General features: G+C 53.1%; 32 protein-coding genes. 22 read left to right on the top strand and 10 right to left on the bottom strand.

All coding sequences use genetic code 11. From position 1 onward, the window contains the following. The 13 genes from B060_RS26730 to B060_RS0118745 form a co-directional block, all read left to right on the top strand. The coding region (locus B060_RS26730; RefSeq protein WP_018083354.1) for an IS66 family transposase at positions 1-270 on the top strand (270 nt) is incomplete at its 5' end. A gap of 12 nt (positions 271-282) precedes the next feature. Further along, a complete protein-coding gene (locus B060_RS0118800; RefSeq protein ID WP_081606929.1) occupies positions 283-2382 on the top strand; it encodes a type I secretion system permease/ATPase in 2100 nt (699 codons plus the stop codon). Next, the gene (locus tag B060_RS0118795; protein ID WP_018083352.1) at positions 2379-3773 is read left to right on the top strand and encodes an HlyD family type I secretion periplasmic adaptor subunit; all 1395 of its coding nucleotides are present in this window, start codon (positions 2379-2381) and stop codon (positions 3771-3773) included. The genes B060_RS0118800 and B060_RS0118795 overlap by 4 nt, the downstream gene beginning before the upstream one ends. A gap of 253 nt (positions 3774-4026) precedes the next feature. Then, the gene (locus tag B060_RS0118790; protein ID WP_018083351.1) at positions 4027-4527 is read left to right on the top strand and encodes a hypothetical protein; all 501 of its coding nucleotides are present in this window, start codon (positions 4027-4029) and stop codon (positions 4525-4527) included. Positions 4528-4567: 40 nt separating this feature from the next. Further along, positions 4568-5845 (top strand): hypothetical protein, encoded by a 1278-nt coding sequence (locus B060_RS0118785; protein WP_018083350.1) that lies wholly within the window; start codon positions 4568-4570, stop codon positions 5843-5845. 17 nt (positions 5846-5862) lie between these two features. Beyond that, complete coding sequence (locus B060_RS28095) at positions 5863-12816, top strand: DUF4214 domain-containing protein (RefSeq protein WP_018083349.1); 6954 nt, start codon at positions 5863-5865, stop codon at positions 12814-12816. A 102-nt stretch (positions 12817-12918) separates the two neighbouring features. After that, positions 12919-13371: a toxin-activating lysine-acyltransferase gene (locus tag B060_RS0118775; protein WP_018083348.1), complete on the top strand. Its 453-nt coding sequence runs from the start codon at positions 12919-12921 to the stop codon at positions 13369-13371. Positions 13372-13395: 24 nt separating this feature from the next. Further along, a complete protein-coding gene (locus tag B060_RS0118770) occupies positions 13396-13989 on the top strand; it encodes a hypothetical protein (RefSeq protein WP_236621656.1) in 594 nt (197 codons plus the stop codon). Then, on the top strand, positions 13983-15566 hold the full coding sequence (locus tag B060_RS25220) for a TolC family outer membrane protein (RefSeq protein ID WP_244874641.1): 1584 nt from the start codon (positions 13983-13985) through the stop codon (positions 15564-15566). Before B060_RS0118770 ends, B060_RS25220 begins: the two co-directional genes overlap by 7 nt. A gap of 414 nt (positions 15567-15980) precedes the next feature. Then, complete coding sequence (locus B060_RS27365; protein WP_155847858.1) at positions 15981-16613, top strand: hypothetical protein; 633 nt, start codon at positions 15981-15983, stop codon at positions 16611-16613. A 24-nt stretch (positions 16614-16637) separates the two neighbouring features. Beyond that, the gene (locus B060_RS0118755; RefSeq protein ID WP_018083344.1) at positions 16638-23777 is read left to right on the top strand and encodes a calcium-binding protein; all 7140 of its coding nucleotides are present in this window, start codon (positions 16638-16640) and stop codon (positions 23775-23777) included. A gap of 72 nt (positions 23778-23849) precedes the next feature. Next, a complete protein-coding gene (locus tag B060_RS0118750; protein ID WP_018083343.1) occupies positions 23850-24380 on the top strand; it encodes a hypothetical protein in 531 nt (176 codons plus the stop codon). A gap of 141 nt (positions 24381-24521) precedes the next feature. After that, positions 24522-25184: a hypothetical protein gene (locus tag B060_RS0118745; protein WP_018083342.1), complete on the top strand. Its 663-nt coding sequence runs from the start codon at positions 24522-24524 to the stop codon at positions 25182-25184. Between the two features lie 256 nt (positions 25185-25440). Here B060_RS0118745 and B060_RS0118740 read toward each other — a convergent pair whose 3' ends face one another. Further along, positions 25441-25797, bottom strand: coding sequence for a hypothetical protein (locus tag B060_RS0118740; RefSeq protein ID WP_018083341.1), 357 nt, complete (start codon positions 25795-25797; stop codon positions 25441-25443). A gap of 9 nt (positions 25798-25806) precedes the next feature. Next, positions 25807-26217 carry a hypothetical protein gene (locus B060_RS0118735; RefSeq protein WP_155847857.1) on the bottom strand — a complete coding sequence of 137 codons (411 nt, stop codon included), beginning with the start codon at positions 26215-26217 and terminating at the stop codon, positions 25807-25809. A gap of 77 nt (positions 26218-26294) precedes the next feature. On the opposite strand from B060_RS0118735, the gene B060_RS0118730 reads away from it, so the two are divergent. After that, on the top strand, positions 26295-26564 hold the full coding sequence (locus tag B060_RS0118730) for a hypothetical protein (protein ID WP_018083339.1): 270 nt from the start codon (positions 26295-26297) through the stop codon (positions 26562-26564). 145 nt (positions 26565-26709) lie between these two features. Here B060_RS0118730 and B060_RS0118725 read toward each other — a convergent pair whose 3' ends face one another. Beyond that, the gene (locus B060_RS0118725) at positions 26710-27135 is read right to left on the bottom strand and encodes a response regulator (RefSeq protein WP_031221022.1); all 426 of its coding nucleotides are present in this window, start codon (positions 27133-27135) and stop codon (positions 26710-26712) included. A gap of 337 nt (positions 27136-27472) precedes the next feature. Between B060_RS0118725 and B060_RS26275 the strand changes: the two genes are divergently transcribed. Then, the gene (locus B060_RS26275; protein WP_018083337.1) at positions 27473-27820 is read left to right on the top strand and encodes a hypothetical protein; all 348 of its coding nucleotides are present in this window, start codon (positions 27473-27475) and stop codon (positions 27818-27820) included. 951 nt (positions 27821-28771) lie between these two features. On the opposite strand, the gene B060_RS0118710 is transcribed toward B060_RS26275, so the two are convergent. Further along, on the bottom strand, positions 28772-29200 hold the full coding sequence (locus B060_RS0118710) for a hypothetical protein (RefSeq protein WP_018083335.1): 429 nt from the start codon (positions 29198-29200) through the stop codon (positions 28772-28774). A gap of 463 nt (positions 29201-29663) precedes the next feature. Here B060_RS0118710 and B060_RS0118705 point away from each other — a divergent pair, with 463 nt between their 5' ends. From B060_RS0118705 to B060_RS0118695, 3 genes are all read left to right on the top strand, one after another. Next, on the top strand, positions 29664-32027 hold the full coding sequence (locus B060_RS0118705) for a hypothetical protein (RefSeq protein ID WP_018083334.1): 2364 nt from the start codon (positions 29664-29666) through the stop codon (positions 32025-32027). 224 nt (positions 32028-32251) lie between these two features. Next, a complete protein-coding gene (locus B060_RS0118700) occupies positions 32252-32662 on the top strand; it encodes a hypothetical protein (protein ID WP_155847856.1) in 411 nt (136 codons plus the stop codon). Further along, entirely contained in the window at positions 32635-36417 is a 3783-nt protein-coding gene (locus B060_RS0118695) for a CHAT domain-containing protein (protein ID WP_018083332.1), read from the top strand. The genes B060_RS0118700 and B060_RS0118695 overlap by 28 nt, the downstream gene beginning before the upstream one ends. 137 nt (positions 36418-36554) lie before the next feature. Here B060_RS0118695 and B060_RS26270 read toward each other — a convergent pair whose 3' ends face one another. After that, complete coding sequence (locus B060_RS26270; protein WP_018083331.1) at positions 36555-36878, bottom strand: WGR domain-containing protein; 324 nt, start codon at positions 36876-36878, stop codon at positions 36555-36557. Positions 36879-37195: 317 nt separating this feature from the next. On the opposite strand from B060_RS26270, the gene B060_RS0118685 reads away from it, so the two are divergent. After that, complete coding sequence (locus B060_RS0118685; protein ID WP_023447390.1) at positions 37196-37765, top strand: hypothetical protein; 570 nt, start codon at positions 37196-37198, stop codon at positions 37763-37765. Continuing rightward, positions 37752-38630 carry a hypothetical protein gene (locus B060_RS27360; RefSeq protein WP_155847855.1) on the top strand — a complete coding sequence of 293 codons (879 nt, stop codon included), beginning with the start codon at positions 37752-37754 and terminating at the stop codon, positions 38628-38630. Before B060_RS0118685 ends, B060_RS27360 begins: the two co-directional genes overlap by 14 nt. A gap of 85 nt (positions 38631-38715) precedes the next feature. Here the strand turns inward: B060_RS27360 and B060_RS0118675 are convergent, their stop codons facing one another. From B060_RS0118675 to qatA, 5 genes are all read right to left on the bottom strand, one after another. Beyond that, positions 38716-39510 carry a hypothetical protein gene (locus tag B060_RS0118675; RefSeq protein ID WP_155847854.1) on the bottom strand — a complete coding sequence of 265 codons (795 nt, stop codon included), beginning with the start codon at positions 39508-39510 and terminating at the stop codon, positions 38716-38718. Positions 39511-39779: 269 nt separating this feature from the next. Continuing rightward, complete coding sequence (gene qatD / locus B060_RS25205) at positions 39780-40523, bottom strand: Qat anti-phage system TatD family nuclease QatD (protein WP_018083327.1); 744 nt, start codon at positions 40521-40523, stop codon at positions 39780-39782. Positions 40524-40550: 27 nt separating this feature from the next. Further along, positions 40551-41924, bottom strand: a complete 1374-nt coding sequence (gene qatC, locus B060_RS0118665; protein ID WP_018083326.1) for a Qat anti-phage system QueC-like protein QatC — start codon at positions 41922-41924, stop codon at positions 40551-40553. After that, complete coding sequence (gene qatB / locus B060_RS28345) at positions 41921-42787, bottom strand: Qat anti-phage system associated protein QatB (protein WP_330217086.1); 867 nt, start codon at positions 42785-42787, stop codon at positions 41921-41923. The genes qatC and qatB overlap by 4 nt, the downstream gene beginning before the upstream one ends. 71 nt (positions 42788-42858) lie before the next feature. Beyond that, positions 42859-44832, bottom strand: a complete 1974-nt coding sequence (gene qatA, locus B060_RS0118655; RefSeq protein WP_018083324.1) for a Qat anti-phage system ATPase QatA — start codon at positions 44830-44832, stop codon at positions 42859-42861. Between the two features lie 455 nt (positions 44833-45287). Between qatA and B060_RS27350 the strand changes: the two genes are divergently transcribed. Beyond that, on the top strand, positions 45288-45449 hold the full coding sequence (locus B060_RS27350; RefSeq protein WP_155847852.1) for an ABC transporter ATP-binding protein: 162 nt from the start codon (positions 45288-45290) through the stop codon (positions 45447-45449). A gap of 75 nt (positions 45450-45524) precedes the next feature. Next, positions 45525-45806 (top strand): IS3 family transposase (locus B060_RS0118650; protein ID WP_018083323.1); only part of this gene is annotated, 282 nt, incomplete at its 3' end.

Here is a 45806-nt window from a genome sequence, read left to right as displayed (position 1 = left end):
AACCTCCTTCGTGTGCTGGACCGCCCAGACATCCCACTACACACAAACGGTTCGGAAAACGACATCCGCTCTATCGTGACAAAGCGCAAAATATCAGGCGGGACCATGAGCGACGCCGGAAAGGCCGCCCGAGATGCCATGCTCGGCCTGATGAAAACCTGCGCAAAGCTCAAGATCTCGTTCTACCGATTCCTTGGCGACCGCTTCACAGTCCAAGACGCTCCATACGTCCAAAAGCTACCAACCCTCGTCAGGCTCGCAGCAACGTAGCTGCACCGGAATGTGCCCCGGTTACGTCTTGTGTTGCTTTTGGGCTTTCACCAGATAAGTGCTGATCCCGGTCAGCTAAAGCATGCGCTAGGCAAAGACGGCGTGGCAAACGCTGGAGATCTTGTCCGATTATCGCGCAAGTTCGGTGCTCGTTCAAAGCTGACCAAGCTGCCCATATCACGACTGCAGGATGCACCTTTGCCGGTGATTGCCTGCGGTCACGAGGGCGATTTCTTTATCCTGGCGCGCGTCCATGACGGACAGGCACTTATTCAGCGGCCAAATGAGGCGCCGACTACCCTTTCTCTCAGCGAACTCTCGGCAATTTGGTCGGGTGAAGCCGTGCTGATCACGACGCGCTCCGAGCTATCTTCGAACAACAAGTTTGACGTTACTTGGTTCATCCCGGCGCTTGTCAAGTACCGTGGGCTGCTCGGCGAAGTGCTGGCGGCCTCCCTGACCCTGCAATTGTTCGCGTTGGCGACGCCGCTAATCTTCCAGGTCGTCATCGACAAAGTGCTGGTTCACCAGGGGCTGACAACGCTGGATGTTCTGGCGCTGGGGTTGGCGGCCGTCACTATCTTCGATGCGCTGTTGAGTGGGCTGCGCGCTTCCTTGTTCACCCATACAACGAGCCGTGTCGATGTCGAGCTAGGCGCGCGGCTGTATCGTCATATGCTGGCCCTGCCGATGGCTTATTTCGAAGCGCGGCGGGTCGGTGATACCATTGCCCGCGTCCGCGAACTCGATACCATCCGCGAGTTTCTCACGTCGTCATCCGTGACCCTGATCATCGATCTTCTGTTCACGGTCATCTTCCTTGTGGTGATGTGGTTCTATTCGCCCTGGCTGATGCTGATCGTACTGATCTGTATTGTGCTTTATGCTCTGACCGCTGGCTTGATCACCACGCCTTTGCGCAAACGCATCGAGGAGCGGTTTGCGCGCGGTGCCGAAAGTCAGGCTTTTCTCGTGGAGAGCGTCTCAGGCATTCAAACTCTGAAAGCCTCGGCTGTCGAACCGCAGATGCAGACTCGTTGGGAGCGTTTGTTGGCGGCCTACGTAAAGTCTGGCTACAAGGCCGCGCAGCTCAATATATGGGGTGGCCAGGCGATCCAGTTGATCAACAAGGCCTCAACAGTCCTGATCCTCTTTGTTGGCGCCAAGCTCGCCCTGAGCGGCAAGATGACGGTGGGTGAACTGGTCGCCTTCAATATGCTGGCCGGTCGTGTAGCGGAACCAGTGCTGCGCCTGGCGGGCCTGTGGCAACAGTTCCAGGAAGCCCGCGTTGGCGTTGACCGGCTTGGCGACATCCTCAATACGCCAACGGAAGCACAGTTCTCACCGTCGCGTGCCGCGCTGCCACGTATCGAAGGCCAGATCGATTTTGATGATGTGACGTTCCGCTATAAACCGGGCGGACGCGAGGCCATCCGGCGGGTTTCTCTGCGCGTGATCCCAGGTGAAGTCCTGGGGATTGTCGGGCCATCGGGTTCCGGCAAATCGACACTGACCAAGCTTGTCCAACGCCTTTATGTACCTGAGAGCGGGCGCGTATTGGTGGATGGCGTGGATCTCGCTCAGGTCGATCCGGCGTGGCTCCGTCGTCAAGTAGGCGTCGTCTTGCAGGAAAACCTGCTCTTCAACCGCACGATACGCGACAACATAACTTTGGCCGATCCGTCCCTTCCAATGGAGGCTGTCATTGCGGTCGCCAAAATGGCAGGCGCCCACGAGTTCATTCTGGAGATGGCGGAGGGCTACGATACACTTCTCGAAGAGCGTGGCTCAAACCTATCCGGGGGGCAAAGGCAGCGCCTTGCCATTGCTCGTGCGTTGATCACCAATCCACGCATCCTTATTCTTGATGAAGCAACGTCGGCACTTGATGCAGAATCCGAGGCGATCCTGCAAAAGAATATGGCATCGATCGTCAAGGGACGTACCGTCCTAATTATCGCTCACCGCCTGTCGGCCATCCGCATGGCCAGCCGTATTGTTACCATGGAGGGCGGCGACATCACAGAGACCGGCACCCACGATAGCCTGATGAAAGCCGGCGGACGCTACGCCAGCCTGTGGCATACCCAGATGCGAGGGCTGGACGCATGAGCCTGAGAAAGCACATCCGTGTTCTGATCGAATCCTGGAAGGCTGAAAGCCTGCGACGGGGTGTTGAACGCAGCAACCGAATTGAAACACAATTCCTGCCGGCCGCCTTAGAGGTTACTGAAACACCGCCGTCGCCCATCGGCCGTGCCATCCTTTGGTCGATCGTTGCCGTAACGCTGGGTGCGTTGTTGTGGTCATGCCTGGCCCGGGTGGAGATGGTCGCCATCGCCGAAGGTCGGCTGGTCCCGACTGGGCGGCTGCGATCGGTCGAGGCACTTGAACCGGCGCTTGTGCGCACGATCGCCGTGCGTGAGGGGCAACATGTGACGGCCGGTCAGGTCTTGATCGAACTCGATCCAACCATGACGGACGCCGATGCCGAAAGCGCCATCACTGAGCTTTCAACCGCCGGCTTGGTGCTGGCGCGCTCCAATGCACTCTTGTCTTACGCCGCGGGCAGGGGCGCCGCGTTGTCACCTCCAGAAGGCTCTTCTGTCATGGCGGTTCAGGCTGAAAGCCAACTGGTGGCGGCGCGTATCTCCGCTTATGAGGCTAAACGCCGCTCGATCATGGAGCGCCGTGTCGGCGCCGAGGCGTCGATGCGCGCCTCTCAGGCCGAGATCACCAAACTGCAACGCACTTTGCCTATCCTGCAAAGCCAGTTCGACGATCAGACGGTTCTCGAAGCCAAAGGATTCGGCGCGCGTCAGAAAGTTCTACAGCTTCAGCAGTCGATCATCACGGCTGAGCAGGACATCGCCACGCAACGCGCACGCATGGATGAAGCGCACGCACAGATGGCTTCGCTCAACAGCGACGCGGCTGAATTACGCGAGCAGTTCGTCACACAAGCCGCCCAGGAACGCACCGAAGCGGAAGGCCTGACAGCAACACGCGGCGATGCCTTCAACAAGGCCGACCGTAAGCGCGCCTTGCAAACTATGACGGCGCCGGTCTCCGGTACGATACAACAGGTCTCAGTAACAACCTTGGGTGAGGTTGTGGAATCCGGGAAACCGATCGTCACCATCGTGCCAGATGGCGAGGAATTGATTGTCGAAGCCCTTGTTCTCAACCGTGACGTCGGCTTCGTGCATGCCCATGATCGCGTTGTGATCAAGCTTGAGGCGTATCCTTTTACCCGCTATGGCACCCTTGAGGGCGAAGTGACGGAAATCTCACCTGATGCCATTGTCGATGAGAAACGCGGCTTGGTCTTCCCGGCACGCATAAAAATTACACAAAAAAACCTTAGATTGTCTGGGAAGCCAGTTATCCTCACCTCCGGTATGAGCGTGATGGCGGAAATTGTCACCGGCAAACGCACGGTAATAAGCTACATTTGGTCGCCTGTGGCTAAAGCCGTAAATGAGGCTGGGAGGGAAAGATAGGAGGAGAAATCTCCTCCTACTCAATGCCTTGGGCGTGTCACAAAAGTGGCGCAATGTTACCGTTTCGTGAATGTTTTAAATTGCTACTTTTGGGAGAATTTCAGGCTTGCAAATTATATAGCCTGCGTATTACGTGTCGCGAAGACGAACGATTTCATATCGTTCAGAACGGCTTGTACGTTGTGCTGTGTCAATGGCTTTAGGGTGGACGTGTCGCTTTTCTTTTTTAATTAAACCTGTTGGAGTTGGTGGCATGAGGGCTCATATTTTAAAGATCGTTCTTCTCATTTCCGGTCTCAGTGTCATGCTTAGTTCATGTGCCACGACACAGGCTGACTATGACCAGGCTGTTCAAAGGGTGATCGTATCAGCTTTAACATCCCCGCTGTCTGAGATCGAATCAAGAGCGGATGCAGGCGATGGTCAGGCGCAGTACGAATTGAGTATAATTTACGTTTTTGGCCTCAGGGGTAAAGCCAAGGACATGGATATGGCGTCGAGATATCGCACTCAGGCGATGGAGCAGCGCGGTCGTGAAGATGTTCAGCGTTACCAAGGCGCATCGTCGACCAACGCTGGCGGCATGGTCATGCGCAGTGAGCCCAAATTCAGTTGGGTGAGATCACACTCGCAGAACATCAACAAGTGCACGATAGCTTTATCCAACGATAGTCGTGATGCGGAACAGTCTTGCATCGGAGAGCGGCCGGTAAGCGAACTAAAAATGCTTTGGGAACAAGCCAGGGCTGAATAAGGGATTTAGGAAGTGCCGTACTGCCTTGGGGTGATAAGAGATGCATAAAAATTGGAAGATTTTGCCAGCACTTCTTGCTGCAAGTTTAGGCGCTTGTGCAAACGCGGAAGTGTCTCAAGGTTTCACATCCCAGCCCCAAATCACTTACGCGCCATATCCGGGCGGAGAACCGGGACGGGCCATTCCGTTGCGACCTGAGAAAAGCCTCTACACTTTCCCTGCTGATCCGGAAGCCGCTACTTTCGCGACGCAACCCGATGTCAGGACAAAAGCTGCCAAGGCGTGCGGACTTGATCGGATTATCTATGAAGAGACCGGCCCCGAACTGATATTTGGAACGGGTCAGACAGCCGATCTGGTGCATGCGCGCGCACTGATGATGTGGTGCCGCGCCTATGAGCCGCAACCGCAACCGGGCTCAGTCATGCGTGTCCACTTCAGAACGAGTGGTGATCTGATCTTGTCAGTCTCCTCCCAGCTGGAAAAAGCCGATGGCAAGCCGTTGGGTGCAGTTTCGCAAACGCCGGGTGGCTACAGGATGATAAGCGTAATCTACGAGGCAGCAAGGGATGCCGTTATACCTATGTCCCAAAAGCACATAGGGGGTGACGACGTTTTTGATATTTGGTGCCGGAAGGCGCCCGTGAACTTTAACTACTGGCCTTCTATTGAGCTTAGAGAATATGGGCAGGGTGACAACTACAAACTCCTCGGCGACATTTCGAAACGTTCTGGCGGGCTATCCAGCCCGGAGGAATGTACAGCAGACGCAAATTGCAATATCCGCTTCACGAAAGATTTCGAAAAATCATCCCTGCCTGCTGTTTGGATCGGCTCGCATTATTCACGCAACGACTTTCCACGTCCTGGCGTTGAAAAGGGCTCGGCGCTCTTAGTCAACAGCCATGCACGGTGGGTCTTCGATGGTGACCTTCCAAGACTTAAGCATTTTGTCGAGTACAAGTCCGTAACGTTTGGAAGGCCATGTAAAGTGAGGCCGGTTCCGAAAGTTATTGGGCTATCCAATGCGGAAGCTGACGCCTTCCTGAAGGGACATACCGGAAGTGCTTTTGATGCCGCCTGGAACGAGCCGGATGCTGATTGCCGCCTTTCCCGATTTGAAATGGGGGATCACGGTATGGATGGCCAAGGAGGCTACTCAATTGAGCTCATGCCATCGAAATACGGCGGGGTCCGCATGAGAACATCCCAGATATTTCTTCGAGATGGGCGGACCTACATGGCAGCTCATTTTTACGTTGACCGAAACGCTACCGCAGGGTTCACGAAATCCTGCGAGACAACCATCATAAACTAGGTACTCAGGAGGGGACGATGCCGTACACAACCACTGCCCAGAAACAGATGAGAGCGCTTCGTCGTGCGGCAATGTCCTTGGGGTATAGTACTGCAGTACACGATGCGGTCGTTGCGGCGGGCGGCAGCAAAGGCTGGGTCGGAACAGAAGCCGTCGACCTCATTAAAGACCATTATGCCGGCGATCGCTTTCCACCCAACGCCCAGGCCGGTGTGAACCAGCTTGTAGATGACCTTCAAGGCAATATCCAAGAAGTCTGGATGTACGAGGGTCCCAAGGGGGCCAGCGTCCTTATATTCAAGGCGACGACTGGATATACCTTGCTCATCGACGGTGTTGATGCCGGTAACGGCGAAGGCATGCGCGACATGATGGACATTGCTCGGCAAGGGACTGGGCTACCAAGTGGCCAGTTGGAAGATGTAAATACGGCTATTAGCCTGTACAAATCGAGCCATGGCGTCCCGACACTTAACTTCGAGGCTGTGGTAGGCCAATCGCATGGCGCGGCTGTCGCTGCGGACTATGCGCGGCAGAGCCCGACAACAGTCGGCATGCTCGAACTTTACGAGCCGCAGGGTACGCTGTTCAGGGGCGCGGTTGATCCTGTCGCGCAATACGGAATTCCCGTGGAAATTGCCACGACTTCGTCCGATTTCTTAAATGGTGGGAGTAATTCGACCGGACTGGTCGGTGACGGGCGGCTCTGGCCAACCTTGGTCGGAATGGGCAATCTATTGTGGAACGACCTCGTCGCGGGCAATATGACCCAGATGCCCGACTTGACGCCTGATTCCACATTTGCCTGGAACGAAACGCGGGACCCTGGGTTTTTCAGCCACACCTATGATACCCTGTTTCCCCAATTGGCGTCCCTTTATCCTAACGCAATGGCACAAAGTGGGTGGACCACGCCAACCTGGACTGCCAATCGCGGTAAACACCTGTTGTGGGATAGCCGTTACCGCCCGGTGGAAAACGGAAACAGTCAATACCGATCAGTTAGACCAGACGAAGTCCCGAACAGACTGAAGGCGAATATTTACGCGGCCATCGCGGACTCACTTGCGGGACACAAATTCAATCGCGTGGGTACCGTTGGGGTGTATGTCACAACCGATGCTGGTTCGGGAAAAACGCAGGTTTCCGGCGATTTCACATTCCAGAGTGAAACTGATCCTAACGTCAAAATCATTGATCACGTGACCTTCGTGGTAATCACTGCGAATTTGGTAACCAGCGGATCAGGAAACGCGAACTTTTATGCCGACTTCCTTAAAGCTGACGAGTCCAGCATTCGTTCGACCATCGAAGTGCGGGGCCTGCACAATACTGTCTATACCTCCGAGACGACTGCCTACGGCGGCAGCGTCGAAGCGGTGGCCGGCGATGGCAGCCGGGTCAAGGTTGTTGCAAGCATGGGAGCCGGTGGAAGCGACGAAAAGGTGCAGGTGGAGACAATTGATGTTCGTAGCGGAGCTCCGGCGATTTTTTCTCAGTTCGTTAGAGGGCTAGGATCAACGATTGCAGACGTTTTAGTGCCAAATAACAAAATAGGCAGTACCGTCACGAACGTCCTCATCACGCCTCTGCTGGACATTTTCGCCAATAGCATAAGTACTATGGGACCGAACTCCGATGGCGCAGCGATCGTGCGCAACGCAGGCAATGCTGTTAGCGCCCAGTATGGGGAAGGGTTCAGGGCGGCCGTTAATGATCAAATCAAAGGAAGTTTGAGCAGCTATCTGACGGCAGAACTGGGTGAGGCTATGGGGCTGAGTGGGTTCGGCGCGCAGCTTTATAATCAGGTCGGCAGCTCCGTGTTTGGGCAGGTTCTCCAAAATGTCCAGACCTCCCAAGCATCCATCTTCAAAGGGTGGGATTTTAAGAAGGTATTCACTAAGGACGGCTGGACCGGTGTTAATGGCAATCTGATCGGAACCGCAATTACTTCCTTTTTTGCTTCCAAGCTAGCTTCGGCTGTTGTGAGGCCAGAAACACAAGCGGCCATTCTCTTATCCAGCTTGGGTTCGTCTTTTGGCCAGATTGTAATGACGAGTGCCGCTGGGGCGGGTGTCACCGGCCTTGGAGTTATCGGCAGCACGGCGACTATGCTTGCAGGTGGATTGGCAAGTGTCTTTGGAAAAGTAATTGCGAGCTTCATGGCGCCTGGGATCGGCATTATCATCGGCCAAATACTTGGTACGATGATCGGAAATCTATTCGGGCCAAAGAAACCAAGGACGCCAGCTGCCACGGCAGAGACAATCCTTCAGGTACCTTATGCAAAATACGAGCTTGGAGCGGCAGTCGCTTCCAACGGTGGAAATCTGGATCTAGTTACCTACATGGCATCCAGCGCCAGAGATGTTTTGAATGAAATCATTGGCCAGATTACCTATGGCGACGACAAATCCTATGTAAGCAATCTGAACGGCACGTCGACAAATCAGACTTACGGACACAGCGGCGGCCAGATTTATTATAAAATAAATGGAGTACGAACCGACGTTGCATCGGCTGATATTGCGATCGAACGCGGAACTCTCTTGGCGATTCGCAATACAAAGGTCGTGGGTGGAAACCTATTCTACAAACGTGCGATCCTGAACTCAAAGGCTGAAAATTTGGTAACACTTACTGCAGATATGAATGTCGCCAATGAGTATAGCTCCTACAATCAGTACCGGACCTATATCAACGGGTTAATTGCCCAAAAACCTCATGATACCTTTGCGGCCACTTGGGCGATAACCTTATCCAAAGCCGCAGAACTTAATCTGAATCAGTTTGCCACATCCGATTTCTACGGCGGTTTGGGGGGCTTCTTGACCAGTTTCGGTGTGGCCAAAGCAGAGAGTAAGGTTCACTTCGAAGATTTCCAGGTCAAGGCTGTCAGTGGCGGCGGCATGCGTATCGGTCTCGATACTGTCGTGACGACGACCGATACGAAGAGCGCCGCTGCAAAAATATACCGTCTGTATCGCGCGCTGCTTAATCGCGCACCTGATGGCTTTGGCATGAACGATTATACCAACCTGCTGGAATTGGGCAGGAAGACCTTAAAGGATATCGCTGCGGATATTCTCTCAAGTCAGGAGTTCGTAAACCGGGTTGGCGCCAATCTCAGCGATTGGGATTTCATCGTTCAGCTTTATGCAACCGTATTTAACCGGACGGCAAGCAGCGGAGAAATCCAAAGCTGGATCAATACGCTAAACAGTGGTGTGACACGTGCCGAAGTCGCTACCGGCTTCACCGAGTCCGCTGAAAATGTGACAAGACTAGCCGCGCCTGTTCAGGCAGGATTGAGTTATACCTCTCACAAAAATGAGAATTTTTTCGCCACTCTGCCGCAAGCCACCGGGTGGAATGACGCAGTGCTTATCGACCAAGTCACCAAGGTGGGCATGGTGTCGAGTACGGGCACGGTTGGCGCGGGCAACGATTTTGTCGATTTGAGCGGATCTGCCACGGCCGTCACCATCAATGACCAATCCGGCGGCGATAATGTCATATTAGGCAGTTCTGCTGCCGACGTACTCAAAGGCGGTAGTGGCTTCGACTGGATTGTCGGCAATGGCGGTAATGACGAGATTTGGGGTTATGACGGCAATGACATCCTCATCAGTCTCACGGGGAATGCCAATGTATACGGCGGTGCAGGGGACGACTATTTAACGGGTGCTGGTGCGTATGGCGGTGCCGGCAATGACACGCTTGTTGGCGGCGCAGGGTATAACACATTGTTAGGTCACGATGGTGATGACCTGTTCCTAATGGCGAAGGATTTCAGCATTAATTGGTACAACGGTGGCGATTGGGGTGTTAACAGCGACCCGAATGGCCGCGATACAGTAAGTGCTGATCGCATCGACGTCGGTGTTTCCTTTGATATGGATATACGGCCTTCCACCTGGGATACGAGCGGTGATGCTGCCTTGTCAAACCCCGCCGCTCGATTGCTGGCGGTTTACAGTCTGGCTTCGAACCAGTGGCTCACTTCTATGCATACGGCCAGTATCGAGAATGGAACAGGCTCGCAGTTTGCCGACCGATTCTATGGAACAGTCGGCGATAATGTTCTCAAAGGGCTTGCTGGAGATGATAAGCTTTTTGGGCGAGACGGGAACGACATTCTGGAAGGTGGCGCGGGTGCCGATCAACTTGCCGGTGACGCCGGCATCGATATCCTGAGTTACGAAAGCTCTACCGAGGGCGTGTCCGCTAATCTCACGACCGGGCAAGCTTTTGGTGGCGATGCGGTAGGGGATACCTGGACCGGCATCGAGGCCTTGCGCGGCTCGAAACTCGCAGACGAGCTTAAGGGCGATGGCAATCAGAATACCATCCAGGGGCTTGCCGGTGACGACTGGATCGTAGCGACAGGCAATGGCCCCGTAACCCAAACCTATACGACTGGTTATAATTACTACCGAGACGTGCCGATTCTGGTGCCGAATGGATGGACCGGCGGCGACATCTACGATGGTGGGCTTGGTGTAGATACGGTCGATTATTCTGAGGCTAGTGCGGGCATCACAGCTAACCTGGGTTCTTATACAGAGACAACGGCCAGTCCTGGCAGTGGTTCTTCCGGACTGGCCCTGGGCCACAGTTATATCAATATTGAAAACATCGTTGGAACGTCCTATGCCGACAATTTGTCGGCGGGGACGGGTGCCCACACGTTTGAAGGCGGCAAGGGCAATGATACTTTAAATGGTGGCGCGGGTGGTGATACTTATCTGTTCAGCCGTGGTGATGGCGTCGATTCTATTGCCGAAACCAATACCGACAACAACGCGCTGAGCTTCGCAGGTGACATTAAATATTCCGATCTGTACATCGAATCCGCCGGTGGCTCCAGCGGCTGGTTGAATGTCGGCATTCGCGGTACGGCCGACAAAGTGGCCGTCGCAAGTAATTTCGCCACTCTGACGAAAAATAGGCTGAAGACGCTTGCTATAGGCGGCGCTTCGCAACTGGACATCGGCCAGATCACTTTCCAGGTCAGCGGTGGCACGGATGGCAACAATACGCTGAATGGCACCAATAACAACGACTGGATTTTTGCCTTCAACGGCAACGACATCATCACCGGTTATGGGACAAATTGGGAAGATAGCGGTAATCTTATCATTGGAGGGCTTGGCGACGACACAATCTCGACTTCGGCCGGCGACGACCAGTTCGCCTACGACCGTGGCGATGGATTTGATACTATCACCGACACGGGCGGAGAAGACACAATTGCATTCGGCGCAACCGCCAAGGCCGAAGACGTTATTTATCAAGTTGTGGGCAACGATCTCTTTGTAGGCCTGAAAGACTCACAGAACTCCGCATTGATGGCTTCTCAGGTGGCCGATAAGATCAAAATCGTCGATGGGGGGGTAAAATACCTAGTCCACAACACTATCGATCACTATGCCGGAGACTCTGAACACGGCTTTTGGATCATAGCTACAGAGAACTATGATTCTATTTCGCTCAATACTGTTGAGTATGTACTGGCTGGTGGAACGTCCATCGACCTTCGCAAACTTGATATCGCTTGGACTAACGCTGAAACCTGGAATTACCAGCAAGTATATCCGATCGCGCTTGATCTCAATGGCGATGGGCTGAACTTGTCAACCGTCGACTCCTCCGAAGTTGTCGTTAAGACCGCCGGCGGTGGCTTGTCGAAGTTGGCGTGGGTCGGACCTACGGATGGCTTCCTGGCTGTTGATCGTGACGGCGATGGCAAGATAAACAAGCTATCAGAGATATCGTTTACTCAGGACAAGACTGGCGCAACCAGCGACCTAGAAGGCCTCAAGACCTGGGATACGAACGGTGACGGGTTGCTGAACAGCAGTGATGCCAACTTCAACAAGATCCTTCTTTGGGTCGATGCCAACCAGAATGGTCGTTCGACGACGAGAGAGTTGAGGACGTTGACACAAGCAGGCATCGTGGCCATCGACCTCAACGGCGTTGCCACAGGCTACACAGCCGATATGGGCATCGATAGCTTCGTGCAGAACAACATGAAGTTCATCTGGGCCGATGGTTCGCAGGGCAACGCTTACGATGTCGCTCTGGCACGGCGTGTGCTTGGCTCCGAGGGGCTCTACGCTGGTGAGTACCAGGCAGAATGGGGTGCGAGCAATTCAGACGGTACTCTCGGCCGCCTGAGTAACGACCCTAAGACCGCAGCCAAGGCGGCTCGGATCGCTGCTAAGAAAGGTCTTCTCGATAAGATTGGCGCCAGCTACCAGGAGGTCAAGGCGAAGGCTCAGGTTGACTTCAGCGATACCGATGCTGTTGATGCCAAGGTGGCCAAGCGTTGGGCCAAAATGGACAAGAGTGCACAGGCGGCCTGGCTATCCGGACAGGTTGTCCAGACCGATGCGTCTGTCATTGCCGTATCGGCGAAGAGAGCTCTTCAGACAACCTCCGAGGTGGCGCAGCAGGCGACCCGCGATCTTCAAAACTCGGCCTACAGCCACGCCAGAGCTTCCGTAAGCGCTGGACTTGGACTGGATACGGCTGGTAATGGCGCGAGCGCTGCAACCGGCTCGACCGCCTACAGCCAAGGTGCGTCCGAGTTGGGGGGCTTGTCTGTGACGGCGAGCGCGCCCGATCTCACTGTCGCCGGTTTCACGACTGCCGGCGCTTCATCCCAGGCGCAGGCCTGGTGGCGCAGCGAGACACAAAACGACAGCGCTTACAGATCGTCGAACCTGAGCAGCGTGCTTTCTGCCATGGAAACGGCTACGCCAGACCAAGGCCGGGGGCAACCGAGCGACTACGCCATGGCGCAGCAGCAACTGTTGTTGCGACAATCCATGGCGGCGTTCGGCGGCGCATCGGGTGGATCGCCAGCCGTATGGAACCGGGATGCCTCGAGCGCTGTGGCGCTCGCGGCCTCAACGGGTCTTCGTGCGCAATCGCAATCGGGCTTTGCGAGTGCAGTTGCCTAAGGCAGTGGCTCACCCTACAAGCGTCTGATCGGACGCTGACAATGACAAATATCCGCTCCACTAAACAGGTCGGAGCGGATGAACCTATGGAGTTTAATGATAATGGATGAAACCTCTTCGGCACAACCCGCAGCCACGCCGCAAAAGACGGTGGCGCAAGTCCTCGGCGAGATCACATGGCTGATGACGCAATCGCCCTTGCATAAGCAACTGTTCATTGGCGATCTTGAATGGTTCGCTATGCCGGCGATCCTGCTGGAGCAGTTCCGCGTGTGGAACGGCCCCAACAGCCCGGCAGCCGTGGCCCTGTGGGCGACGGTGTCGGAAGAAACCGAGGCCCGTCTCGAAGCCGGCGGCGGCAAACTGCGTCCGGACGAATGGCAGAATGGTGATCGCCCGTGGTTGATCGATCTAGTTGCACCCTTTGGTGCCACGGACGAGATACTGGCAGACCTCGCGGCGAGCATCTTCAACGGCAAGCCGTTCAAGTACCACACCATCGACCAGAACGGCGCACGGATTGTCTCGACCTATCAGGCGCCTTCCGTCAACTAACTCAAAGCCCACGGGGGGATTATCGTGTTGTTATCTGTTATGGCCATAGGCCTGTGGACCCTCGCCTGGCCCAAACAGCTTGAGGGGAGCCTGCCGCGCTGGCTACACCCTCACAAGGGTGAACCGTCAGAGCGCGAGCTGCGCCATAAGGCGCAAAAAGTTAAAGAGCGAACCTACGATGCCAAACTCTGGCGCATGACGATCCAAACCGACGGCTTCACCGGGCAGGTGCGGTGTCGCCTGATGAAGATGAAGACCCTGACCGAAGGTCGCATCACCTATGCTCAGAAGACCTTCGGCTTTGAGATGGGGGAGAACGTCAACACGCTTAACGCCTGGTACAGCATCGATAACAGGCCTGCAAAGCGTTGGCAGACTCTATCTCCTGTCCTGGCCGCGAACCGGGTCTCTCTTGAAGGCGCAAGCCTGGAAAATCCCACAGGAGGTGTCGTTCTCCTCCCCGAGGCGGAGATTGGCAACGCTCGGGTGGTGACGATCCGCGCCAACGAAAAAAGCCAACCGCGCGAATTCAAACTGAAAGGTTTTGAAAGCGCCGTTGCCGCCGCCAGATATAATGGCTGTGCGGCTGACACCAGCTTTGAGCGTGGGAAATGGTAGGCGTAAAACTTAGATACTGGATGTCAGGTGTGGCGGCGACGATAAGTCTTGCCTTTGCCCCGCAGTTTGCGAACGCCGATACCCTACTTGAAGCGATCGTTCAGGCCTACCAGTCCAATCCCGTCCTGCAAAGCCAGCGCTATGATTTGAAGGCACTTGATGAGTCCTATGTCAGGGCGTATTCGGCGATCCGTCCCAAGGGCGACCTTCAGGTGACGGCCGACTATGTTGACAGCCGTGCCGGCGATGCAACCCAGGCCCTGAGACTGGCAGCCGATCCGCTTGTCGGGCGGCGCCTGCAATCCAACAAGGACGATGTGCGTCTGGTAATGGAGCAAATGCTCTATTCCGGAGGACAGACTAGCAGCGCCATTGACGCGGCCTCTTATCGCGTCCAGTCAGGCCGACAGAGCTTGAGGATAGCGGAGGGTGACTTGCTGCTACAGGTCATCGGCGCCTACGAGGATGTAAACCGTGACACGGAAAACCTAGCCGCCAGACAGGCCAATCTGAAAGCACTCGAACGCCAACTGGAGATGACGGAGGCGCGTCGCGTCGCTGGTGAAGTGACAAGAACAGATGTCGAGCAAGCGAAGGCCCAACTCGAAGCCGCAAGGGCGCAGATGACCTTGACGCAAGTTCAGTTGCAATCAAGTCGTGCCACCTATGCGGCTTTGGTCGGACAGAACCCCGGGACGTTAGACGAAGCGCCAGCCCTCCCGTTGGTGCCGACAACGCTCGACCAGGCCTTTGACATCGCCATGGACAACAGTCCGGAACTCCTCCAAGCACGGTTCAACGAACGTGAAAGCCAAAAGCAGGCGGATCAGGCACGATCGGCCAACAACATGGTTGTGTCCGCCCGAACGTCCTACGGCTTCAACGGCCAACTGTCCCCTTATGATCGGCGCGATCAGGATGCGGATTTCTCGGTCAGCCTGACCTTTACGAAACCTCTTTTCTCGGGCGGCGCCAATGCGTCCGGCTATCGCGAGGCCATCAACCGCAACGCCGGCGACCGTTTACGGATTGAGGGTGCGCGACGTGTCATGGTGCAGAACATCGTGGGAGCCTGGAACCAGGTTGTCTCGGCGAAGCTGAACCTCGACATACAGCAGCGGCAACTTGCGGCTGCTGAGATCGCTGCCGAGGGTATGCAGGAAGAGTTTCGATTTGGTCAGCGATCAACGCTGGACGTCCTGGTTGCCGAGCAGAACTTGACCGAGGCCAAGCTCGCCCTGATCGCTTCAAGACGCGATGCCTATGTGGCGCAGGCGTCCTTGCTGCGCCACATAGGCTATCTGGAGGCGCGGGTGCTGATTGTCGGTATCAATCCCTACGACGTGGCTGGCAATCTGCGAACAATCCAATCGAAAAACGGCGTGCCGTGGGAGCATCTTATCCGTGGGGTAGACACTCTTGGGCAAAGCCACGCCCATCAAACTCGACTCGACGAACTGGATCAGACTAAACTCTACCACGCTATTGCGCCAGCCTCAGGTGAACTCCAAAGCCTGGAGCTTGGTACCGAAAGTCCAACCACACCCATACCCGGAACCGCGGGACACTCAAACTGAGGAGGCAATATATGCTTATCTCCGTGTTTATAGTGGCCCTTGCCTCTGTTGTGTGATTGAGGCTCAGGTTCGAATAACTCTACAATTTCCATTCAATCCCTTACCCTCTCTCGCGCTAGATAAGTATGGCTACCCATTGTCTTCGTCACCTTCAAGGTCAGAGGCGGGTATGTAGTTGAGATGCCAAGAAGACGGCTCAATGTCGCGACTACACGGTGCTTTTGCGTGTTAAAATAATAGCAGGCAGTAAAAACAATGACTTATAAAACTGTCACAAAAGTGGCATAATTTTACCATTGCTTTATTGCAATGTCTTGCTACTAAAAGAGGAGTTGGCTTGTAGGGAAGGCCACTCAGATTGTGGTCTGCGTATCGTGAGGTTTTTCTCGTCCCGCATGGACGATTGGGGGGGGGATGGCTGAAAACAGAAGCGGAGCTTTAAAACTATCCGCTGTTTTTTTGGTGATTTGTCTCGCGTTGTCACCAACGTATCTGAATAGCCTAGTATTCAGAAGCTGGGTGGCACCTGCCGAGGGCGACCTTTCCGTTTCGGAAGGATCTTTCGCTTCTCACAATCTTGTTGATTGTAATTCACGTTATTGCTCGAATGGTCCTTATACTTTTCGGACTCAGGCTGGTGACACCTTGGAGCTTAATTGCGAGCCTGGACCAGCAATCAACCAATGCCTTGATAGTGACGGCTTTGGGCGGCGGACACGTGGCTTAGACGGCAAATCTGCCTCCGTTCAATATTACAATGATAATGAAGGTAGAGATATCGCCCCATATTACGTTATGTTAGATGTCGAGGCCAGTGATGGAAAGCTTATCTCTTATGGCGAATCAGTTTCAAGTATAAAAAATAGCGTTATCTCGATCGACGAGTATGGATCTCACCGCAACAGATCCAATAATGGCCAGGCAGGCGTGCATACTGTTTATATGATGTATGGATATATTCTTTGCACGACATTATCGTTAATTTTTTTCTTGTTTAGTTTCTTTCGTTTCATCTTTGTAAAATCGCGTATCTCGAAAAATATATAACCATTTTTGATTTTGGGGGCTGCCATGGGTATCAAAGTTAAGCCGATGCTGAAGGGTATATTCGACTACACCAAAATAAGGCGAAAAATGACTTCGTTTTTGTTGGCGATCGAGGTAGCTCAAAAGGCAGCTACTGCCTACAAGGCTGATCCCAGTCCAGCGCATCTTGGTGACCTTGTAAACGCGGGTAAAAACCTGACCACGGCAACTGTTACTTTCGCCAAGGAGCTGGATGCAACCGGAACAATCGACGGTGTGATAGCAGACTCAGCAACCCTCGTAAGTGCTGCTACAGCCATTGCGACGGATATCGAGCAGATAAATAATAGTCCCAACAACCCAAATAATAATTTGCTGATGTTGGATATCGGTTTGAATGTAGCGAGAGGTGGTTGGGCTGCTATCAAAATTATTGCCCAATTTACGCCTACAGGAAAGGGGGCTAGCCTTCTAATTAGATCGGCTAAATTTGTTAAAAACAACAAGGATTTCATTAATTATTTTGACGAGGGTGTAGCGCAATTTTCTGAAGGAATCCGTACATTCAATTCATACAATAAGGCGATCGAGACAACTGCAGGGAGCGTTGGAGCTGACCTGATTAAAAGTGAAGATGGGGTGACTGTCTTCGTTGTGGGCCGACACTTCGCGTATAACCTGGAAGGCGGAATGCAACTCGATATTACGAGTGACGACCGAGGCACCGCTGATCTGTCCGATGATAGAAATTTTTTATATGTCATAGATTCTAAAGGGAAAATTATTTCCGGCTTTAGCGTAAATTATGCCGACTACGAGAGCGCATATGCAGACGAAACTGCCACATCGGTAAAGAGGATCTATCGTACCTCGACTGGGCAAAATTTAGTAGAGGTGGAGATCTCAAAGACCACGGGTCTGTTGAATGTGAAAATCGGCTCACAGGTAGTTATGAGCGGCGTTAGGGATGCGCGCATTATTAAGTCGAAGGTGACTGTCACAGAGAATGGCGTGCCAGTAATCAAAGACGCTATCGTAGTAGCAACGCCGAACAGTTCGACGGCCACGGGATATATCACGGATGCGAATGGTGTTCCAACAGGGGCTACTATCATAGTCGGCATTTCAAAAGAGGGGTCAGTTGTGGGATCGGCTCCGCTTCGTGATGGTAGAGGATTCAATCCTAGCTCTACAACCATCCAAGTCGGAGATGTCATCGGCGCCACTTTAGGTAACTACCTTGCCGGTAATGATAAACTTAAGGGCATACTATATTCGTCAGTGTTGGGCGAAATGGGACAGCGGATTGCCGCAGGCATTAAAGGTACGCCTCAGGGCATCTATAACGACGCTAGCACACAGGTTCGTTCGTCAGTGCTTGAGTCATTTCAGTTAGACGTCAGACAGCGTATGGAGACGGCTATTGTCGGCACTGTAAGCTCAATGCTCGCAGGACAACTGGCAACTTCCCTCGGGCTGAAAGGTTTTGGTTCTGAGCTCTTTACTACTGTGGTTTCTGCAAGCACCAACGCTGTTATAGACAAAGTTATTGCAAATCTTGGAGCCAATCTCAAACCCTTCGAAGGGGTATTCACCGCCAGCAATCTGCCAGGGGTTGAAAATATCAAATTCGGCCAGGTCTTTGGCAACGCTCTGTCGTCCTTCATTGCTTCTAAAATTGCTTCGGCCATTATTCAGCCTATCAACCAGGCAGCCGTATTATTATCGGCTATTGGCTCCGCCATCGGACAAATCATAGGCGGTCCCGTCGGTTCTTTCTTCGGCCAAGTACTCGGCACGTTTGTTGGCAATCTGTTTGGGGCTAAAAAGCCCAGAGTACCTTCGGCAAATGCGGAAACGGTACTTCAGTTGCCGTACGCAAGATACGAATTGGGAGCCGTAACTTCGGCAAACGGTGGAAATACCGACCTGGCGCAAAGTATGGCAACAAGTGCCCGCGATGTACTTAATGGATTTATTGGAAGGGTCACTAGCGGCGATGATCGCCCTTGGGTTTCCAACCTGAATGGCGTAAATACAACCCAAGCCTATGGTCATACTGGTGGGCAGCTTTACGTTAAGGTAAATGGAACAAGGAAGGATGTGTCGTCGGCCGATGAAGCGGTAGACTTTGGATCTTTAGCTGCTATTCGCAATACTAAAATCGTTGGTGGCGACATATTTATGAAGCGAGCCATCTTACAAAGCGCAGCCAAGGATATTCTAACGTTAGGCGGCGATCTTCAGACTGCTGAGGACTTTGACTTTTACGCAAAGAACAAAAAACTACTCAATGGATACTTGCTTGAGGGGTACAAAACACGCGTCCTCACCGCAACGGACCAGACATTCTACGACGTCTCTGGAAATAAAGTTATTGCTGACAAGCTTGCCGGTGGTCAAACTCTTCAGGCCACTGAAAATTCAGCCTATGCGGCAAATCTAACGCAATTTGATAGAATTGCGGCCATTCTCAGGAACAAAAATGACGAAATATTTTATGTAGGTAGCAATAAAGATATCGTTGACAGGATGGTTCGCTTGGGAGCGCCATCCGTTTACTCTGGATCTGATACTTCTATTTACAACGCCAATAAGGCGGTCATTGATCGAATTGTTTCTGCAATTCTCGCCAAATCTCTACCGTCGCTCATTGCTACGGATCAAGCATTTTATGCAGGGACCAACAAGGCGTTAATAGATAAAATATCAAAGAGCTCGCTCGCGCCATCAGATGCTACCATCTACTTGGGGAACATGGCGCAATTCGACCGGCTCACGGCTACAGCTAAAGCACAAACCCTTAGTAATCCTTGGATTGTCACATTACAGCGCGCCACTGAACTCAAGCTCGACCAGTTTGCGACATCAGACTTTTACGGCGGAATGGCCGGTTTCCTTAATAGCTTCGGCGTCAACAAAAATTCCGGCTTGTATTTCGAAGACGCAAATATCGCATTGCGTGCGGGATCGGGCGCTATAATTTCCGTAAAGGCTCTTGGCGCGGTTGAAGGGGTATTCGAAGAATTGCCACAAGCCCTTAACGGACCGCGAAGCAGCGATATTAAAGACGGCCGTTTTCAAAACCTCTCTGCAGGGTTCTGGGACGTGGCAACCGATTCCACGACCGCTTGGGGGCGAGGCGTGAATATGCAGGATTGGTCTGGAAACGGGAATGATGTCCTTTGGGTTCACATGGCGGGAACCACGACCAATAAAGTGGTAGACACTTATTCCGATCTTATCGTGTCCCGCGCTGGGGCGACATACGAGGCCAGTGTGTCTGCAGCCCAACATCGCGGATTTGCTGGTTTGTTTATTCAGTACCTCGACGAAAATAAAAATCACCTCGCTTGGGCGCAGGCTGGCGGAAGTGCACGAGAAAGCGGTAGCTATCAAGGCGATATCAACAATTATAACCAACTCAACGTCAGCTCCGTTGCTCCTCCCGGGACGGCTTACCGACGCGTTATGTTGCGATTGATGAGCACTGGTGGAAATGAACCCTATGCCTTCTTTACCCGACCATTGACGCGTGAGGTAATATCTAACGCAGCGATCCCCGAATGGGAAGATAGAGGCTACAGCGTCTATATAGATCAGGTGTCAAAAGTTGGGTACAGCACGTCCGGTAGCGTTTCTGTAGCCAACGATTTCATCGATCGTAGCGGTCGTACATCTGCTGTGTCTTTAGACGATACAGGTGGTGATGACATATTCCTAGGCGGGCAGGGGAACGACACCTTGTATGGCCGGGCTGGCTGGGATTGGTTGGACGGTGGCGCAGGCAATGACATTATCTACGGCGGGGCTGATAACGATGTCTTGATCGGCGGCCTTGGAAGCGACAATCTTTACGGTGATGCAGGAGACGACTATCTCGCGTCTATTGCGGGGAATGACGTCCTACGTGGCGGCGACGGCAATGATACTCTCGTGGGAGGCACCGGGGGCGATAGCATCATAGGGGGTAACGGAAACGATACGTTGCTCTTGGCGCCGGACCAAGCCTTCAACTGGTACATGGGAGGAAGTGATTTTAATTTCACGGATGATGCGACGAGCAACGATGCCATAAGTGCAGAACGCTTCGCGGTCGGTGTGCGATATGATCTTGACTTGCGGCCGGCCGATTGGAATACGAATGCAGATCCGTCAATTGCCAATCCGAACTCTCGGCTTGCCGAGGTTTACAATTATGTGACCGGTGAATGGCTAACCAGCAATGGCTTGATCAATATTGAAAGTGGAACTGGGTCAGCATTCGCGGATCTCATTTACGGTACCACTGGTGCAAATACACTAAAGGGATTGTCCGGACGAGATACCTTGGACGGTCGAGGAGGCGACGACATATTGGAGGGAGGCGCCGATGCGGACGTCCTGACTGGCGGAGCTGGGTCTGACACTCTTAGCTATGAGGGGTCGAGCGAGGAAGTTTATGTCAGCTTGGCGGGACTATCTGCAATTGGTGGCGATGCGGAAGGGGATAGTTGGAGCAGCATAGAAAATCTTCGCGGTTCGAAGTATTCCGATGAATTGAAAGGTGATGCCAACCAAAACATCATCCAGGGACTTTCTGGCCACGATTGGATTATCGCGACAGGAAATGGGGCTGTTACACAAACATTTACTACCTCATACAACTACTACCTGGATGTGCCCATCTTGGTGCCGACCGGATGGTCTGGCGGCGATATTTATGATGGAGGGCTCGGCACTGACACGGTTGATTATTCAGAGGCGGCATCCGCTGTAACTGCCTACCTTGGTACGTACTCCGAAACGACCGCATCGCAAGGCAGCGGCTCGGGTGGACTGGCAACAGGCCATACATATATCAGTATCGAGAGTATCGTAGGCAGTGACTACAACGATGCGCTCTCTGCGGGCGCTGGCGCCCATTCTCTGGAAGGTGGAAAGGGCAATGACACACTAAGCGGTGGCACTGGCGCAGATACCTACTTGTTCAGCCGCGGCGATGGAAGTGATACGGTAACTGAGGACAATGGAGGCAGTAACACGCTTAAAATTGCCAGAAATCTGAAGTACTCCGACCTCTATATATCTACCTCAGGTGGATCTTCTGGGTTTCTAGATGTCGGAATTCGAGGAACAGCGGCGGACAAGGTGCGTGTTACCGCTAATTTCGCAACATTGGGTAATAACAAACTCAAGACTCTGGACATTGGCGGGGCGTCGCAACTCGATATCAGTCAGATAGCTTTTCAGCCCAGTGGTAGCACTGATGGCAATGATACTATAAACGGTAGCACTAATTCTGATTGGATAATGGGCTACAACGGTAACGACATTATATCAGGATCGGGATCTGCCTGGGAAGATCATGGCAATATAATAATCGGCGGTCTTGGAAACGATACGATTACAACGTACTCAGGTGATGATCAGTTTGCTTATGATAGAGGTGATGGAGCCGACACCATAACTGACACGGGCGGTGATGATACGCTGGTGTTTGGCGCCACAGCGACAGCCGACGATGTGATTTTTGAGGTCCTGGGCGGAGACCTATATATCGGTCTCAAAGATACACTGGACTCATCAAAGACAGCATCTCAAGTTGCAGACCGGGTTAAAATTATAAATGGTGGGACGAAGACAACTGTCCATACGACTATTGATTACTATCAAACCGACGATTCTGGATACACTTGGGTCTATTTTTCTGAAACTATTACAACTGTTGCTTTTCCGACGGTCGAATTTGTGCTGGCAGGTGGTACGTCCATAGATCTGCGCAAGTCAGACATCGCCTGGAACGCAACGGAGACGTGGAACTATCAGAGTGTCTACCCAATCGTCCTTGATCTTGGCGGCGACGGGCTCGATCTTTCCACAGTTGATGGCTCTAACGTGATCGTACAAACAGCTGAAGGTGGACTGTCGAAACTTGGCTGGGTTGGTCCTACCGATGGCATTCTGGCAGTGGACCGGAATGGCGACGGAGCGATAAATACACTCTCTGAAATTTCGTTCGCGCAGGACAAAAAGGGGGCGACGAGCGATCTTGAGGGATTGAAAACGTGGGATAGTAATGGCGACAGCTTGCTTAATAGAAGTGACGAAAGCTTTGATAAAATATTGTTGTGGGTCGATGCCAACCAGAATGGCCGTTCGACACCCCAAGAATTGAAAACGCTAACCGAGGCAGGAATAGCCGCAATAGACTTAAATGGAGTGGCGACTGGATACACCCAAGCCATGACCATCGACAACTTTGTACAAAATACAATGAAGTTCATTTGGGCCGACGGGCAACAAGGGGACGCGTATGATGTGGCATTGGCCCGCCATGTTCTTGGCTCGAACGGTATTTACGCCGGCGATTATCAAGCCGAGTGGGGTGCCGGGAATTCGGACGGTAAGCTCGGCCGATTACTAAACGATCCGGCCACCGCCGCCAAAGCCGCTCGCATCGTGGGTAAGAAAGCCTTATTGGACCAGATCGGCGCTAGTTACCAAGAGGTCAAGGCCAAGGCTCAGGTAGATTTCAGTGACAATGATCACCTCGACGCAAAAATTATTGAACGCTGGGAGAAAATGAACAAAAGCGAACAGGCTGCCTGGCTCTCCGGTCAAGCCTCAAATGTTGGCGATAGAGTTAGGCTGTTGTCTTCCAGTCAAGCTAGGCTAGTCACTGTGCAACAAGCAGAAAACGCTACCGCTAGCCTGTCCGGACATATTGCATCCTCAAGTCAGAATGCCGAAATTAAACCTGCGCGTCCGGCAAATGAGGGGGCCGTGCCTGCTCAGTTAAATAACGATGCCAAGTTTGCAAACCAACCTGTCAATGCGCAATCTTTGGTGGCCAGTGCACCGGATACGAGCCCGATTAAACCGGTCGAAACATCGTCAAGTCATCGAACAGCTTGGTGGAACGGTGAAAGCAGCCAAGGGGGCACAGCACCCGGTGCCTCCCTAGCGGACTTGCTTTCAATAATGGGGCAAGAACCGGTAGCGCCTGGTAACCTGCTGGATTTTCAAGACACACTGCCACAGCAACAATTGCTACTACGGCAATCGATGGCGGCCTTTGGGGGCACCTCTGGCGGAACGGCCGCCGTTTGGAACCGCGATGGCGCCGCGGCGCAAACTTCACTCGCTGCGTCCTCTGGCGTTCAAAATAGTTGGCCGGCCGGTATCGGGATAGCCGCTGCATAGCCGTTTGCCACTTTTGGATGAAATCCCGAAGCCACTCTGGTGGCCGCGTTTAGCTAAGTTTGAAAGGCGCGTATGAATATCTCGCTTGAAAAAGAGAGCCAAATTTTGAATGCCGTTTCCAAAATTTTATTGCTCGGCATCCTATCTCCGCTATTTTTTTCCGCTTGTGTTTCGTTTAACCCAGTCGGGGAACCTAACTCACTGGACATCCTGCGTGAGGCATTGATCCTATCGCCGAGCGCTTTGGAACAGCCGTCGGAGCGACAAAGTGGCCGTAGACAATACGCACTCGCCATCGTGTATGAATATGGTCTTCACGGAGCCACGCCGGACCGCCGGCATGCGGACGAGTTGAAACGGCAAGCATTGGCACCGCATGGGACGCGACCAATTACCCAGTATTTCCAGGGAGTAAATGGAAAGCCCGGACGGACAGCCTTGGTCTATGTTTCAAATTTTGACCTCACAGAATCTGAGGCGCTCACCAACGATTTATGCGCCTCCGCGCTTGAAAACGGTCGCGACAATCAAGCGAATTACGAAAGCTGTTTGGGAGAGGGTTCATTTAAGTGGCTTAAACAGTTATGGGCTCAGGCCGTCTAACCTGTTGACATATTATGCTCACTGAAGGTGTGTGGTCGCATTGAAACACTGTGGATCGCAGTTCCATTTCAGCTAGGCAACAGGCCACAAATCATATGCACTGTAATGATAGTGTAAGCCCGATATTCCTGGGAGTTTGCTGTGAGATTATTTTGGTCGATCGCTTTAGGTGTCGCATTTCTGCTTGGGCTACAGCCAGCGTTTGCAGACATAGTCACGGCAGAAGATGAAGCCGCATTTCATGTTCTGTCCGTACCATATTATAAGCGGACTTTTGAGATACAGCGAGAGATGTTGGCTAATTTGCAAGATGATGGCCGACTTTGTCGGTTATCTCGGGAGCAATACCAATTTTCAAAAGCATTTAAAGGCGACACTTATAGTCTGCTGACCAAGTGGCTCGCAAACGGCAAAGCACTAGGTGCTTATAAAAAGCTCTTTATAGGAATTGCAGATAGTCAAGCCCAAGACGCGATACACCTGTCTGATTTTTGCGCAAAGGCGGACACAAAGGATGTACCTGACGATGTGGGCAATATAGAGATGCTCGCTCAGAACGTTTACCTTAAGACTTTCTTTACAGAGCTCGAATTTGAATGGGCTCGGGCCGAGCAGGTGGGCGATGAACTTTTGGCTTGTGCTGACCTAAAAGCGTTGGATGTGATTGTTGATGAACTGGCGTTCGAATCTGAGACACTTAGCGAATATTCAGATGGAAACCGACAATCGGAGTTTCAACTCGAAGGGCGCGAACTACGGGCAAAACAAAGTAGATATGTTTCTGATTTCGCAAAATGCCTGTGATTCGTTGAGCGATCTGATGGAAAATACGGCGGAAAATGAGTCCACTGCGGTCCGCATCAATGCAACGGCGGAATGCCAGTTTAGTAAAATAAAATCGCCAGTAGGAACGGCCTTTTAAATTTGGAGCAGCGCCCTCATTTTACTTGTGGGCTGAACACAATCAGCCTTTTTCACCTGTAGTTTCGTCGGCTACTGCTGCACTCTTCAGCGTTTCGAGAAACCCCTTCTCTTTTGACTTCGATAGAGCGTCGGTCACTTACCCCGGAGGCGGGAGAGGCTCCCCCTCATAGGTCTTTCCTGCAGCATTCATGCACGCGGTGCCGATCGTCAAAGTTTCTTCGGTCTTGCATTGTTCTGCCAAAGCTAGCGTCTCGACAGGTTGATTCAATCCCATGAGACTAGCCACCCTTAAGGGAATATGGGGCGCTCTCGGAGGTGCCTTGGTCTCGGCTTCACTCAATTCGGCGAGAGTTGGGGCAAAGTCTCCGATCAACTGACGCGTTTGGACAAGAGAAATATAGTAGGAGGCGTTCTGCTGCGGACCGTTCATTGCCGCTTTCACGTACGGCACGGCGCCCTTCCAGTCGGATTTGCAAACGAGATAGGTGTCCATCGCGTATTGTTAAATTTGTGACCGAACAACGGGCTTAGCCGTTTTGGCGGCGAAGCCATCTACAAAAGTCTGGGAATCCGGGGTAAGGGGCTCGCGGCCCGACACAAGCTCGCCTACGAGTTTGTGCGCCTGAATCTGAGACTTTGCTGCTTCCTCGAACGACTTGCCATCCCAGATGTCCTTACCCGCGATTTTCACTGTCTCCGGATAGCGGATCTCGGTCGGGACAACGCCAGGCATCATCGGCGGCCTCTTGTAAAACTTGGCGTCATAGTCGACGATCGCTAAGCTGCGACTGTCGGCCTTATCGTGGGTGCGCCCAATCGCGCCCTCTCGCCATTTCAGGTAGGAAAAGACCATTGCCTTGAGACCCGTCGATCTCAGGATAGAGTCGGCGGACTTGCCCTTTTGTCGTCGCATGGAACGCAATTGTGATATTTGCACGCTGGTTAATGCGCTAAAATGTAGGACCATTCAAAGCTGCATTGGAACAGAATATGGCCCTTAACCCCGAATTTGTCTTTCAGCAAAAATATATTTCCATCCCACTTAAGCGAGCCCTTGGCTTGCCGGATGATGTCTGGTCCCTAGTTCTGAACGATAGTCTCGACAGCGCATATTTTCTCAATGGCGACTTCAGGCCGCAGACCATAGCGCTGAAACCAGATGTTCGTCCCCTGGTTGATTTGGCGCTGCGACAAAAGCGTGAGGCCGAACTCGCACTTCCCAGGGAATTAAGGCCGAGATATTTGGCTGAAGTGGGCTAATCGGCCTATCGGAAGATCGACGGGCTGGCCGCTTCGACTTTGCACGCAAAAAGCCGCTGCGGGCAGGCAACGGCTGGGTTATCGCAAAAACCCGGCTGCAGCGGGAGTGGTTTCTGGTATCCACTCGCCTGATATTTTCAGGCGGTCAGGCGGCAGCCCTGAGCATCATCAGCATATCGTCAAGAACGTGCAGGCTGAGGGGCTTTGAAAGGCACAGGTCAAAGCCCGAATGGGCCGTCCGGCGTCTGAACTCATCATCGTTGAAACCGGTCTGCGCAATTATCTTTAGGCCCTCGAATGTGCCATCTTTCCGCAGTAAATTGGCCACTTCGAAACCATCCATGCCCGGCATGGCCAGATCGAGAAACAGAACGTTGGGCCGAAAGACTCGGGCGACCGAAACCGCATCCGGCCCATTGCAGCAGGATTGAACCACATCGCCGAAGTCTTCGATTGCAGCACAAACGCTTTCTGCAGCTCCGACGTTATCGTCGACCACAAGAACGCGCAGCGGTTTCTGTTGGACCGACGGTCGAGTGGTGAGTTGTGTTGCGCGAGCGTTTACGGCCACCAAGTGACACCTGTAGAAGAATAGCGAATGGATGAATATGATTTTTGTACCATGTGCGTGTGACACAAATGCGGTGGCGAAAGTTAATGCTGCAGCGTCGTTGGGTGATTTTCCCAATATGGAGCTTGCGGCCACGAGTGAATGGTTTTCGCAAGAAATTTCGCATATCTTGGAATGTATTTCGCTGAAGATGCCCAGGCTATTATATGTTAAGTGCTGATTTATTTGATTTTATGTTGGGTTTATTGAAGTGCGCCCCCTCTGGAATTGTTGAAATAAATGCAGTACACTGACGAATTGTGGTCACGAATTTGTGGCCGGTAATAAGGCTATCCAAATGAGTGATAAGAAGAAATCGGGCAATAAAAAGCCGCAGAAGACTGTAGTCTATGACAGTTTGGTTCAGGGCGCATTGGACGGATTGACTGGCGACGCCTTATTCAATCATGTGAAAACAGTTTTACCTGAAGTCAAAAACAAGGCTGTCATCAAAGCCGGCATTTCGGCGTTGCAAGATCCCAAACTTACCGACAGGATAGTTTTGGATTCACTCTATGACCTCGCAATCCAGAGACGCCTTGCCGGCATAGCGACCGTTTCCGAGACTAAATCCAGCCAGGATGTAGAGGCCAATACCTCTGACGCAACGACTACTGAAAAGAAGCGGCGCAAGAAAGCGGCATAATCAAACGGGTTGGAATTCGGGCTGGTGTACGGGTTTGTGAGACCCTTTCTAGGGTTCCGGTCATACCCGTCACCAGCCATAGAGCTCTAACCGCGTGAGATATCGTCTAGGCCGGAGACCACCAAACACGCAGAGTTGTAGCACGCTCGTATCAACCAAAGACAGCCATCTGTTGTTTTATAAGGCAACCCTCCATCTTAAAAAATTAGGAAAAATGTCGTCAGTATGTCTGCGTCTTTGTCTCACGATAAGTATGATCTAAAAGGAGCACTGAGGTAATCTTTGCGTTGTTATTTGTTGCAGCGCAGCGTAGCATCATTTTACCAGTACATCGTAATCCCGAGCAGGCCATGCCAACCCAGCCCGATCCCCATAATGACGTGTCCAATGTAAAAAATGATGAGGTCTCTGCTGACGTCATCCCGACGGGTGAGGCAATACAGGTGCACACGCGCGGTCGGAGTCGGGGCGTGAAACAACCCGCACCCGAATTAGATGAAGAGAATAACACGGTGTGGATATAGTCTGCGTGGGAAGCGGCGGGGGCGGGCTGGAAGCAACAACGCGTAACGCGTCTTGAAAGCCGGAACACGGACGCTGGCACGTTATTCAGAACGCGAATTGAAACTCCTGACGCCATGGGTCATAATGACCGAATGAGCTGAGGATTAGGCAATGGGCATTCGTCTTTATGATAGCGCTTGGGTGGAGTTGGACGGGAACGGCGAACCCTGCTTGGTTCGCAAAGACCCAAAAAATTCGGCAATTTTCAACGTGGGCGCCTATCAATACGATATTGACGGTCGTCCGCTGAGCGGCGACAGGAGTGCGCCAGCTATTCTAAGATTGCATTCCCTACAGAGCGCCCGTGAGGCAGGGCTTAGGTCTGAATACCGCGCCGACGTGGCTGGCGGTCTGGGCCAACCTTTTGCACGGACAATCGGGTAGCCGTTAGAAGGGTATCACACCATGTCTGTAGGCCTCTATGACCTGATCTCTTTCGACAAAATCTCGGCCTTTTTCGATCTCCCAATCGGGAAACTTGAAGAATAACGGATGCGCCAACGCCCCAATAATGGGCTTTCGGCGCGGGAATTGATGCGCAGTAAGATCGTAGTGCAGATCACCGACTCTGACCCAGTAATGGAACTCGTATTTTAGGCGCTTTTTGCCTTTTACGATCTCCACCGTCTTGAGGTTATATTTTTCCTCCAGCAGGTAGGTCAGGATGAGAGACACGCTCTCGCAACAATTCGTGGGATAGGAATAACCAAAAGGGTATTCAAATGTGCGGTCGTGACGGTTCTGCCCCAGAAACGTCAGGAGGGCCAGTGCGGATTGATCAATCTGCGCTTTGGATAGCCGAACGTTATTTCGCAACCTGCACGTCTCCGATTTTATGGCTTAGTCTGCTTAACTTTCGAGCTTATCACAACAGGTACTTAGGTGATCGGACTTGCTAAGAAACGGCCCTGAAGCCAGCGTGAGGACTTTTGAGTCGGTTCGCTCAGGCGCTTAGAGTTGCGCACGACCACATGAGTTCCATATTCTCATGATCAAGCGCTTACTGACCAATGGCATGAGGGCCCTGTGGGGGCACGAAACATGTCGGCCTTATCCACTCAACAGTGTATCAAGAACTCCAACGTCGACCCGATCTTCACGGTTTATCGTGATAAGTCGTTTTCAGAAACAGATGCTACTACCTCCTCTAACAGCCGTTACCCCATTGCCACAGCCAAGGGGTGAAGTGCCGCTTTTTGGACGCTTAGCGCGTGTTTTGGCTTGTGGATAAGCTCCAACGATGCTCCTTGGTTAACGGGGTCTTACTAAGGGGGGCGACATGGCTGACGGCAGCAATTTTAAATCCGAAAATTTGATGGACGAAGAGGTGGCACCCAAGTCTGGGATGCCGACAGGCCCCAGGCTTTCGTTTCTGGTCGCAACCGGATGGCTCATCGCTACAATCGTCTGCTTTGCCTTGAGCGTCTGGTGTTTCAAGCACGGCATTGCGAAATTTGCTCCGTACTGGCCACTTGAATGGTTTATTGCCATTTTGGGCTCCATTCTCTTGTCATCGGTGATCGCGTCCTGGGACAAGGTGCAATCGTCGAACACGGTTGGGAAGAATGGTAAGGAACCGGCCTGGTTTAGCCTTCGGCTGGCGCTTTCGCAGGCGCCGATTGTCGAATTTGGCATTGGAGTGGTTGTTACCTACGGCCTGTTTCTGATTTTCGAAGCGTTCGAGGTTGCCGAAGCGGTCGAGAAAGTCCCATCGCAAAGTCTGATGGAAGAAAAATCCAATATCGTTCGGATACTGCTTAGCCAACTGACAGTCGCTCCGCCCTATTTTTGGTATTTCGTCTTCCTTTGCGCGGGACTGGCAGTGGTCATTTCTGTGCCGTTCGCCCGGAACAAAGTCATGAAGGCGGCGCGTAAAAAGTTTGGCGATATCACTGAGTCCGAGCTGACAAGGAAAACTAAAGAGTTTCTGCATTTGGAAACCAGAAGCGTTCCGGCGACGGAGAAAGATTGCAAGCAGGTTGAAGACAAGGTTGTCGAACTGGAGGAGTTATTAAAGGAACACCTCAACCGGAAGGCCGAGCTTCTTACTGAGATTGACGAGACCGAGGCCTCGATCGACGAAAAGACTGACCGATGGGGAGCGTTAGGTAAGGAGGTCGCGGCCTTTGAGACAATCGCTGATGAGTTCAATGCGCTAGTCGATAGTGCGGGTGACCTGTCCAATTCTTTGAAATCTCAGGCATTCGTAACTGATGGCGCAGAGTCTCTGCGAATAGATTCAGTGAACTTCCTCGGTGAGGTTGACCTGGAATCGGGGCGTTATAACGCTGGGTGGCGTGCGCTGGCAGCCAAGGCCAAGACGGAAATCCTCCAGCTCGAAAAAGAGATCATATCCCTCAAGTCTAAGGCGGCAGCTCTGAAAGATGAGCTTGCCGCTATCCTCGTGGCGATTAAAGAGATCGAAGCGCAATTGAAGCTGGCAAAGGAGTTTCTCGCTTTCTGTAAGCTGCCTGGCAAGCCAGGGTCAGTGGACGTGCCGGTGTGGGGCATATTCGAAACCCGCACAATTACCAAGACGATTGAACCGGCAAGCGATCTGGCCGAATTCTTCAGCGGGCTCATGATCGTTCTGCTGACACTGAACATGTTTTTCATTGCCCCTGCCATTGAGGTTGGCCATGGCGAAATGACCGGCATTGGTTCGGTCAATTGGGTGCGTGTTGGCTTCCTACTTGTGGTGCTGGCGATCATTCCAATGGCGCAAGCCATGCGCGCTATAAAACTCACATTGGCACCCTCTGAGAAGACTGGGTTCTTCCATGCCACGTCACCGCGGGCGATGGGGCTCATCGCCGCCGGGCTCTTGGTTGCTTTTTGCTCGATCAGCCTTCTCTTGCCTGCAATCCCGGCGCCGCCTGTAAAACCTGAATTTGCTCCGGCCATGTCCGAACTTCAGTTGTCATGTGCGACGGGGTCAGGCGTACCGCGCGCCAATTGGTCGTTTGGGAAAACCTCTTCGTTTGACATGATCGAGCATAGTTTGCTGACCTGCGAACCTACTGAACCGCTCGACGAGAAGACGACCTTTGTGGCCGTCGTCGGGGTAGCCTCACAGGAAGGCAATCCGGATATAGAAGAAAAGCGCGCGCAAAGCCGTGCCGACACATTGGCCATAAGGGTGCACGATACAAATAGGCAGTGGACCGGCCCGATCATCAAACTCGTCGTCGGCAAAGCCCTCAAATCAAAGATCATAGATGTCAGCCAATATAACAATCCGAAGCTGGACCATCGCACCCAGCGCGATCTGATTGTTTTGCGTGAGACCAGGACTGTTAAACCGCTCGACCAGAGCAAAACGCCAGCGGCCGCTAGCAGTAACCTTGCCGATCTACCGCGCCAATATGCCTTAGCGGGTGAGCACCTGAAAAGCATCATCACCAGCATCGGCACGAAACCAATCTCGACCGAACAGGTCTACGTTGCACCCGACGAAGGAGCTATTAAGGCAATGGCGAACAAAGTGCTCGCGGAGTTCAAAATATTCAACAAATATAAGAAGGACGCGACCTCTATTGTCGTCACCAAATGTATGAACACCGGGCCTGACCACATATATCAATGTGAGTTGGGCCAGGAAGCCGCCCAGGCAGAAACGTCTTCAGACGCTCAAAAGAAATAGTGTACGAGGCGGTGAGGGCCGAATGTGTTGACTACAGGGTTTGAATCGACTTCTTTCAATGAGGGGATACGGTGGATTGCGGCATCAGTGGGCATAGTCTTGTATGCTGCGGACCAACAAGTCCCTCCAATTTCGATTTTAACGAAGGTGCTTGCTCAACGTTAGGGTGACGTGTATTCAACAATGACTGGTAGGTTTGTGCCGTTTGGGATTGGGGGAGACCGGTGGATAGTTCGAACCTGGAACGATTGTGCGTCGATTGTGCCTCCGAGCTGGAAGCCCATTACGGCGATACCTTGGTCGAGCATGTTCAAGCCGCGTTAAGGGGCGGAGATCGGTCGGGCCCAGCCCGTCAAATGGATATGCTGGGCGATCTATCCGCGATGTCATCGATAGCCAGTCTGCTTGTGAGTATGATCGGTACGGTCATGACCTACATACAGCTGAAGCAGCCGAACGGCGCGCCACCGACGGCGGCAGCCGCTGCGCCACAAGTGATCATCAATGCCGATATTATCACCATCAATGTGGTTCTGGAGGATGCGATAGGCGACCTTGGGCAAGAGGACCGTCTTATCGCCAAGCAATTGCAGGCGGAAGTCAACAAATGGCTGATCAGCCGGTCCACCACCTGAGGCTCAAGCTCGCCCGAAGTAGTGCAGGCTGGGAGATGTCCAATGGCCCGGTTACCTGGCCTGTCACACCCGCGTGGCCGGAGAACTCGACCCTGCGTGAGATTGCCTGGACGATTGAGGAGCCTGAGGAGGCACAAAGACTGGCTGCCTTCCAGGAGTCGGCTCAAGGTAAAGCGGCGTCGGCCGGTCACGCGCTCTGGGCCAGCCTGTTTGAGAACGCCCCGGACGCCATAAAGCAGGGTGTGGAAGGGGAGGGCGTATCTCTCAATCTGGAGGTTTCCGAGGGTGCCAGCACGCTGGCCCTGGCGCTTCTGCGGTCTCCGGCAGGTCGCTGGGCGGGCCTGGACCTGCAATCCCTAACGCTAAGCATTGCGGAAGTGAAATCGCCCCTGCGTTTGGCATTGAAGGTTTTACTGATTACGGCGCGGCCGTTCGATGAAACCGACGCGCCGTATCTGTCCGTTGCCCACCCCTTGCTCGCCATGGCTGCGAAGCTCGGGGTCAACGTGACGCATCTCGTGTCGGCGCGTCAGCAGAGCATAAGACAGTGCATAGAAAAGGCCGAGGCGGAAGGGGCGCCCTACACGGTGCTCGTCTTCGATGGGCATGGGCGAAGCCGCACAGGCGTGCCGGCTGAAATAGCTCTTGAAACCCGGCTGAGACGCCCTGCCATGGTGACGGCAAACACATTCCTCAGTCTGCTCGGCAAGGCGCCACCCCCTTTGATTCTTCTGGCCGCCTGCCGTACGGCGTCGGAGCCTGAGGCCACGGAGCTGGCGTCGTCATTTGCCCGCGATCTCGCGGGTCTCTGTGCCTGCGAAGCCATTGGCATGAACCTGAATATCACGCCGCAGGCCGCCGGCATATTCACCGTTGGCATGATCGAAGCGCTACATAACGGTGCAGCCGTTGCCGAAGCTGTCCAGATCGCCCGGCGGTGCCTGTCGGAGTCGCTGCCATCCAGCTTCACCTGGGCGGCCCCTGTCTATTTCCAATCACGCCAGATCACCTTCGACTCGCCGCCTACCACAACGCTCCCAGCACCGCCTGCCGGCTACATTCGGGATGGTGAATGTCATGCCGTCGACAAGACTTTCGATCGCTATCCGGTATTTGTCTATGCCGCTCCACCCCAAAGCGGAAAGACGCAATTTCTAAGTTACTATGGCTGGCTGCGTTCGGTCCGTTCAGGTGATGAGGTTCAACCTAGACTCTTCGATGCCCGGCAGTACGCCGGTCCCCTGGCCCTTGTTGAAGCGCTTGGCGACCCAGGCCTGTTGTGGAGCGGCATTGTCATCGTCGATAATGTCGAAGCCTGGCGAGACCAATCGGATGAGACGTGGCAACGTTTCTTTGAATTCGTAAGGGCGCGGTTTTCCACAGGTCTACGCTGGCTGTTTGCCGGCAGGACAGTCCCCATTTTTCCGGTCGCTCTGCGCGCTTCGGCCTATGTCCAAGTGCTGGGTGGACTGGGCGGTGCCGGAGCGCGAGGGCGCGCAGAACTCGAAGCCGTGCGTACGTATTTTTTCGGGCCGGCCGGATCAGACGGTCCTTGGCAGTGCATGCTTATCATAGCTGTGCGTGGGCACCCGTGCTTGCTGCAGTGGGCCGGTGACGCAATAAAAGCTGGAGTAGGTGCAGAGAATTTGCTCTGGTCGTTTGTGTCCCCTACGCCTGAAGTCGCCAGAGATTTTTTCTTTTCAGAGAGCGAGTTAGAGGTGTTTGGTAAAGCGGACCCTCTGATGGGCTGGGGATTTGGCTCAGATTCAAGATACGTGCTCGCCGCCGTGTTACTTCCAGAGGAACCCGACGAAAGCCCAAAGCGCGAGGAATGTGCAAGCGGATATCTCTGGAAGTTCTCAGAATTGGGCAAACATAATCTGGCTCTTACCGACGGTCTAAGCTGGCTTATGGCGCCCAATCATGCGGCCCTTCTGCGAGCCTTGCGGCCCCTAGACATCTGGACGGAAACAGAACTCGACGGTTTTGTGGACTTCCAGACCCATGTGCGCGCTTATGCCTCGATATCTCGGGAAGAAAAATATCTTACTGATCGCTTTCGCGAAAGTACCCAGGGCATAGAACCCACCGTCAACCGTGATGAGTTAAGTGTAAGCCATTTAAAGATGGTTTGGCTGGCTGCGCTTTTGAACCTACCCGCGTGTGCTGCAGCTGCGCAAATCGCAGTGGCCAGGGGCGCCGTTCTCGCCGCTGCGCAAATTGTCAGTGGTGTATCCCTCGTGCTTTCGGAATTTGACCTTCTCGACTGTTGTGAAGCCTGGCTAACGAGGTGGCGACCGCTAATGGCTGAGCTGGCGCAAGGTGGGGAAGCCGGCCAACAGGCGCGAAGTATTATGTCCGAAGAGGTGCTCCGGATCGACACGCTTGTCGGGCACAAGTATGCGCCGCTAGAAGGCAGAAAACTGCTTGACGAGTTTGGCACCCGCTATTTTGATGGCAGTAGCGTTTCGATCGAGGAAGACGTGGAACGCATCATCATCTTAATGGAAAGCGGCGAGGTCGTCCAAGACGTCTCGCAACAATTGACGGACATCATCCAGGCCCTGTCACTAGTTGGCCCCAGTGGGGCTTCTGCAATGCCTTCCATTTCTCTAATTGATCGCCTGGATAAGATTGCAGAAAGGCATTCTCGCCGCCGAGACCGGGTCACAATCGCGCTCATCAAGGCGACCATACTTGTGCACCTGCACGATTTTGCGGCTGCGGAAGAGGCCGTGTGGCGGAGTGATGAACTCGCTGATCCAAATTCGACCTGGGAGCAATTTCTTGTGACTTCGACAGCGGTTGAAGTTTTCGCGACAACTGGAGGCTCCAGGATTGAAGAGATGGTTCAACGCGCTTTGGCCGCTGCCCAGAAGATGGGAAATCCGCTTGCGTTAGGGCGAGCTCAGCTTCAGGTCTCCATGTTGTTGTCGTCTTCGGGCGATATGGAAGGCGCCCTAAGCTATTGCGCCGAAGCCTTGCCAAAACTTCGCGGCATGAGTCTTTATTATAACCAGGGGCTTCTGACCTATGCCCGCCTGCTGTCGTCGGTCCGTGATGTCTCTCTCGCGGAAACCTATAGGCTACAGGCCGAGCGAGCGGCGGAGTCCGCCCCGAGTAGCGTCCTATATCTCGAAGCCTTGGCCCTAGGAGCCATCATTGCATTTCAGGTTGGGGACAGTGATCGGGCAAAAGTCGCAACCGCTAAGCTCAGGGAAGCGTCTGAGAATGCCGGTTATGAGCACGGTGTCGGTATTGCCAGATGGGTGGACGCTGAATTTCGATATGCCGATAGAGACTATGAGGGCGCTTATAATGAAGTGACTGCGGCCCTGAAGCAGCTTCGCCCTGCCAATGAAGGGTATGTGGCGCACGCCTGGTCCCTCGCGGCAAATGCGGCCTATCATTGTGGTAAGTATCCGGAAGCCTTAGATGCCAAAGCGCATGCGGCAGATGAATTCGAACGTTATGCCGTCGACCCGTCCGAGCTCGCCGAACAAATTATCGAGCTGGAGATTCTCGCGCTGGAGCTCGGCAGTGTCGAGGCCGCAGACGCATGTCGAATCAGAATTAGAGAGTTGTGCGGGGAGCGCGAGTTGCGCACTCCGAGGCAACTGGCGGCGTCTGCAATCTATTGGGCCCATCATGGCGACGATGAGGAGGCACGCAAACGGGCCACTCAGGTTTTAGCCGATACGTCTACATTAGAGGAAGAGCTTGTGGCTCGTGTTCGCGGGCTCGTCAAACATTAAACCTCACGAACGAGGGTAAGAAATCCCGACACCCTCTATTTGCGAAACCAATCCTTGTCCCCTAACTCGAAATGTATTTTTTGCCACAGCTCAGGCATGTTGCATTGTTATACTCGTAGGGTTTATCTTTTTGCACCTCAGGCATTGTTGAGTTCGCTTCTCGCATTGATCGCAAAATCCAAAATCCGCATGATCACATTGAAGTTGTTCACTAATTGGCTAGTCGGCACCTCAGTGCCGCTCGTTTTGTGACCAAGTGAAACGGGGGAAGGGGCGACCGACAAATATCCACGTCGCGCCTTTCGTTTGAGAAGCTTGTTGGCGAGCTCGTCAGCTATGGGCTCGTTGGGATACCAATATTCTTTGGTTTGGCCGTGAGTCCCAATTCGACCCCAATGCCGTGTCAGGCAGACATCACCAAATAGGCCCGGCTGGACATCCAGCTCGTAAAGCCTAGCCATGTTTTTAGATTAATCCAAACGTCTCAAAACTGCAATAGCCATTGCCAATTCCCTTGAAGAGTGGTTAATCTTAAGAAGATAGTGCATTGATTTCAATGGGTTGCCAAACGCCGCATAATAGTAATTATGGGAAATTTGTTTTGAAATGCGGAAATTGTGATCATTTTCCGCCCAAAATACAAGTGCTGTTTTGAGAGCGGCTATCGCTACGACAACACCAATCCTCTCGCCAATTTCGTATGTTTTGCGGACCGCTGCAATTGTGTCACGAGACCCAATTATTGACGCGATGGCACATCTGTGTTAAATCGGTTCCCATGACCCAATCTGTATCTACTCGCCGCACCGCCGAGATCATCGGCATGGACTACGAAGCCTTCAGGACCTGGATGCGTCGCAGCCCAGGGCGCAACGCAGGCATGCTGCCACCATTCTACGGCCGAGACACCCCGGCACGGGAGCTTTACTCTAAGCGATGGACCTGGGCCCGGCATGATCAGGGAAGCGTTAGCATCTATGCCCTGCTGCGCACGCTGACCGAACGCGGCCTTGCCGACGAGTACATTTACAAGCCCGATACCTATATGCTTGCGAGGCCCGCGGACTTCGACGGCATGAATCGCGTAATTTCGACCCACGAAATCTGGCAATATTTTTCGTCTGGAGACAATGGTGACGACTGGCTGCTACTATATTCCGACAAGGATAACTCGATTTGGATTTTCAAGCAGCCCGACCGCCACTTGTTTGCGGATCATGTAGAAGCACTAGGCCGCTCCGGTATCGTGGTGAACATGGGCGACATCCGACGTCATGTGATCCGCTCCATGGATGAGGATCGGGAGGAAGAGAGCCTCGAGCTGGAGAACGCCGATGCCGGTAATTAAGGTGACGAGTGAGGACGGCTCGCATGGAGCGGCGGCCGTTATGGGCGCGATGGCTGTGCTTCTAGCCCAGGAGGTACCAAGCGGTCTGCGGGACCCCTCAAAACGAAAATCTAAATTCGAAACTCCCCGGCGGGGGAATCCATACGGACTGACCATTGACCAGCACGTCTATCCCTGGATGAGCATGGAACGGTTTTCGAACGATGCAGGGAGGGTGGAAGTGCAGGATCTGGTCCGAAATCTGCGGCGGCAGGCCAACCCACGGGAACAGCTATTTTGCGCACGCCGAGCTTGGGATCAACGCGCCGAGGCTGGCTACATGAAATCGATCGAAGACCAGTTTCAAGCGCTCGTCGAGCTGATCACCACGGGGGCCATCAGCGCGGTGCCGACCGAGCAAAAGGAGGTTGTCGATCGCTTCTATGCCCTTTGGTACATGCGGGCGCGCTACAAGGATCTGCCCGACCAGGAGGTGCAATTGAATGGCCTCTCTGGCGACGAGCTCACCAAGGAACAAGAAGAAGTCCTGGAAAAAAAGCATGCATTCTTCATTCGAAAAGGCGGCAAGACGCCCGCGCGTCAATTTAATGGCTTGGTGCTCCAGCGACGGATCGGCGACTACACACAGGACCTGTCCGCAATTACCCGTTGGGGAGTCGTGCGCCCCATTGCCGGCGATTTTCTGGTTCCCGACGTTCCGACCCATACAATTATTCCCCTCACGCCCCAAATCGCACTTGCGGCATCGGTCGACGACGGCTTGGTGACCGATGCCAACCTGGCAGAAATCAACAAGGTGACGATCGACGGCTGCGCCGAGTACTATTTCGCGCGATCCTTTGATGCCTGTCCTATCGCGCCCTAATCTCGGCCCGCACAATCCGACTTTTTATTGCTCTATAGGAAGTTTCGTCGCTGCCCTCTATTAATGGTCGCTCCGAGCGCGCACATTAGACAGGCTTCTCCAGCTGGGCGATAAAGTCAGCCACGTCATGACGGAGCATTCCATCTAGGTCGCTCAGCCCCAAAATGAGATTATGTGTATGTTCCGCAGTTCGGATTTGATCTCCGCCATATACAATCTGTTCGATCAGTAGCGCACGCATTTCCGCCTGTACGCCCGTCTGCTGAAGGCCTTTGACATCACCCAGAACGCACCTCAGCATGTAGCCTTTGAAAGTGCCCGGAAGCCGCTCTGACCTCATTATCGTCTTTAGAGAGACACCAATTGCTCGTGCAGCGGACGCCGGGATACTGTAGCGGTGCTCCGGATCGAGCTTCAAATGGAGGGAGGCCGCCGACAGGCTTTTCACGAGATTGACCCACGTGCCAAGAATATGGAAAATCTCATAGATGCAGCGGGATCCATATGTCGGGAATTCCTCATCGGCTTCCTCCGGATCTATAACCGCTGTCTTATCGATCTCGGCCACGAAATATTGCATATAGGCAAGCCACATATTGTCACGGACGCCCTGGTATGCGGCGCGCCGGACCATAATGTCGAAGAACTGAATGGCCATGAACATAAGATCCCGCTCCTCGAGTGCTTGGCTATGCGGGCGATTAAGCTTCTTGATATAGTTGTCAGTATGATCGCCCCGAAGTTCTTCAAGAACGTAATTGCCAATGGGCTGCCACACACCCAGGTCGATCGCCATTTGGCAGTTTTTGAAAAGAAAGGTCTGCAGTTGATTGGCGGGTTCCAGATGGAAGCCCTCGGTGAATGACGTGCCGAGCGCCAATTTCATTTCCTGATAAAGGATGCTTGACTGGTCGACGGCTAAGTCTCTGAAATACGGGTCACCGAAATCGCGCCTATGCCAGGAACTTATTCGAAGAAACGGTATCGCAAAATAAGGTCGATCTCGTACTATTGTTGCACGCAAGTCATCTGATCGAGCAATCCTTCTGAGTATTGAAATGGCTATGGATTCGTATTGCGTCTCCGACGGAATGACGTGCCGCAAGTTCGAAACAAGTTTCTTGACCCGCCCAACAAATGGCCTTGGTTTCAGTTTTGTTTTTGGTTGATCAGACTACTCAGATTTTTGCAAATTTGTTCACGGGTTTCCATGGCATCAAGTTTCCAAATCTTGGCAAGTTCAGAAATAGCGGTTTCCGCCGCCCAAGGATAGAGTGGGCCATTGTCGTCACGTGCAAACGGTCCATCGGTTTCAGTCAGAATGCGGGTTTGAGGCATTCTCCCAACTAAATCTATTCCCTTAGCGCCTTGCAGCATTTTGGGCCCAACACTGAAGCAGCAACCTAATTCAACAGCCCTCTCTAGCTGCCGGGGCGTTCCAGAGAACCAATGTAGAATCGCTGTGCCGCCAGAGCTGTTCTGTTCGATGCTATCCAAAACCTCCGTAACCGCTCCACGCGAATGAATGCTCATAACGCGGCCGCCGTTGGCTGCACATGCTCCGAGAATCTGGTCGAAAACCCTCCTCTGGAGGGGAAGGCTTGGCGCATATTCGCGAGATCCGTCGATCCCAATTTCACCCACGTAGATCGCGGCCGGCAGCAGGGCGCAGAACAAATCCAGCTCGGCGTGATGCTGCGCCACAAGTTGTGGGTGCAAGCCTAACGCAGCGCGAACAAATTTTAGCGACTGTGTTAGGTCGAAGTTTCGCTTCCATGCCCTCGGCGTCGTCGTGACCGTAAGAGTGTATATTTTTCGACGTTCACACTCCGCCACCAAGTCAGGAAACTCGGGGAACAAATCCAGATGACAATGAAAATCGACCAAATTCACGGGCACAAGGGCTCCAATGCTAGAATACTAAGGTGCCGTGACGACGCCCTTCAACACCGCAGACACCTCATCCATACCACGTTTGTACATAGCGGCCAGATCTGGAAGGCGCTCAATATCTTCAGCCAGTGAACCGGGTTTATGAATTGCAATATTTTCGAAGCCTGGATGTTTGGCCAAATGCGCGATGGCATACTGGAATGCTCTGATCTGGATGCCCTCAGCCTTTGTGGAAACCAATGGCTGACCAGTGAGATTATTCAATCTGTAGCTAGCCTGATCTCCTCCTGCGCCCCACGCTCTAAAGGTAGCTGCGCGTCGTATGACGCACGGCACGCAATGTCCGCAGTGAGAATTCCCGCCACCTTTGTAGCGATCGGCCGACGGATGAGCACAGGAGACCGACAGTGGCAGAATTGACTGAAGGAAGGCGCGGTCCTGGCACTTGTCAGCCATTTCGCCTTTTGTCTGGTTCCAGTACGGGTTTATCAGCTGTCCTTCTATGCCGAGCTGTTTGAGTAACTGGTTCCAGCGATGGATGTAAAAGGGGTGTGTCGTCCGAGTGCTCAAGGACCCCAGGCGCGTGCCGTCGAGAGGGACATTCAAAGCAATCAGGCCATTCTCAGGCACCCGAAGATCAAACTTGCTTCCCAGCCCGCTCCCAGCTAACGCCGCCAGCGCGAAAAACAGAAATGACCGGCCCCGTGTTGAGTTCTCCAGGCGGATTTCAGGAAATATATTCTGAGGAAACCTAGCTGACGGAAAACGCAGCCTGTGCAGTGCCCTTTGAGCATGCTTTTTTTCTAGCGCCGCAAAGACGGCCGTCTGCGGGCTGCTTACGGCTGCCTCACCGGCATGACTAACAAAGAACGGTGCATCGATGGCATTTTTTTTAAGCTCGTCAATGGCGCCAATGAGACTGTCAAGTCCCCCGGAAAACAACGACACTCCGTTGTAGGTTTTTGGCTTTTTGTCGGTTTTTCTGACGAGCAGCTTGAAATGGTGAGGCCTAACTCTGAACTCAAACGACCAGAAATCGCCTGTCAAGAAGTTCAACATTTCGCGTAGAACTGCGGCGCTCTCCGTCCAGAGCTTAGGGTCGGAAACGGGCACAATGAGCTTTATTTCTCTCGTCCAGGAATCCTGAGCCGTATCAATCCGGTTGAGCCGAGTGTCAGCCGCCTGAACCATGACCGCCAAGACAAGCAGGTCGAGTGCAACTTCACTAGGAAAAATGTTTAGGTCCGCCAACTGACGCATGGCACTGCTGATACCGCAACTCATGGCTCGTTTTCCTGGAATTATATCCAAGGTGCCGAACCGGCTATCGGGATCTGAAAATAGGTCTGGTGTGGGTTTGGTAAGCGGTCCCATATGACCCGCCAAAATGTATGTCGTCATGACTTTGCCTTCTCTTCCGCAAGAGCATGGAGAATCGAAAATGTACGCTCGTAGAGGGAATCTACGGTTTCCTTCATCTGATCCGATAAGAAGGTCGTTCCTTGATCTGCGACGGCATCCGAGACAGCGCCACGGACGAAATCTTTCATTTGCCGTTCGATATCCTGGACCGTTTCGATGTCCTGGGGCAAAGTGACGATCTGAGTGGCAATTGCGTTCATCAGCCTATCGCAAATCGTATTGGTGATGAAATGCTCCATAATCAGGCCGACGGTTTCAATCGACGGATGTTCCAAGGCGGTCCCGTCGATCTCCGCAATCTCACCTACGGCGTTGATGTAGGCGTCGCGGGCGATAGAGTCATCGAGTTGGCCACCAGTACCGCAGACAACATCAACCAATGCAGCGTAGATTTCGAGTACAGGCCGATTGGCCAGCGTGCTTAGTTCCAAGATCCGCGCGACTTCACGTATCCCGGAAGTGCTAGCATCGGAGAGCAAGTTTGCCAGCCGAACCGCGGCGGACCGCTCTGTAGCCATTCGCCGGGCTGCGTTACGCGACCCCCCGGCCGTTTTTCGCACATACGATGCTATTGCCCGGCCAAGCGCACGCCCAGAACTCCCGCCCGACTTAGCAAACGAGGTAAACCCGCCTCTTGCTCCCCGGTGGCGACCCGCTGTCGACTTATCCCCTGTATCCGCAGATCCGTCGGTGTCTTCACCCCCGTTACCCGCTTCAGGGTTTGCTTGGTCCTCATTCCCTTGGTCGCCGGTTTCGTCACTTCCATCACTCCCTCCATCCTCGCCGCCATCGGGCTCCGGCGAGGACGGCTGGGCGTCCGGGGCAGCATCAGTTGGCGACATATCGTCATCAACCCAAGACGGGATGAGTGGGTTGCGGTCTTTTCCCCCGCCGAAGGACGTAGAGGTGCCCATTATTTTTTCTTTCCGGTCGATTTTTCAGCTGAAAGAGTGGCCTTCAGGGTATTCCCGCCATGGGTCGCCCATTTGAGTTTGACCGCTTCAAGTCTGGCAATTGCTGCGGCATTTGACACCAAATTGTTGTGCCCCGTCGCCGCCCACATGCCGAGAGACGTAACGGGTAGCGCATCCAGCAGCTCAACATATCGCATTTGCAATCCGGCGGAGTGTGCCTTAACCAGTTCACTTACACCGAACATAATGGGTGGTTTAGTGGCAAGGGATGACGACGCCAGCATGCGGCTTTGAAGCTGCTGGAACAAAATATCGATATCCATTGCGCTTAAATTTTTCAGGTCGGCTGCGACACTCCTCGCATTCGCCTCACCGCCGGATAGTTTGTCTAGTAAGCGCATCAAAGTGCCCGACAGCGGCGCACCTGCACCCAGAAAATTCTTTCGGTCCTTGATCACGAACAGGTACGGTTTAAGCGAAACTTTACTAAGCTTCGGTTCGATGCCCGCCCACTTGACCACTTCGGCGCGCGCCTTCCAGTCATTCAGTACGGTTCCATCGTCAGACCCGTCTGGCGGTGAGCCGGATAACACTAACTCCTTTTTGTCGGAGGCATTTCCTGGTGCAGGCCCCGAAGCCTGTTCCATGATTTTTAGCTCGTTACATGTACCATCTTCGGAAACTGCCACTGAGGTCGCTATATGCTCGAAGACCGACGCTGGCAGGAAGAGCTCCGCCAACATGAGCTTTGCTAGATGATCGATGCTAATTGCCGTCTCAAAGCCCCGCGCCTCCGCTACAGCCATTCTGAGACTGAGCGCATTCAAAAATCGCTTTATCTGGCGCGGATTTCCTTTGGTGCCTGCTGCGAGCACAGGCGTAATTTGTTCGGCAAGGGTAATGGCAGGCATTGCAGCGTCGAACTTCTCGCCCAAGGCAAGCCTGATGTCTTCAAGCTCGATGCCCTTACCCTCCCAAGGTCGCTGAAGGGCCGCGCGCGCGTACCCCAATAAGGTCTCAAAGTCTGACGAGTCTTCCCCGATAATAGTGCCAATCAGAAGCAGCGTAATGTAGATGCGCGTTTCCGTTTCGCCGAGCGACGGGATACGCATCGGGACCTGAATTAGCTTTTCAAGGTAACTTCGAGCGTAACCTTGGGAATTCGTTGCTTCTGGCAGATCTGGAAAATGTTTTCGGACCGAGTACTCGATCATCGATTCGTCGGCGCCTACCACAAACGCGGTTTGAGGTAGAGACACAAATAATCGGATGGCTTCCAGGGTTTCGATGGCGGTCTCGGGCAAGCACCGGTCAAGATCATCTATGAGGACAACCAAGCGGTCGATTTCCGCTTTCTTCAGAAGCTCTGCAAACGCCTTCCGGAACTCTCGAATTTCTTGCGGGACATTCCTCGTCTCAACGTCATCTCTCAACAGCCCGGAAAATAAGTATGATGCCTTTTCGGCATTTTCTTTGGTCGCGATTGTCTTAGGGTCGGCGAGCACATCTCGAACGGTATCAATAGCGCTTTTGAGCAAGTCTGGACTCGGAAGGCCAGTGAAGGCCGTGAAAGCGAGCCCGCCTCCTTTTTTCGCTACCTTCAGCCAATCTATTCGACGCCAGATCTGCTTCACTTCTTCGGTTGCGGTTATCCAAAGTGAGCGACTTGCAATCAGTTCAGTGACGATACCTTCAATCACCGCAATCTTAGCGTCTTCAAACCCCTGAAATTGCCAGCCGTTGAACTTGATACAAAGCACACCGGAGTCGCTGCTAAATGCATTATCGATCATTTCAAGGACACTGGATTTGCCGGCTCCCCAATCGCCGTGCACGCCAATTGTTATCGGCCGGTCGCTCTTTCGTTTTATTAGCGATACGATTGTCTTGGCCAGAGCTTCGTTATTAAGAAGGTCAACCTTGGTTTCATGATCATAGATGAATCGAATGTCGTCTTGGACATGATTGTTCACTTTACATTATCCCCGTCGGACGACTCGCATCCTTTTGAAATAGTTAGAATGCTTTTGCCAGTTCCACAAGAAATTGTAAAACAAAAGCAAACTCAACCGGCCCGAACGTTCTGTGACGCAACTTTTTCCGCCGCAATAGGCTTACGAGCCAATCCGGTCCTCAGGGGCAACACAGTCACCAGTCCAGTCCAAATGTTCAGAAAAGGCGAGGATTTGTGCAAACTCCCTCGTACATGTTTCCTTGGTGCCTCTAAATATTTGTCCTATTTCCGACAATTGGGACCTCGTAACTGGTCCAATGTCAGCAAGTGGCGCGCTGTCGCTTCTCAGGATCATAAACCTATGCATCTCAGTCGACGGTTGCTGCGGTTGCTTGCTTTTGCTTGCAGTTCGGGCACTATGTTGGCGAAATGGGATGAGGAGACTCATGTGCCAGAAAATGTTTAGAGGCTACCATGACCGATTATCCGGACAATTTCTATTTCACCGAATTATCTTTAGGAAATGTCCGCGCATTCAAAACTGAGCAGAGTTTACGACTCGTTGATATCAACGGCCGCCCTGCTCGCTGGAACTTGATACTTGGGGAAAATGGAGTCGGGAAAACTACACTGTGAGGTGGTCCCCGAAAACTGGACAGCTGGCTTAGATATAATCTTGCCCCTATAGTGGCCACCGGCCAAGGGGTTTAAATGAAGTATATCCGCAAGAAACACAGTCCTGAGTTTAAGGCGAAGGTGGCGATGGCTGCCCTTCGTGAGGAAGGCACGGTGTCTGAACTGGCCAGTAAGTACGGCGTCCACCCGAGCCAGATCAATACCTGGAAGAAGGCAGCCCAGGACGGCATGGCTGCCCTGTTTGAGGGCGACAAGAAGGCTGCAAAAAGCGAGGCGGCCGATAAAACCAAGCTCGACGAGCTCCATGCCAAGATCGGACGGTTGACGATAGAAAACGATTTTTTTCGCGAGAGATCG

Origin of the sequence: Asticcacaulis benevestitus DSM 16100 = ATCC BAA-896, assembly GCF_000376105.1 — a bacterium.
In the GTDB taxonomy this organism is placed as follows: domain Bacteria; phylum Pseudomonadota; class Alphaproteobacteria; order Caulobacterales; family Caulobacteraceae; genus Asticcacaulis; species Asticcacaulis benevestitus.
This window is presented reverse-complemented; position numbering and strand designations above follow the sequence as displayed.

What these genes read in the sequence shown, in the direction of transcription:
- B060_RS25220 (WP_244874641.1), top strand. Translation starts at nt 13,983, where the DNA reads ATGGTAGGCGTAAAACTTAGATACTGGATGTCAGGTGTGGCGGCGACG.
- B060_RS27365 (WP_155847858.1), top strand. Translation starts at nt 15,981, where the DNA reads ATGGCTGAAAACAGAAGCGGAGCTTTAAAACTATCCGCTGTTTTTTTG.
- qatB (WP_330217086.1), bottom strand. Translation starts at nt 42,787, where the DNA reads ATGTCGCCAACTGATGCTGCCCCGGACGCCCAGCCGTCCTCGCCGGAG.
- B060_RS0118730 (WP_018083339.1), top strand. Translation starts at nt 26,295, where the DNA reads ATGGCCCTTAACCCCGAATTTGTCTTTCAGCAAAAATATATTTCCATC.
- B060_RS0118695 (WP_018083332.1), top strand. Translation starts at nt 32,635, where the DNA reads ATGGCTGATCAGCCGGTCCACCACCTGAGGCTCAAGCTCGCCCGAAGT.
- B060_RS27350 (WP_155847852.1), top strand. Translation starts at nt 45,288, where the DNA reads ATGACCGATTATCCGGACAATTTCTATTTCACCGAATTATCTTTAGGA.
- B060_RS0118735 (WP_155847857.1), bottom strand. Translation starts at nt 26,217, where the DNA reads ATGCGACGACAAAAGGGCAAGTCCGCCGACTCTATCCTGAGATCGACG.
- B060_RS0118775 (WP_018083348.1), top strand. Translation starts at nt 12,919, where the DNA reads ATGGATGAAACCTCTTCGGCACAACCCGCAGCCACGCCGCAAAAGACG.
- B060_RS0118790 (WP_018083351.1), top strand. Translation starts at nt 4,027, where the DNA reads ATGAGGGCTCATATTTTAAAGATCGTTCTTCTCATTTCCGGTCTCAGT.
- B060_RS0118750 (WP_018083343.1), top strand. Translation starts at nt 23,850, where the DNA reads ATGAATATCTCGCTTGAAAAAGAGAGCCAAATTTTGAATGCCGTTTCC.
- B060_RS0118785 (WP_018083350.1), top strand. Translation starts at nt 4,568, where the DNA reads ATGCATAAAAATTGGAAGATTTTGCCAGCACTTCTTGCTGCAAGTTTA.
- B060_RS26275 (WP_018083337.1), top strand. Translation starts at nt 27,473, where the DNA reads ATGAGTGATAAGAAGAAATCGGGCAATAAAAAGCCGCAGAAGACTGTA.
- B060_RS0118740 (WP_018083341.1), bottom strand. Translation starts at nt 25,797, where the DNA reads ATGGACACCTATCTCGTTTGCAAATCCGACTGGAAGGGCGCCGTGCCG.
- B060_RS0118705 (WP_018083334.1), top strand. Translation starts at nt 29,664, where the DNA reads ATGGCTGACGGCAGCAATTTTAAATCCGAAAATTTGATGGACGAAGAG.
- B060_RS28095 (WP_018083349.1), top strand. Translation starts at nt 5,863, where the DNA reads ATGCCGTACACAACCACTGCCCAGAAACAGATGAGAGCGCTTCGTCGT.
- B060_RS26270 (WP_018083331.1), bottom strand. Translation starts at nt 36,878, where the DNA reads ATGGCTAGGCTTTACGAGCTGGATGTCCAGCCGGGCCTATTTGGTGAT.
- B060_RS0118755 (WP_018083344.1), top strand. Translation starts at nt 16,638, where the DNA reads ATGGGTATCAAAGTTAAGCCGATGCTGAAGGGTATATTCGACTACACC.
- qatC (WP_018083326.1), bottom strand. Translation starts at nt 41,924, where the DNA reads ATGACGACATACATTTTGGCGGGTCATATGGGACCGCTTACCAAACCC.
- B060_RS0118795 (WP_018083352.1), top strand. Translation starts at nt 2,379, where the DNA reads ATGAGCCTGAGAAAGCACATCCGTGTTCTGATCGAATCCTGGAAGGCT.
- B060_RS0118685 (WP_023447390.1), top strand. Translation starts at nt 37,196, where the DNA reads ATGACCCAATCTGTATCTACTCGCCGCACCGCCGAGATCATCGGCATG.
- B060_RS27360 (WP_155847855.1), top strand. Translation starts at nt 37,752, where the DNA reads ATGCCGGTAATTAAGGTGACGAGTGAGGACGGCTCGCATGGAGCGGCG.